38 protein-coding genes are annotated in these 47,231 nt (G+C 68.6%); 21 read left to right on the forward strand and 17 right to left on the reverse strand.

The genetic code is table 11. The annotated features are described in order from the left end of the window. The 3 genes from NTY77_19465 to NTY77_19475 all read left to right on the forward strand — a co-directional run. The coding region (locus tag NTY77_19465; GenBank protein ID MCX5797674.1) for a hypothetical protein at positions 1–1,198 on the forward strand (1,198 nt) is incomplete at its 5' end. Continuing rightward, complete coding sequence (locus NTY77_19470) at positions 1,182–1,772, forward strand: hypothetical protein (protein MCX5797675.1); 591 nt, start codon at positions 1,182–1,184, stop codon at positions 1,770–1,772. The genes NTY77_19465 and NTY77_19470, both read left to right, overlap by 17 nt. 74 nt (positions 1,773–1,846) lie before the next feature. Further along, positions 1,847–3,061: a VCBS repeat-containing protein gene (locus NTY77_19475; GenBank protein ID MCX5797676.1), complete on the forward strand. Its 1,215-nt coding sequence runs from the start codon at positions 1,847–1,849 to the stop codon at positions 3,059–3,061. A gap of 189 nt (positions 3,062–3,250) precedes the next feature. Here the strand turns inward: NTY77_19475 and NTY77_19480 are convergent, their stop codons facing one another. Beyond that, positions 3,251–4,561 carry an IS1380 family transposase gene (locus tag NTY77_19480; GenBank protein ID MCX5797677.1) on the reverse strand — a complete coding sequence of 437 codons (1,311 nt, stop codon included), beginning with the start codon at positions 4,559–4,561 and terminating at the stop codon, positions 3,251–3,253. Positions 4,562–4,753: 192 nt separating this feature from the next. Here NTY77_19480 and NTY77_19485 point away from each other — a divergent pair, with 192 nt between their 5' ends. Then, positions 4,754–5,605, forward strand: coding sequence for an N-acetylmuramoyl-L-alanine amidase (locus tag NTY77_19485; protein MCX5797678.1), 852 nt, complete (start codon positions 4,754–4,756; stop codon positions 5,603–5,605). Here NTY77_19485 and NTY77_19490 read toward each other — a convergent pair. Both NTY77_19490 and NTY77_19495 read right to left on the reverse strand, forming a co-directional pair. Next, the gene (locus tag NTY77_19490; GenBank protein MCX5797679.1) at positions 5,591–7,603 is read right to left on the reverse strand and encodes an oligopeptide transporter, OPT family; all 2,013 of its coding nucleotides are present in this window, start codon (positions 7,601–7,603) and stop codon (positions 5,591–5,593) included. The genes NTY77_19485 and NTY77_19490 overlap by 15 nt on opposite strands. A gap of 8 nt (positions 7,604–7,611) precedes the next feature. Further along, a complete protein-coding gene (locus tag NTY77_19495; GenBank protein MCX5797680.1) occupies positions 7,612–8,037 on the reverse strand; it encodes a DUF296 domain-containing protein in 426 nt (141 codons plus the stop codon). A 52-nt stretch (positions 8,038–8,089) separates the two neighbouring features. Here NTY77_19495 and NTY77_19500 point away from each other — a divergent pair, with 52 nt between their 5' ends. Then, positions 8,090–10,252, forward strand: a complete 2,163-nt coding sequence (locus NTY77_19500) for a hypothetical protein (protein ID MCX5797681.1) — start codon at positions 8,090–8,092, stop codon at positions 10,250–10,252. A gap of 9 nt (positions 10,253–10,261) precedes the next feature. Here NTY77_19500 and NTY77_19505 read toward each other — a convergent pair whose 3' ends face one another. Beyond that, positions 10,262–11,377, reverse strand: a complete 1,116-nt coding sequence (locus tag NTY77_19505; protein MCX5797682.1) for a hypothetical protein — start codon at positions 11,375–11,377, stop codon at positions 10,262–10,264. Positions 11,378–11,818: 441 nt separating this feature from the next. Here NTY77_19505 and NTY77_19510 point away from each other — a divergent pair, with 441 nt between their 5' ends. From NTY77_19510 to NTY77_19520, 3 genes are read left to right on the forward strand one after another with little or no spacing between them, the layout of a single operon-like run. Continuing rightward, positions 11,819–13,690 carry a caspase family protein gene (locus NTY77_19510; protein ID MCX5797683.1) on the forward strand — a complete coding sequence of 624 codons (1,872 nt, stop codon included), beginning with the start codon at positions 11,819–11,821 and terminating at the stop codon, positions 13,688–13,690. Between the two features lie 15 nt (positions 13,691–13,705). Next, a complete protein-coding gene (locus NTY77_19515; GenBank protein MCX5797684.1) occupies positions 13,706–15,880 on the forward strand; it encodes a serine hydrolase in 2,175 nt (724 codons plus the stop codon). Continuing rightward, positions 15,877–16,812, forward strand: a complete 936-nt coding sequence (locus NTY77_19520) for a PorV/PorQ family protein (protein ID MCX5797685.1) — start codon at positions 15,877–15,879, stop codon at positions 16,810–16,812. Before NTY77_19515 ends, NTY77_19520 begins: the two co-directional genes overlap by 4 nt. 230 nt (positions 16,813–17,042) lie before the next feature. On the opposite strand, the gene NTY77_19525 is transcribed toward NTY77_19520, so the two are convergent. Beyond that, positions 17,043–18,182 (reverse strand): HD domain-containing protein, encoded by a 1,140-nt coding sequence (locus NTY77_19525; GenBank protein MCX5797686.1) that lies wholly within the window; start codon positions 18,180–18,182, stop codon positions 17,043–17,045. Between the two features lie 85 nt (positions 18,183–18,267). Between NTY77_19525 and NTY77_19530 the strand changes: the two genes are divergently transcribed. From NTY77_19530 to NTY77_19540, 3 genes are all read left to right on the forward strand, one after another. After that, the gene (locus tag NTY77_19530) at positions 18,268–19,113 is read left to right on the forward strand and encodes a diguanylate cyclase (GenBank protein ID MCX5797687.1); all 846 of its coding nucleotides are present in this window, start codon (positions 18,268–18,270) and stop codon (positions 19,111–19,113) included. Positions 19,114–19,189: 76 nt separating this feature from the next. Continuing rightward, positions 19,190–20,047, forward strand: a complete 858-nt coding sequence (locus tag NTY77_19535; protein ID MCX5797688.1) for a hydroxyacid dehydrogenase — start codon at positions 19,190–19,192, stop codon at positions 20,045–20,047. A 39-nt stretch (positions 20,048–20,086) separates the two neighbouring features. Next, entirely contained in the window at positions 20,087–21,181 is a 1,095-nt protein-coding gene (locus tag NTY77_19540) for an STN domain-containing protein (GenBank protein MCX5797689.1), read from the forward strand. On the opposite strand, the gene NTY77_19545 is transcribed toward NTY77_19540, so the two are convergent. Beyond that, the gene (locus NTY77_19545) at positions 21,178–21,606 is read right to left on the reverse strand and encodes a CoA-binding protein (GenBank protein MCX5797690.1); all 429 of its coding nucleotides are present in this window, start codon (positions 21,604–21,606) and stop codon (positions 21,178–21,180) included. The two genes, NTY77_19540 and NTY77_19545, sit on opposite strands and share 4 nt — an antisense overlap. Before the next feature lie 96 nt (positions 21,607–21,702). On the opposite strand from NTY77_19545, the gene NTY77_19550 reads away from it, so the two are divergent. Both NTY77_19550 and NTY77_19555 read left to right on the forward strand, forming a co-directional pair. Then, the gene (locus NTY77_19550) at positions 21,703–22,245 is read left to right on the forward strand and encodes a peroxiredoxin (protein ID MCX5797691.1); all 543 of its coding nucleotides are present in this window, start codon (positions 21,703–21,705) and stop codon (positions 22,243–22,245) included. Beyond that, positions 22,245–22,643, forward strand: a complete 399-nt coding sequence (locus NTY77_19555) for a hypothetical protein (GenBank protein ID MCX5797692.1) — start codon at positions 22,245–22,247, stop codon at positions 22,641–22,643. Before NTY77_19550 ends, NTY77_19555 begins: the two co-directional genes overlap by 1 nt. Here the strand turns inward: NTY77_19555 and NTY77_19560 are convergent. The 9 genes from NTY77_19560 to NTY77_19600 are packed head-to-tail and all read right to left on the reverse strand — an operon-like array spanning position 22,640 to position 31,543. Beyond that, the gene (locus NTY77_19560; protein MCX5797693.1) at positions 22,640–23,284 is read right to left on the reverse strand and encodes a tetratricopeptide repeat protein; all 645 of its coding nucleotides are present in this window, start codon (positions 23,282–23,284) and stop codon (positions 22,640–22,642) included. The genes NTY77_19555 and NTY77_19560 overlap by 4 nt on opposite strands. Then, positions 23,281–23,721: an rRNA maturation RNase YbeY gene (gene ybeY, locus NTY77_19565; GenBank protein MCX5797694.1), complete on the reverse strand. Its 441-nt coding sequence runs from the start codon at positions 23,719–23,721 to the stop codon at positions 23,281–23,283. The genes NTY77_19560 and ybeY overlap by 4 nt, the downstream gene beginning before the upstream one ends. Beyond that, complete coding sequence (locus tag NTY77_19570) at positions 23,718–24,668, reverse strand: PhoH family protein (protein ID MCX5797695.1); 951 nt, start codon at positions 24,666–24,668, stop codon at positions 23,718–23,720. Before NTY77_19570 ends, ybeY begins: the two co-directional genes overlap by 4 nt. Then, entirely contained in the window at positions 24,665–26,944 is a 2,280-nt protein-coding gene (locus tag NTY77_19575; GenBank protein ID MCX5797696.1) for a DUF3536 domain-containing protein, read from the reverse strand. Before NTY77_19575 ends, NTY77_19570 begins: the two co-directional genes overlap by 4 nt. Then, on the reverse strand, positions 26,941–27,939 hold the full coding sequence (locus NTY77_19580; protein ID MCX5797697.1) for a hypothetical protein: 999 nt from the start codon (positions 27,937–27,939) through the stop codon (positions 26,941–26,943). The genes NTY77_19575 and NTY77_19580 overlap by 4 nt, the downstream gene beginning before the upstream one ends. Next, complete coding sequence (gene thyX / locus NTY77_19585; GenBank protein ID MCX5797698.1) at positions 27,936–28,670, reverse strand: FAD-dependent thymidylate synthase; 735 nt, start codon at positions 28,668–28,670, stop codon at positions 27,936–27,938. The genes NTY77_19580 and thyX overlap by 4 nt, the downstream gene beginning before the upstream one ends. Continuing rightward, positions 28,667–29,716: a hypothetical protein gene (locus tag NTY77_19590; GenBank protein ID MCX5797699.1), complete on the reverse strand. Its 1,050-nt coding sequence runs from the start codon at positions 29,714–29,716 to the stop codon at positions 28,667–28,669. The genes thyX and NTY77_19590 overlap by 4 nt, the downstream gene beginning before the upstream one ends. Next, a complete protein-coding gene (locus NTY77_19595; protein MCX5797700.1) occupies positions 29,713–30,108 on the reverse strand; it encodes a response regulator in 396 nt (131 codons plus the stop codon). Before NTY77_19595 ends, NTY77_19590 begins: the two co-directional genes overlap by 4 nt. A gap of 13 nt (positions 30,109–30,121) precedes the next feature. Continuing rightward, on the reverse strand, positions 30,122–31,543 hold the full coding sequence (locus NTY77_19600) for a VCBS repeat-containing protein (protein ID MCX5797701.1): 1,422 nt from the start codon (positions 31,541–31,543) through the stop codon (positions 30,122–30,124). A 109-nt stretch (positions 31,544–31,652) separates the two neighbouring features. On the opposite strand from NTY77_19600, the gene NTY77_19605 reads away from it, so the two are divergent. The 3 genes from NTY77_19605 (at position 31,653) to NTY77_19615 (ending at position 34,461) form a co-directional block, all read left to right on the forward strand. Further along, on the forward strand, positions 31,653–32,921 hold the full coding sequence (locus tag NTY77_19605; protein MCX5797702.1) for a hypothetical protein: 1,269 nt from the start codon (positions 31,653–31,655) through the stop codon (positions 32,919–32,921). Positions 32,922–32,942: 21 nt separating this feature from the next. After that, complete coding sequence (locus NTY77_19610; protein ID MCX5797703.1) at positions 32,943–33,842, forward strand: arginine deiminase-related protein; 900 nt, start codon at positions 32,943–32,945, stop codon at positions 33,840–33,842. A gap of 133 nt (positions 33,843–33,975) precedes the next feature. Beyond that, complete coding sequence (locus NTY77_19615; GenBank protein ID MCX5797704.1) at positions 33,976–34,461, forward strand: hypothetical protein; 486 nt, start codon at positions 33,976–33,978, stop codon at positions 34,459–34,461. Between the two features lie 21 nt (positions 34,462–34,482). On the opposite strand, the gene NTY77_19620 is transcribed toward NTY77_19615, so the two are convergent. Beyond that, a complete protein-coding gene (locus tag NTY77_19620) occupies positions 34,483–35,925 on the reverse strand; it encodes a peptide MFS transporter (protein MCX5797705.1) in 1,443 nt (480 codons plus the stop codon). A gap of 314 nt (positions 35,926–36,239) precedes the next feature. Between NTY77_19620 and NTY77_19625 the strand changes: the two genes are divergently transcribed. Continuing rightward, positions 36,240–38,024 carry a tetratricopeptide repeat protein gene (locus NTY77_19625; protein ID MCX5797706.1) on the forward strand — a complete coding sequence of 595 codons (1,785 nt, stop codon included), beginning with the start codon at positions 36,240–36,242 and terminating at the stop codon, positions 38,022–38,024. On the opposite strand, the gene NTY77_19630 is transcribed toward NTY77_19625, so the two are convergent. Then, complete coding sequence (locus NTY77_19630) at positions 38,008–43,968, reverse strand: MG2 domain-containing protein (GenBank protein ID MCX5797707.1); 5,961 nt, start codon at positions 43,966–43,968, stop codon at positions 38,008–38,010. The genes NTY77_19625 and NTY77_19630 overlap by 17 nt on opposite strands. A 495-nt stretch (positions 43,969–44,463) precedes the next feature. On the opposite strand from NTY77_19630, the gene glgC reads away from it, so the two are divergent. The 4 genes from glgC to NTY77_19650 form a co-directional block, all read left to right on the forward strand. Continuing rightward, entirely contained in the window at positions 44,464–45,702 is a 1,239-nt protein-coding gene (glgC, locus tag NTY77_19635) for a glucose-1-phosphate adenylyltransferase (protein MCX5797708.1), read from the forward strand. A gap of 108 nt (positions 45,703–45,810) precedes the next feature. Next, positions 45,811–46,254: an aspartyl protease family protein gene (locus tag NTY77_19640; GenBank protein MCX5797709.1), complete on the forward strand. Its 444-nt coding sequence runs from the start codon at positions 45,811–45,813 to the stop codon at positions 46,252–46,254. Positions 46,255–46,422: 168 nt separating this feature from the next. Next, a complete protein-coding gene (locus NTY77_19645) occupies positions 46,423–46,875 on the forward strand; it encodes an aspartyl protease family protein (GenBank protein MCX5797710.1) in 453 nt (150 codons plus the stop codon). Between the two features lie 105 nt (positions 46,876–46,980). Beyond that, the coding region (locus tag NTY77_19650; protein ID MCX5797711.1) for a hypothetical protein at positions 46,981–47,231 on the forward strand (251 nt) is incomplete at its 3' end.

Genomic DNA, 47,231 nt, shown 5'->3' on the forward strand with positions numbered 1-47,231 from the left:
GGCCGCTCCCCCGGTGGCGGCAGCGCCTGCGGTCGTGGCGCCTGCGGCAGTGGCCGCTCCCCCGGTGGCGGCCGCGCCTGCGGTCGTGGCGCCTGCGGCCACCTTCGTGCCTGCGCCGGGCGCGGAGCCGCCTTTGGCGGAGGTGACGGCCGCGGCATTCGAGAAGTTCCTGGCGGAGGCGCCCTACGGCCGTGAGGTCAAGGCCCTGCTGCGCCTTATCTCGGAGAACGCCTCGTTCGCGCGCAACCGCGTCCTCAACGACGTGATGACGGCCCTGCCCCAGATCGTCATCGACCCGGAGCGGGCGGGGGGCCGGACCTACAGCCGCCTCAGCACCGGGGCGGACGGGGCCTGGACCATCGCCCTCAACAACGGCGTGGTGCTGGTGGAGAAATCCAAGCTGTTCTTCGGCACGACGGCCACCGTGCTGCCCAAGTCCGCCAAGACCTACGCCGAAGCGGGCCTGCCCGCGCCCGCGCTGCAGGCCATGCAGAACGAGGCCGCTCCGCAGAAGCAGGAGAGAGGCCCCTGGGGAGACACCTCCGTCTACGCGGACGGCAGCCGGCGCGCCTCTTTCACGCCCGAAGCCCAGGCCGGAGCGCTGTTGGCCGAACTGGTGCGCCTGGACTCCCGTCTGCGCGCCTGGGACGCCTCGCCCTACGCGGCCGAGGTCGTGGCGCGCACCGCCCAATGGCTCTTCTATGACGCCCTGGTCTCGGCGCGCCGCAGCGACGCCTTCCTGGACCCCATGACGCGGATCGCCTATCGCCAGTGGCTCAAAGATCCCGCCGCCTATCACGACGCGCTGCTCCTGGGCCTGAGCGCGGGCCGCAACGGGGCCGTGGATCCGCGCAAGTTCGACCTGACCGCGGTCTCGGAATTCGACCGCCGCGCCCTGGCCGACTGCGTGCCGGCCTCGGCGGCGGAAGCGGCCTACCGCGATGCTTCGGCGCGGCAGGCTCGGACTCTGGACTTGGCCGCTTACGAGGCCTCCGGCCTCTTCGCCGCGGAAGGCCTGTCCGCCGCGCGCGCCGCGGCCGCGAAGATCCCGGCGGAGCCGGCGCCCAAGTCCCTTTGCCGGCCGGAATGGGCGGCCGAGATGGCCGCGCTGCCCAAGTCCGGGGTCATGCTGGGCGAGGCCGTGGAGGCGGAGAAGCGCCTGCGCCAGGAGAAGGAGTCCCATGTGGATAAGGAATAGCCTCTTCCTCTGGGCGGCTCTGTTGTGCGCGGCGCCCATGCGGGCGCAGGAGGCGGAGCCCGCCGAAGCCCCATCGCCCAAGGCCAAGCACATGCTCTACCTGGCGCCTTCGCACCTGTTCGCCTGCGAGATGCCCACCGGATGGCAGGCTTTCGAGACGGAGGATGCCTTGGGGCCCGTGGTGCGCCTGCTGGGGCCGGACAACCCGGCCGGGACTTATCGCACGGGGTTCTCCGTGCGCTGGATCGAGAAGGGGAACCCCGGCTACGTCGAAGCCAAGAAAGCCGTGGACGAGATGCGCCGCTCGGACCCGGACACCAAGCGCAGCTCCACGGGGGTCACGCACATGCGCGTGGGCGGGCTGTTGGCGCGCCTCTTCGAGGTGGTGGAGACCCGGGCCCTGCCTCTGGAGCGGCTGCCCGCGGCTGAAGAGCAGCTCCACCACTACGTGGCGGTCGTCCCCAGCGGCCTCAACTATTATCTGGTGAGGCTCTCATCCGCGCGGGAGGTCTACCTGGACTTCCGCGAAGACTACATGCTCTGTCTGAGGACCTTCAAGCCCCTGGGCCGCTGACCCCCTGGGGCGATGCCGGCGCCCCTTCCGTCCGAGCCTCAACTTTGTGATAATGAGTTGGGTTCGGAGGGAACATGGGATCGTGGACTCGTCTAGGGCTCGTCGTCCTGCTCCTGTCGGCCGCGTGCGGCTGCGGCGGGTTGCAGGAGACGGTTTCCGTCGCCAAGAAGGTCCCGGTCCTGCGCAGCGTGCGCTGGTCCAAGCCCGAATACGCCGCGGCCATGAAACAGCGGGGCCGGTTCGCCCCCCACGTCGAGTTCTTCCGCAGCGACGAAGGCGTCTGGGGGGCGGATAAGCGCCTGGGCGCGATGTGGGCCTACGATCCGCCGGACGGGGTGGAACTCGACGGCCTGGCGGTGGCCCCTGGGACCGGGCTGGTCGTCCTGGAGAGCCCGCAAGAGGGCGGGCAGTCCTTGGTCCTCATCGACTCCGCCGGCCGCCCGATCTCCCGCAGCCCGGTCACCGGCCCCTTCACCGCTCTGCAAGCCGGGGAGCTCGGCGGCCGGAAAGTCTTGCTGGCCTGGGGGCAAGATGGCCTGCAGGTCCTTGACCTCTCCGGCCTGCCCGTTTGGAAGGAGAGCCTTCAGGCGGAGCGCGCCGCGCTCGCGGATATCGGCGGCGACGGCGGCGGGGAACTGGTGGCGGGCACGGGCGGCCCAGGCGCGCTCGCGGCCTTCGCCGCGGACCGCCGGAAGTTGTGGTCCCGGGGAGACCTCCCGCAGGTCCTCGGCCTGGCCGCGAGCCGCGGCTTTGTGGCCGTGTTCGCAAGCTCCGCGGGCGTGTCGAGCAGCCTCATCCTGGACGGCCAGGGCCGGACCGTGGCGCGCTTCAGCGACGAGACGGCTCCGGAGCGGGGGGTCTTCCTGAGCCCGGAGGGCCCGGCCGTGTTCCTGGCCCATGTGGGCTCCAGCTTCCAGTCCGGCCGCGACCGCCTCAGGGTCTCGCGCCTCGTGGGCGGGGCCCGAACCGTGGCCGCCGAGGCGGACATCGGGCCCACGCACGTGGTCGACATGATCGCCGCGGACTTCAACGGCGACGGCCGCAAGGAGATCGCCCTGGCCACGGAGAACGGCTGGGTGTTCGTGTATGACGAGCACGCCCGTCTGCTGGGGGAGCGGCATCATTCCGGCGAGGTCCCGCATCTGGCCGCGGGCGACATCAACGGCGACGGCCGCGACGAGCTGCTCGTAGGCGCGGCCGGCGCCAACTCCCGGGTCTTCGCCTATGGAGTGATCACCAACCCCGAGGCCAAGACCCTGAGGATCCCCCAATCCTCAGGTAAGCCGTAAATAGCGCGCGCGAGCTATGCTCGCGCGCCACCGGCCGGCGCGAAGCGGCGGCCGGCAGGGCCCAAGACGGCTTGCCGCCGGCCTTCGGCCGTCGGTTGCGCCCCGACACAACGGCCGTCGGGGCGCTCGTAGGTGATGCGGGCGTACTTATCACCGCTATCAACAGGTCGGCTGGATTACTTGCGACGATTATCCACAGGCAGGCGCAATTGCGGGACTGAGCACCGCCCACCGCGCTTGCTCGAAGACCTCGAAAAAGGCGAACTCTCGCAGCTTGGTGACCATATAACCCGCGTGGCTGACGAGTTTGGCCGCGCGGCAGAGTAGCCGGAAACGTAGATTCTTGACCTCTAACTTCTCCCACCCCTTGGGCAATGCGACATTTTTGAAAGTCTGCACCAGATTGTAGGCGATCAAGCAGACCTGCAAGAACGCCGCATTGGCCATCAATTGCCCGCAGGGAAGTCGGTCAAGCCCGAAACCATCTTTGAGCTCTCCGATGGCCTTCTCCATGCGGCCACGGTCGTTGTGGTGATCAAGCACTTCCAACGTACTCATCGCTTCTGGAAGACTCGTGATGATGGCCCGATGCTTGATCGGGTTCTTGAACAACTCGAGTTGACCGCTCAGCTTTTTAGTCACGATCAGGCGAAAGGCGGGGAGGCACTCATGTTTGGACTTGTGCCCCATGACGTGAACCGTCTCCGCCAAGAGAAAGCTCTCTTCGCCCCGGATCACCAGCTGCCATTTCTCGTCGGGGATCGCCTCAATGCTCGCCATCACCGCCGCGTCCAGGTCCGCGGTGATCGAGAATTCGATGCCATGATTGTCGCAGTAACGAAGAACCTCGGCGTTATAGGCCGCGCTATCTGATCTCAGGCGCAGCTTTATGCCTTGCGGCAATAAACGCCGGCATTGCGCCACCAGGCTTCGCAGGTGCGACTGCGGCGAGCTGTTACCGGGACGGAACACACCTGAAAGAAAGACGTTCGGCTCATCCAGCCACGCCAACAGTGGATTGTAACCGTCGAACCCTTTATAGGTTTTCTGGGCTTCTTTCTTGTCCGCCTCCACCAAGCTCGAGTCGATGTCCAGCGTCACATGTCCGCGACGCTGTCTGGCCAGCAAGCGCCGGACTTGCCGCGCGTTGACGCGGCCCATTCGGCTGATCGTGCGATGCCCATGGCGCCGGAGGAAATCGCCCAGGCTGTTGGGCGCGGGAAGATTATCCCACAACCAGCCTTGCAGCCCGCCGTCTTCTCGCAGAAGGCGAGTATCTTCCAAGCTTTCGCCTCCGGCGATCAGCGTCAGCGCCAGGCTCATGACATAATCAGATGTCCGATATTTCCCTTGGCGCTCCCATATCCCGGATATGGCGTCCAGGTCGCGGATCAATTTGCTTCGGTGGGCGAGCTCCGTCAGCAACGGCAGGCCGGCAAACGATGTCATCTTCTCGGCCGATTTTTCAACTTTCCAACCATGCCCCAGTTGCGCTATCATCTTTTCACCTCGCGGGTGAAAAGTTGACGCTTTTCACCGATGTTTCCCTACCGACGGGACGCGAGGTATTCTATTTCTTATCGGATTACCTTGTCCGAGGATTGGGGGGATCCCTGGGCCTTGACAAATTTTGGCCGACCTGTTATAAAGTAGCCTTCGCGCCGAGGAACGCTCGCTTCCGGAGGACCGCCCATGGGGGCGCCCAGAGCCCGTCTCGGCGTTTTTCTTTTGCTGGCCCTCTCCCCGGCCCCGGCTTTCGGCCGGACGACCCCGCTTGCCGACAGGATCCCATCCCCCGCCGCCGGCGCCGCCCCGGCGGCAGCGGCCGCAACGCTGCGGCCGTGGGAGGCCCCGGCGCCCCGGGCTCTCCTGCCGGATGGGCGGCCCATCGTCATCGACGCCGGCCACGGCGGCCAGGATTGGGGCGCCACGGTCGCCGACCGATATGAGAAGGACATCACGCTCGCGGTCGCGCTCAAGCTGAGGGACCGCCTCCAGGCCCTGGGCTTGGGGCCGGTGCGCATGACCAGGGACTGCGACGAGTTCATCCCCCTCAACGGCCGGGTCGACGACACCTCGGCCTGGGGCGGCGGGCTCTTCATCTCGCTGCACGCCAACAAGGTGCTCCGGCGCGGCCCGCACGGCGTCGTGGTCTACGCCTTCGGCAGAGGGCGCGGGCGCAGCAGCCGGCATCACCGCCGCTACCGCAAGGTCCCGCCCTTGCCGGCGCCGCCGAGCGAGCAGGTGCGCGCCGGCGCCGCCCTCGCCGCGCAGCTGGCGCGCGGCCTGCGCCGGGACGGCCTGCGCGTCGAGGCCTTGGAGCGCGCCGAGTATTACGTGCTCAAGAATCCCCGCACGCCCAGCGTGCTCGTCGAGCTCGGCTACCTGAGCAACCCGGCCGAGGCCAAGCTCCTGGCCGACCCGGAGTACCAGGACCGGCTGGCCGCCGCTCTGGCGGACGGCCTGGCCGAGAACATGGCGCGCCGGGCTGCGCCCGCGCCCGCGGGCGCCCTGCAGGCCAAGGCCGGCTCAGGCGGCCGCTGAGCTCCGGCGCACGGACCGGAACCAGAGGTAGGCGCAGAGCCCCGCGAAGAACAGGAAGGAGACCGTCTGGGACGCGCCGTCCGAGCCGTAGAACGGCGTCTTCACCCATTCCTCGCTGAAGCCCGGGACCAGGCGCATGGCCGCGCCCAGCACTCCGCCCAGGGCTCCTCCGGCCATGAGCCCTGAGGCGATGATGACGCCGCGCTCGCGCATGGACCGGCCGGACTCGCCCTTGTGCTTGGCGGCCCGCTCGTTGATGGCGTGGTTGAGGATGCCGCCGACCAAAGCCGGCGTGTTGAGCTCGAGCGGCAGGTACATGCCCAGGGCGAAGACCAAAGCGGAGACCTGCAGCATCTCCAGGATGAGCGCGACCGCGGCGCCGGCGCCGAAGAGGAGGTAGACCACGGGCTGGCGGTTCATGAAGCCTTCCACCAGGGCCTTCATGAGGGAGGCCTGGGGCGCGGCCAAAACCGCCGACTCGGGCGCGCCCGCGGGCGCGTCGCCGAAGTAGTAGCCGGCCTTGGCCAGCATCACGATGGTCAGGCCCGAGGCCGCGGCCGCGGCCAGGATGCCCAGGAACTTGACCCGCTCCTGCACCGCCGGCGTGGAGCCCAGCCAGTAGCCGGTCTTGAGGTCCGTGATGGCCTGTCCGGAGGTGGACAGGGCGGTGCAGACCATGCCCGCGATGGCCATGACGAAGAACATGCCCGTGGTGCCGGAGAGGCCGAACTTGAGCAGGACCACGCTGGAGACGATGATGGTGAGCATGGTCATGCCCGAGACCGGATTGCGGGCCGTGGTCGCGATGGCGTTGGCCGCGACCGAGGTGAAGAAGAAGGAGAAGAGCAGGGCCAGCCCCAGGCCCGCCAGCGCGATGGACCAGGTGGTGCCCAAGGAGCCGAAGAACACGCCCGAGGCCAAGGTGCAGAGCACCACGCCCACCAGGATGGTCATGATGGAGATGTCCTGGTCGGTGCGCTCCAATCCGGCCTTCTTGTCTCCCTGCTGGAAGGCCTTGACCGCGATGGACAGGGAGCCCAGCACGATGCGCAGCGACTTGATGATGCCGATGATGCCGGCCGTGGCGATGGCGCCCACGCCGATGTAGCGCACGTAGTTGCGGAAGATCTCTCCCGCGCTCATGAGCGCGATGGATTTGGTCGCGGGGTAGATCGCGGCCTCCGGGAAATGGCGGCCCACGAACCAGATCAGGGGCACGAGCACGAAGTTGGCCAGCACCCCGCCGGCGCAGAGGATCATGGAGGAACGCAGCCCCATGACGTAGCCCAGCCCCAGGATGAAGGCGACGGCGTCGAACTTGGCCACGACCTTGGCGCGTTCGGCCAGGGCGTGCATCGGGGCGAGGAACTGGAAATCCAAAGTCTCCTTCCAGACCTTGAAGGTCGTGACGAAGAAGTCGTAGATGCCGGCTAGCGCCGTGGCCTCCAGAAGGAGGCGCGCCTGGGTGCCGCCTTTCTCGCCGGTGACCAGGACCTCGGTGATGGCCGTGGCCTCGGGGTAGGGGAACAGCCCGTGCATGTCGCGCACGAAGTAGCGCCGCAGGGGGATGAGGAAGAGCATCCCCAGGCAGCCCCCGGAGAGGCAGATGAAGATGGTCTGCAGAGGATGCGGGTTGAGGTGCAAAGAATAGAGGGCGGGCAAGGTGAAGATGGCGCCGGCCACTACCGAGCCGGAGACCCCGCCGATGCCCGTGATGATGACGTTCTCCAGGATGCTGGACGGGCGGGAGTAGAGACGGGCCATGCCGATGGCCAGGATGGAGATCGGGATGGCGGCCTCCATGACCTGGCCGACCTTGAGGCCGGAGTAGGCCGAGGCGACCGTGAAGAGCACGCAGAAGAACAGGCCCCAGCCCACGGAGCGCCAGGTGGCCTGCGGCATTTGGGCGGCCGCCGGCACCATCGGGCGGTAGGCCTCGCCGGGCTGGAGGGGTTCGTAGGCGTTCTCAGGCAGGGACTTGGTGTGCGCCGATTCCATGGGTTCTCCTATATCTGCCAGAGTCTGAGGCCCAACTCGGGGATCAGGCGCCGCTCGACGGAGCCTTTGAGCACGCGCAGGGTGATCTCGCAGGTCGGCATGACCACGGCGCGGAAGAGGTGCCCGCCGCGCATGCTCATGTCCTTGAGGCTCAAGGCCGCGTGCGCGTGGACGAGGACGGAGCCGTCCTCGATGCGCGAGACGTTGCCGCTGAGGGAGATGATCTCGATGGCCCCGGAGAAGGTCTCCTTGTGGTACTCCTTGGAGGCCGGGTCGAAGTGGCCGAGCTCGGCCTCGCTGACCGCCCCGACGCCGGTGAAGAAGCCCGCCCCGACCTTGAGCTCGGTGAGGGCGGCGGTGAGGCCCGCGATCAGCTCCTCCCCCGGCAGCCCCTTGAAGACCCAGTAGCCGTCGCCCATGCCGCGATACTTCATGGTCTCGTCCCCCTTACGACCATTATGCCAATTTGGTATGGTACAGCCAACAATGGCCAGGCGCAGAGCGCAGCTCGTCGTCGAGGCCCCGCCTCCGGCTTTCACGCCGCTGCTGCCTCGGTCCTTGACGGTTCTCCTCATCCTGGCCTGGTTGGCCGTGCTCGCCAGGGGCTATTGGCACAACCTGGTGCTCAGGCCGGCCGTGCTCGGCGGGCTCTGGGACATGCTCGGCGGGGCTCTCCCGCAGGTCGCCCCCGCCCTGGCCGCGCGCCTGCCCTGGCTGGCGGCGCTGTGGCTGTCGGCCGCGGCCTTGGGCATGTTGTGGGTCAAGGGACTGCGCCTCCAGGCCGGCCGGGGGGAGACCTGGCTCATCGCCGCGGGACTGGGCTTCGGGACCCTCTCGCTCATCCTGCTGGGCCTCGGCGCGGCCCGGCTGTACAGCCCGCCCGTCCTGAAGGCGGCCTTTTTGGCCGCGGCCTGCTGCGCGCTGGCGGGCGCGCGTCGGTGGTGGGCCTGGCTGCCGCGGCTGGAGCCGAGCCCGCGGGAGCGGCTGGGTCCGTGGGAGGGCGCGGCCCTCTGCCTGCTGGCCTTGGGCTTGGTCTTCGAGCTTTGCGGGACCATGACCCCCGAGATCTTCTACGATTCCCTCGTCTACCATCTGGCCTTGCCCAGGCTCTATCTGCTCAAGGGCCGCCTGGCGGCCGTCCCTTACAACATCTTTTCCGGCACGCCCCTGGCCGTCCAGCTGCTCTACGGCCTCTGCCTGTCCTTGGCGGACGAAAAGCTGGCCAGCCTCCTGCACCTCTCTTTCGGCGCGGCCGCGGCCGCAACGGTCTACGCCATCGGCCGCCGATGCTTCTCCCGCGCCGCCGGCCTGCTGGCCGCCTGCGCATTCTTCCTCTGCCCCGCGGTGCTCTACGCCGGCTGGGGCTGCGGGGTGGACTTGGCCGCCGCTTTCCTCTGCGCCTGCGCGCTTCTGGTCATGCTCGCAGACGGCGCACCCTCGGCCGCCGGGCTCCTGTTGGGCTTCGCCTGCGGGGTGAAGTACAACGTCCTGCCTGTGGCCGCGGTCTTGGTCGCGGTCCATGCCTGGCAGGCCCGGCGACAGGGGCGGCCCTGGCGCGGCGCCGCGGTCATGGCGGCCGCGGCGGCCGCGGCGTTCTCGCCGTGGCTGGTCAAGGACGCGGTGCTCTTCGGCAACCCGCTCTACCCTTATCTGCGCGGGCTCTTCGGCGACCCGGGGTGGATCGCGGACTGGCAGGCCTTCGTCGCCGACGTGGGAAACCGCGGCGCGGCCGAGACGCTGTTCACGGGCGCGGGGCTGCGGGGACTGCTCCTGCAGCCTTGGACGACCTCGGTGGGAGTCTGGCCGCTGGGAGACTGGCCCGGGCCGGTCTTCCTCCTGGCCGTGCCCTGGCTCCTGCTGCTGCGGCCGCGGCGTCCCGAGGCCAAGGCCGTGCTGGCCGCGGCGGCCGGCGGCTACCTGGCCTGGGCCCTGGCCACGCGCTGGGTGCGCTACATGCTGCCGGTCTTGCCCCTGCTCGCCCTGTGCGCCGCTTTGGCCGTGGAGAGCGGGGCCTGGCCGCGCTGGCTGCGCCGCCTGGGCTGGCTGCTCATCCTCTACGGCGGGCTCTTCGAGATCCAGGCCGCCTTCAGCCAGGGACAGTGGTCGGGACAGTGGGACTGCCTGACCGGGAAGGTCTCGCGCGCGGATTACCTCAAGACCCAGCGGCCGACCTATCCCCTGCCTTACTTCGCCGCGGCCGAGTTCATCAACCGGGCGCTGCCGCCGGACGCCAAAGTCTTGGTGCTGGGCGAGTCGCGGACCTATTACATCGAGCGCGACTGCATCGCGGCCACGGTGTTCGACCGCAATCCTTTCTGGGCGGCGGCCGAGCAGGCCCGCGACGGCGAGGACCTGCTGGCCAAGGTGCGGGCGCTGGGAGTGACGCACGTGTTCGTGAGCGCCGAGCAGCTCGTCCTGCGCAAGGATTCGCCGGGCATCCTGCCGCGCGAGACCGCGCGCCGGCCCGCCTTCCGGGAGTTCTGGTCGCGCCACCTCAAGCCGGTCTTCGACGACCGCGAGGGTCCGGGCTCGAACCAGCACTTCCTTCTGGTCTGCGAGGTGGTGGACCGGCTCGACCCGGCCGCGGCGCCCGCGCCGGATCCGGTCAGCGACGTCCTCGCCATGCAGGAGCCCGCGCGCCGGGACTAGGCCGCCGCCTCAATCCACGAAGTTCGATTGGGCGATGAAGTTGCCGTTGTTGGCATCGGGCAGATAAGGCATCCAATGCCGGCCGGTGTCGTCTCGGACGCGCGCATTGCCGCCCCAATAGAAGCGCAAGCCCGCCTGCAGCGAATAGGTCGACAGCACCGAGGCATTGCCGCTCTTGCCCGGCGCGATATTCGGCTTTGCGAAAGCGAGGTCGCCGAACAGAGCGAGATGATCGGTGATCGGCACTCGGGCGTCCGCCCCGAAGGTGTACTTGAAGGGGTGGCCTCCCAACTGGATGACTCCGGTCCGCCCGTTCGTGATCGTGCCGCCGATGCCCGGCCCCAGATAGGCGGATAGGCTGCCGCCTTCGGGCAGATGGTAACGATAGAAGAAGTTGAGTTGGTCCACGGACCGGTAGATGTCGACCACGGTCGCCGAGCGGGGCACGTCGGCGTCGCCTTGATGCAGCACCCCCCACATCCCGACTCCATGGGCCCGCGTGATGTCATAGGATGCCTTGAGGCGCCATTGCCGCAGCGTGAAGATGTCCGCCCGGGTGCCGGCGGAGCGGTTGGCCGAGAAATCGTGAGCCGCGCCTAGCCCCCAGCGCAGCCACCAGGAGCCGGAGGGATCCGGCCTGCGAAACAGTCCCAGGGAATAGAATTGTTGCTGCTGCACGGTGTAGTCCGGCGAGGCGGAGGCGCGGCCATTGAGATCGAATTGGCCGTAGCTCCACGCGAACTGCGCGCCGAGGCCGTACTGCTCCAGGGCGGGGATCGGCGCCGCGGCGTCCACGCCCGCCGACCAGCCGAGATTCTCCGGGTAAGAGCCGTCCGGGCTCGAGTGCCAGGATCCGGCGGCGGCCAGCACCGTGCCGCCGACGCAGCCCCAGCGCGTGCAAAGCCAGTCGTTGCCGTCGGAACCGGTCCGGCTCGGGGCCGTCGCGGCGCTGCCGGGCTGGACGCCGGAGAGTTCGGCGCGCTCGGCCGGGGACAATCTCTCGATCTCGGCGCGCGCCGCGGGAGAGAGCTTGTCGAGAGCCGACCCCGCGCGGCTCGGCCTCGCGGCCAGCGCGACCAGCAGCAGCGCGGCTGGGAGTGATAAGAGGATATGTGTTCTGGTCATCTGGCTCCTTGATCGCTTCGGATGGGCCCCTGCAATATATTAAATTAGCCCCGCTGTCGACATCATGGCCCGGCTGATCCCGCTCGTCGCCTCCGGCCGACGATGACCTGCCCGCCTAGCAGGCTGCTGATAAACCCTCCAGCGGAAAGGACTGTCCGGACACAGTCCTTTCGGTAGCGGGCAACAGTCCGTCCCCGAACTGGCGAGCCGAAGGCTCGCCAGTCGCGCCGAAGGCGCCATCCTTCGTGCAACCTGTCGGCTGGGTTCTGCCGCCCCGCTTCGCGGGTCGGTTGCGCCCGGCAGACGGCCGCCGGCTATAATACCACACACGGCGCCAGGGTTTACCCCGTCAGGCCGTGCGGGGTTATGGCTCCTACAATCCGGCTAGCTCCCTGGACGGGATACTCATGATGGGCTATACTCAGGCCCAGGAGAACCGACATGAAGACCGCCCTGGCCGCTGCCCTCTGTCTGCTGCTCAGCCCCGCCGCCGGCCGCGCCGGCGCGCTCGCCGACGCCAAAGCGGCCTACGGCGCCGGCGACTACGCCAAGGCGCTCCAACTCTACCAGCCGCTGGCCGACCAGGGCGACTCCGAGGCGCAGTTCCAGGTCGGAGTCCTGTACGAACAGGGCCTCGGCGTGGACAAGGACGCCATCGCGGCGCGCCGCTGGTACGACAAAGCCGCCGTGCAGGGCCATCCCGGGGCGATGATGTGGATCGGGCACACCTACGCCGAGGGTGACGGGGTGGGCCAGGACTACGCGGAGGCGATGGACTGGTACAGGAAGGCGGCCGAAAAGAAATACCCGCCGGCCTGGACCGCCATCGGAGGGCTTTACGTCGACGGCAAGGGCGTCAAGAAGGACCTCAAGGAATCGGTCCGATGGTACCGCAAGGCGGCCGAGGCCGGCGATGCCACGGGCATGGTCGACCTCGGCATCGCCTACCGCGAGGGAGACGGCGTGCCCAACGATTTCAGGCAGGCCGTGAAGTGGTCGCGCAAGGCGGCCGACCTGGGGTTCGTCCCCGCCATGAACAACGTCGGCTGGCACTACCTCACCGGCAACGGCGTCGAGAAGGACTACCAGCAGGCCTTCAGCTGGTACAAGAAGGCGGCCGACCTGGGCGACGCCACCGGACAAGCTTCCTTGGGGCGCATGTACTTGAACGGCCACGGCGTGCCGCTGGATTACGGCGAGGCGCTGCGCCTGTTCCACCTCGCGGCCGACCAGGGCGATACCGACGCCATGGTCAACATCGGCTGGTGCTACGACCACGCCTACGGCGTCAAGCGCGACTCCAAGCAGGCCGTCGAGTGGCTCCGGAAAGCCGCCGACGCCGGCGCCGCATCCGCCCAGCACTATCTGGGGACGCTCTACTACAACGGCGACGGCGTGCCCCAGGACACCGCCGCGGGCTGCGGCCTCTTCCGCCTGGCGGCCGCCCAGGGCTACGGCGATTCCATCGCCCTGCTGCCGCGCTGCCCGCAAGAAGGCGCCCAGGCTCCCGCGGCAGCGGCCGGCGCCTCTCCCGCCGCGCCGGCCTCCGGTCTGGACGCTCCCGCTTTCCGCCTCAAGCCGCGGCCGTCCGATCTCGCCGTCATCGTGGGCATCGAGAACTACCGCCGGGCGCCGCGGGCCGACTTCGCCGAGAACGACGCCGCCGCCGTCGAGGCGAACCTCCTGGCTCTGGGCTTTCCCCAGCGCAACATCATCCGCCTCATCGGCGACGACGCCACGCGCTCGCGGATCCAGGCGTATCTGGTCGAGTGGCTGCCCAAGAACGTCAAGCCTGATTCGACGGTCTTCTTCTATTACTCCGGCCACGGCGCGCCGGACCCGCAGAGCGGCGAGGCCTATCTCCTGCCTTCGGACGGGGACCCGTCCTTCCTGAAGACGACGGCCTATCCCTTGAAGGAGGTCTTCGCGTCGCTGGACCGCCTGCCGGCCAAACAGGTCGTCGTCGCGCTGGATTCCTGCTTCTCGGGCGCGGGCGGGCGCTCCGTCATCGCCCAGGGCGCCCGGCCGCTGGTGACCCGCATGACGGCGGCGGACACCGGGCGGCTGGTGGTCTTCGCCGCGGCCCAAGGCGAGCAGATCGCCGGCAGCAACAGCGCTGACGCTCACGGCCTGTTCACCCATCATTTCCTGCAGGGGCTGGCCGGCGGGGCCAAGGGCCGCTCCGGCCGGGTCACGGCTCGCGGCCTTTACGATTACCTCAAACCGCTGGTCGAGGACGACGCCCGGCGCGAGAACCGCGAGCAGTCTCCCACCTTGCGCGGACCGGGGGAAGCCGAGCTGGTCAAGTTCTGATCCGACCGTTTCCCTATGGCAAACCGGGGCCGTCTCTGCGCCGCGGCGGCGGCGTTTCTCGCGGCGGCGTCTTGCGCCGCGGCGGCGACCGGGATCCCTCCGGATAAGACCGCCGCCCTGCAGGCGCTCATCGACTCCAAGGTGAGCGACGCCGGCATCCCGGGCGCCCTGCTCGCGGTGGAGACTTCCGACGGCAGCTGGATCGGCGCGGCGGGGAAGGCCGACCTTTCGACCGGCGAGGCGCTCAGCGCCGGCATGCAGGTGCGCCTCGCCTCCATCACCAAGACCTTCACCGCGACGCTCATCATGCGGCTCGTCGAGCTGAGGAAGCTCTCGCTCGATGACACGGTCGAGCGCTGGCTGCCGGGAAAGGTCGTCGGCGGCGACCGGATGCCCATCCGGATGCTGCTCGACCACACGAGCGGGATCTACGACCATGAGGCGGCGCTCTCGTTCTTCATCCAGCATCTGACCGACCCGGCGCGCGAGTGGACAGCCGCCGAGCTCCTCGCGTTCTCCAACGCCCACGGCGTGGAGTTCCCGCCCGGAGCGCGGTTCAGCTACACCAACTCCGGCTACTACGTCCTGGGGATGATCGCCGAGGCGGCGACGGGAGAGCGCGTCGCGGACCTCGCCTCGCGGCTCCTCTTCGGGCCGGCGGGGATGACGCGGACCGCGCTCACCGTAGACGGGGCGCTCTCGGCGCCCTACGCCCGCGGCTACTCATGGCTGCCGACGACGGGGGCCGTCGCGGACACCACCGATTGGAATTTCTCATGGGACTGGACGGCGGGCTCCGGCGTTTCCACAGCCCGCGACATGCTGGCCTGGGTGCGGGCCCTTTTCGGGGGGACGATCGTGGGACGATCCTCTCTCGACCAGATGGAGGCCGTCACCGCGCCCTCGACGAGTTACGGCTTCGCGATGGCATGGGAGCCCCTGGCGACATACGGCGAGCGCGCGATCGGCCACGGAGGCGAGAACTCCGGGACGGAGACGCGGTGGCTCTATTTCCCGGACTCGGGGCGCGCGATCTTCTGCGCCCTCACCCGCGAGGACACCGGCGTGGGGCCGGTCGACTCCAAAGCGGCGATGACCGCGGTCCTCAGCGGCGCGTGGGCCATATTGAATCCGCTGTCCGCCGCGGACCTCTCCGGCAATGCCGTCTCCAGCGACACGATCCGCTGGTCGTGGACGGTGTCGGGAGGGCCGGCGAGCGGCTTCGACCTCTTCACCAGCAGCGGCGGCCTGGTGAAATCCCTATCCGGCTCCGCATCGTATTACCTGGAAACGGGGCTGTCCTCGGCGACCCTGCACTCCCGCTATCTCCAGGCCTCCAATTCGGCCAGCCGGGCCTTCTCGAGCACCATGACCTTGGCCACGCCTGACTCCTGTATCAGCGGGACCTCCAGCGACACGCTGGTGGGGGCCGACGGCAGGACACAGCTCACGGTCCCACAGGCCCTGCTGAGCGCGGACAGGACTTGGATCCTCTCCGAGAGCCCGCTGCAGCGCCCGCTCATGGACAACACCCTGGCCTTGATCGCGGCGGCCGGCACTCCCGCGGACCTGCGGGGCTCGACCGGTTCCTGGGCCGAATTCATCCTGGCCGTCGATGGGATCCGCTCGACGACGCTGGCCCTGCCGGTCGCGGTGGCGGTGCCTTACTCGGACTCGGTCCACCCCGGCTTCGTGGATGGGACCTCGCCGCCCGTTCCCGTGGGCACCCTGCAGCTCTACACGATCAACGAGGCGACGCGACAGTGGGAGGTCGTGCCCGGCTCCGCGGTGGACCTGGCCCATAAGCTCGTCACCGGCCGGAGCAATCATCTGTCCATCTTCGCCGCGCTGGGGATCGCGAGTTCGGCCTATGCCGACTTGAGCCAGGCGCGCGTCTATCCCGTGCCGTACCGGCCCAACGGGAGCGACCGCAACCGCGGCAGGCCCTACTCCGCCGGCGATCCGATCTCCGGGATCATCTTCGACCATCTGACGCAGACGGTGACGATCGATATCTACGCGGTCACGGGGCGGCGCGTGGCGCATCTGGAGAGCTCCGCGTCGGGCGGGCGGCTGCAATGGGACGCGAGCAATGATTCCGGGCAGGACGTGGCCTCCGGCGGCTATGTCGCGATCTTGACCAGTCCGGGCTGCGCGAGCGCGACTCGGAAACTGCTCATCGTGCGATGAAGAGACTGCTGGCGGTGTCCGTCGTCTTGTCCTGGCTGGCCCCCGCTCGGGTCCTGGCCGCCGCCGGCGCCGACACCGAAGCCTTCCTGCTCATGGACTCCAACGCGCGCGCCGCGGCCATGGGGGGAGCCTACACGGCCTTGGCCTCAGGAGCCGGGGCCCTCGATTACAACCCTGCCGGCCTCTCGAACACCGGACGCCATGAAGTCAGCTTCATGCACAACCAGCATTTTCAGGGGATCACCCAGGAATTCCTGCATTACGCCTCGCCGCGCGGCTGGGGGGCGACCCTCAACCAGTTGAGCTTCGGCGACGTGCCCGTGACGACCCTGGCCGCGCCTGACGGGGGGCTGGGGCAGACGACCTTGACGGACCTGGCCTTGGGGGCGGGCTATGGCTTCAAGGTCGGTGGGGGCCTCTCGGTCGGGGTCGGGGGCAAGTATATCCGGGAAACGCTCGATTCGACCACACGCGACGACGCGGCGTTCGACTTCGGGGCGCTCTATGCCGTCCCCCTGCTGCGCGGGCTTTCCCTGGGCGCGGCCCTGCAGAACCTGGGGCAGACGGTGAGATACGACCAGGCTAGTGAGAACCAGCCCTTGGTCTTCCGGCTGGGCGGGTCCTACGGCCGCGAGTGGCTGGGGGCGAGCCACACACTGTCGCTGGACGTGATCCGGGAGCGCAACGACACGGCGTACTTGGCGGTGGGCGTTGAGACCGTGATTTTGAAGGCCCTGGCCTTGCGGCTGGGTTATAACCAAGGCAACGACGCGGGCGTGGGGATGACCGCCGGCGTGGGTTATGAGATACAGAACTTCAGCTTCGATTATGCGATCGTCCCCTACGGCTCCTTGGGCTACTCAAACCGCGCGGCGGTGACGTTCCGCTGGGGCGGAGGGGGCAGACCCGCCGTTCGCAAGGGGCAAGGCTAACAGGCTGCCGATAAACCCTCCAGGGGAAAAGGACTGTGTCCGGACACAGTCCTTTCGGTAGCGCGCAACAGTCCGTCCCCGAACTGGCGCGCCGAAGGCTCGCCAGTCGCGCCGAAGGCGCCATCCTTCGTGCAACCTATCGGCTGGGTTCTGCCGCCCCGCTGCGCGGGTCGGTTGCGCCCGGCAGACGGCCGCCGGGCGCTCACAGAACGGACTTTATCAGCAGCCGGCTAGACCGGCCTGCCGCCGCGCGGGAAGTGCAGGGGCACGGGCAAGGAGATCTGGCGCATGCCCTCCAGAGCGAAGCTGTCGGTCATGCCCGCGATGTAGTCGGTGACGATGGTCTTGGCCGGATAGCCTTCCTTCTCGTAGACCGGGCGCAGCTGCTCGATATAGTGGCCGAAGTTGCGGTCCACCTCGAAGTCCATGGCCGCGTAGGCCTTGAAGTCCGTGCCGTTCCTGGCGTAGAGCTCCATGAAGTAGTCGAAGAGGCTGTGGATGACGGCGCGGATGTGGCGGCGGAACTTGACCAGCCGGGGGTGGTAGTAGATGCGCTCGTAGTTGAACTTGGCCTGCTCCAGGACCAGGACGTGCTTCTCCGGGGAGAAGGCCACGCTCTCGGAGCGCGCCGAGGCGGCGACCACGTCGGCGATGAGGGTGCTGATGATGTCCGTGTTGGATTCGCCCAGGGCCTTGGCCGTGCGCCGGGGCAGGTCCTTCTTGGTGATGAAGCCCGCGGTGACGGCGTCCTCCACGTCCCGGCCCAGGTAGGCGATGCGGTCGGAGAGGCGCACGATGCAGCCCTCGTAGGTGCAGGGCATGTAGGCGCGCTCGTGGATGTTCTCGAGGTCGTTGGGCGTCGGGGAGGGCTTGAGGGCGTTCTGGTCAAAGTCCTCGCCGTTGTGGCAGATGATGCCGTCCTTGACCGCGTAGGTGAGGTTGAGGCCCTGGCCGTGGTTGGCGAGGTGCTCGACGACGCGGTAGCTGTTGAGCTCGTGCATGAAGGCCTTGGGCGCCCCGAGCTTGCTGGCCAGCTCCTTCTCGCCCTCGTGGCCGAAGGGGGCGTGGCCGAGGTCGTGGCCGAGGCCGATGGCGTAGGCCAGCTCGGACTCCAGGGCCCAGTCCCCGCCGGAGAGGTTCAAGCCCCGGCAGATGGTGGCCGCGATGGTGGCCACGTGGAGGACGTGCTCCATGCGCGTGCAGATGTGGTCGTTGTCCGGGGCGTAGAAGACCTGGGCCTTGTGCTTGAGGCGCCGGAAGGGATAGGAGTGGATGATCTTGGTCTGGTCGCGGAAGTACTCGGCGCGGATGTCCGGCGCGACCGGCTTGGTGCGGCGCAGGTAGATCTCGTCCGGCAGGGGGTTGCGCATGGCCCTATTCTAGCTTTTTGCCCGCGGAGTCCCGAGGCTCCCGGGGAATGGTACAATGGTCGCGGACGCCAAGCGAGTATCCGCCATGCCGGAAGCCCTCTCCATCGAATCCTCCGTCCAGCGTCTCCAGAGCCTCGTTGAAAAGATCGCATCGGGCGACCACGACATCGCGGCGGACGAGCTTTACGGGCTGACCGTTCCGGGGCGCTGTCCCCCGGCCCTCGCGGCCCTGGCCGAGTCGATCGGGATGATGCTCGTCCAGATCGAGGCGCGGGACGATCAACTCAACAAGAAGATCGCCGACTTGGAAAAGGCCAAGCGGGAGCTGGAGAATTATTCCCGGAACCTCGAGGCGATGGTCGCCGAGAGGACGGCCAACCTGCAGGCCGCCAACGAGCGGCTGGAGTTCCTGGCCCACCATGACGTCCTGACCGGCCTCTGCAACCGGGGCGTCTTCTACGGCCGTCTCAAGGAGGAATGGGAGCGTCTCGGCCGGGAGCGCGGGCCGCTGGCGCTCATCATGGTGGACGTGGATTGCTTCAAGCTCTACAACGACACCTACGGCCACCAGGCCGGGGATGAATGCCTGCGCGCCTTGGCCCGGGTCTTCACGGCCAACGCCTCAAGGCCTGGGGATCTTTCCGCGCGCTACGGGGGAGAGGAGTTCATCCTCCTCCTCCCGGAGACCGACGGGCCCCGCGCCCTGGAGATCGCCGAGTCCATCAGGGCGCGGTTCGCGGCCCTCAAGATCGCGCACGAGAGGAACACGGCGGGCCCTTACGCCACGGCGAGCCTCGGGGTCTCCAGCGCCGTGCCGGCCGAGGGCCGGCCCATGCAGAAGCTCATCGAGGCCGCGGACCGGGCGCTTTATGTCGTCAAGGGCGAGCGCGGCAAGAACAACGTGGTCTATCTGGCGCCGGTTTTCGATTGACGCGGCTTGCCGGCGGCGTCCCGGGGCTCGCGGGGGGTTGACAACCGCTTGACCGCCGCGTGCTAAAGTCTTATGGATGAGTATCCTGGTGTGCGATCCGATCGCCGAAGAGGGGCTCAAGAAGCTCCGTGCCGCGGGGCATGAGGTCGTGGTCAAGACGGGGCTGACGCCCGAGGCTTTGGTCAAGGAGATCGCGCCCTGCCAGGCGGTGGTGGTGCGCAGCGCGACGAAGATCACCAAAGCGGTCGTCGAGGCTGGAGAGAACCTCAAGGTCGTGGTCCGCGGCGGCGCCGGCCTCGACGGCATCGACGCGGCGGCCTGCGCGGCCCGCGGCGTGGCGGTGTTGAACACCCCCGAGGCCGCGACCGTGTCGGTCGCGGAGCACGCGCTCGCGCTGATGTTCGCGGTCGCGCAGGGGCTCGGCCTCTCAGTCGCCGGCAAGACGCTCGGCCTCATCGGCGTGGGCCGCATCGGCGCCGAGGTCGCGGTCCGCGCCCGGGCCTTGGGGATGCGCGTCCTCGCCTGCCGCCGCGACATGAACAGCGCCGCGCCCGCCGGCGTCGAGCTCCGCGGGCTCGATGAGCTCCTCGCCGCCTCCGACTTCGTCTCGATCCACGTGCCCGGCGGTCCGGAAACCAAAGACCTGCTCGACGCCGCCCGGTTCGAACGCATGAAGAAGGGCGCCGTCCTCATCAACTGCGCGCGCGGCGGCATCGTCAACGAGGCCGCGCTCGTCAAGGCGTTGGAGTCCGGCCGCCTCGCCGGCGCGGCCGTCGACGTGTTCGACGAAGAGCCGCTGAGGCCGGACCATCCCCTGCTGGGATTGGGCAACGTGGTCCTCACGCCGCACCTCGGCGCCTCGACCATCGAGGGGCAGGGCCGGGTCGGGCTGGCGGTGGCGGAGAAGCTGCTGGAGCATTTTCCCGGGGACTGACAGCGCTTGCGGCGGCTCCGTGTGTTGTATCATGAAGCGATGATCGGCTTGGCCGCAGCGCTGCTCTGGTCGGCCTGCGATCCCGCTTCGGCGCAGGAGCCTCGGCCGCCGGAAGTCCCCTATTACCGCGTCTGGAGAGGCGTGTCCCGGCCGGGACTGGACGCGCCGGGTTTCTTGAGCCGCTTGGCGCCATTCGTCGTCAGGACGCGGGCCTGGCTGGGCCGGCATGGCGGCCTGGCCTACCTGCCCGCTCTGCCGCCCGCCGGCTCCGGCCCGGAGGTCCCGGCCGAGTTGGCGCTGGTCGTCTACGCTTCAGAGCGGGGCTATCGCGATGATAGCGCGACCCGGGAGGGCGAAGCCTACGGCGCCGCCCATTGGCGGCTGTTCGACAAGCCGCGCAGCCGCGGCAACGCGGCCATTCCCTATATAGGGAAGTTGCTCGCGGACACTCCCTATGATGTGGCCGGAGGGACGGCCTCCTGGGCGAGCCCGCAGGGAACGACCAGGTTCTATTTGGGCCGGCTCCGGGAAAAGACCCCGCTGGAGCAGTTGGCGTCCTGGGTCGGCCGGGTCGGGGCCGGATTCGGAACCCGGGGGATGGACGGCTACGTCGTAGCGGTCGACGGCCGCGGGGTCGTCTGCTCCTGGCAGCATTGGGCCGGCTCAGGAGAGCTTGAGGCCGCGGCCGCCTCCGAGGCCGGTCGCGAGATATTCGGGGCCCGGGACTCGCTCCTGGAGACCATCATGGATGCTCCGGCCGAGCCATTCGCGGGCCAGGTCGAGCCGGGGCGGGCCTATCAGGTGCTCTTGCCCGCCGAGGCGGCCGACCCGATGCAGGCTCGGGTGACGATACGCGTCAAGGACGCGCCTTTGACCGCCTTCCTGGACCTCGTTTCCAGCCAGGCCGGGCTCAATTTCATCCTGGCCGACGGGCTCGAAGGCGTGCGCGTGACCGCCTTCCTGACCGACGTGACCGCGCGGGATGCTCTGGAGTTGCTGCGCGTGACCAAGGGGCTGACCTACCACCGGGTCGAATCGCGGGGAGCCACGGTGATCGCCCCGGCCGCGCGGGAGTCGCCGGACTTGAGGACGAAGGTGTATCCCTTGGAGAACGTCCCGAGCGAGGGACGCTAAGACTCGTCAGCGGCATGTCGGCCGCGGTGCTGGCGCAGCATGCAGTCGTCGGAGACCACCAGCAGCCCGGCGGCGCGGGCTTTGGCCTCGCCCTCGGGATGGGTGACGCCGTCCTGGAGCCAGAGGGCCTTGGCCTTGATGCGGACGGCCTCTTCTATGACGGGCAGGACCTCTGCGGAGCGCCGGAACACGTCCACCACGTCCACGGGGAAGGGGATGGCGGCCAGGCTGGGATAGCAGGTCTGGCCCAGGATCTCCTTATGGCCGGGGTTGACCGGCGCGATGCGGTAGCCTTGCCGCTGGAGGTAGTCCGCCACGCGGTGGCTGGGGCGGTCGGGCTTGGGCGAGCAGCCGACCACCGCCACGGTCTTCAGCGCGAGTATGCGTGAGACGACGCCCTGGGCTTCTTTTTTTTCGGGGGACATGGCTCCTCCTGGGAATATAGTAACAGAAATCGCTCCCGAGGGCGGCAAGCGTTCCCGCGGGCTCCATTGTGATATCATCATCTTAGGAGGTGCCCAATGACCATCCCAACCGTTGCGAGTGCCGTCTTATTCGGGACCGCCTGCCTGCTCACCGTCCCGGCGGTCTTGCAAGCGGCTTCGGCGCCCAAAGCCGGCTCCGAGGCCCCGGATTTCTCCCTGCCGGCGCAGGACGGGGCCGTGGTCTCCCTCAAGGCGCTGCGCGGCAAGTGGGTGGTCCTGTACTTCTACCCGAAGGATTTCACCTCGGGCTGCACGCGAGAGGCTCACGGCTTCCAGCGCGACGAGAAGCTCTATTCGGCCAAGAACGCCGTCGTGCTGGGGATCAGCCTGGACAGCGTGGAATCGCACAAGAAGTTCTGCGCCCAGGAGGGCCTGCGGTTCAAGGTCCTTTCCGACGCGGACCATAAGGTCGCCCGCCGCTACGGGTCGCTGACCGATATCGCGGTGGTCAAGTTCGCCAAGAGGAACACCTTCATCATCGATCCCAAGGGCGTGATCGCGCGGGTGTTCATGGGCGTCAGTCCCGACCAGCACAGCGAGGAAGTCCTCGCCGCCTTGGACGGACTGCGGGCGCGCTGATGGCGGCCTCCGGCAAGGACCGGGGCTTCTACGTCGGCGGGCGCCTGGGTCCCTGGCTTGGACTGCTTCTGTCCTTGTGGGTGACGGCCCATGCCTTCCTGCGCTCGGGCGCGGACCAGGGCCGGACGGGCCGCCATTGGCTGGCCCTGGGCATCGCCGGCCCGATCCTCGCCGCCGGAGGCTGGGTCATCGGGAAGTTCGCGGGCGCGTATGTCGGCGAGCTCTGCTACAGCGGCCGCCGGGAGCAGCTCGGCTTCCTCGCGGGCGGCCTGCTCGGGCTTCTCGTCGCGGGACTCCTGGCCCGGGCCACCGAGTCTTCGGCGGGACCGGCCCTCGGGCTGCTGGGCCTCGGCATCGGCGCCGGCATCGGCCGGGGCCTGGCCCAGCCGCGGCCCTAGGGATTCTCGCCGAGGAGCTGCCGGACCCGCTCGAGCCCGGCCTTGGCGTCGAGATTGTCCGGGTCGAGGGCCAGGGCCGACTCCCACTCCGTCTTGGCCCGCGCGTAGTCGCCTTTGCTGTAGTAGACCATGCCCGCGAGGTAGTACTGACGCGACTGGGCCTGCTTCTCAGCCATGACATCGAGGGGCCTTGTCGGCAAGGCGACCTCCTTGAAGAGGGGGTTGCCCTGGCTGTCCGTGCGCGGGGGCGTCAGGATCCGGTCGCGCGAATCTTCGGCCTGCGGTATGGCGCGGTAGAGCGAGAGGTTGGCGTCGCTGGCCCTGACCCGGCGGGCCTCGGAGACGTGGACCAGCCTGAAGAGCATATAGCCCGCCACGGCCAGCACCGAGGCGACCATGACGGCCTGCGTCAGGCTCATCCGGTCGGGGGCGGGGGGCGGAGAATCATCGAACGGGTCCGGCGCCGGGGCGGCTTCGGCGGGGCTCGACGGCAAGACGGGCGCGGCCGGGCTCGGCGGCAGGTCCACTTTCGGCGGCGCCGGTTCCTGGGCCGCTGTAGCCGCGGGCAGATGGGAAAGGCAGAACCGGCATATGATCGCCGCGTCCTGGATCTCCTCGGCGCAGTAGGGGCATCTCTTCATGGCAGGCCCTGCAGGGCGCGCTCCTGCTTGCTGAACATGGCGGCGCGCCGACGGGAGGTGGAATCATCGTAGCCCAGGAGGTGCAAGGTCCCGTGGGCGGTCAGGAAGAGCACCTCGGTCAGCACCGGATGGCCCTGCTGGGAAGCCTGCTTGCGCGCTTGGAAGGCTGAGACGAAGATGTCTCCGAAGGGCTTTTCGCCCTTGAACGGTCCCGGGTCCTCGGCGTAAGAGAAGGCGATCACGTCCGTGTCCCGGTCATGGCCCAGGAAGCGCTGGTTCAGGACGCGCATCCGGCGCCGGTCCAGGAGCACCACGTTGAGCTCCCCGTCGGGGCTTGCCTTCTCGTTCTTGAGCACCCGGCGGCAGACCTGGATGATGACGCGCGGCTTGCGGGCCGAGGCCGGCAGCAGCGAGGTCCCGAAGACCCGTATGGTCATGCGCCCTGTTCCCACCGGGCGAAGGCCTTGATGACCTTGCGCACCAAGGGGTGCCGGATCACGTCCGCCTCGGTCAGGTGGTGGAAGGCCACGCCTTCGACGCCCTTGAGGATGTCCATGACCCGCACCAGGCCCGAGGCCGTGCCCTCGGCCAGGTCCGTCTGCGTGATGTCGCCGGTGACCACCATGCGCGAGCCCTCTCCCAGGCGCGTCAGGGCCATCTTGATCTGGCCCAAGGTCGTGTTCTGCGCCTCGTCGAGCACGATGAAGGCGTCGTTGAAGGTGCGGCCGCGCATGTAGGCCAGGGGCACGATCTCGATGACGTCCGCGTCGCGCCAGGCGTGGAAGCGCTCCGGCCCGATCATGCTGTGGAAAGCGTCGTAGAGCGGCCGCAGGTAGGGGTTCACCTTCTCCAGGAAGTCGCCGGGCAGGAACCCCAGACGCTCTCCGGCCTCGACCACCGGGCGGCTCAGGATGACGCGCTGGACCTGGCGCGCCTCCAGGGCGCGCAGGGCGCAGGCCACGGCCAGGAAGGTCTTGCCCGTGCCGGCCGGGCCGATGCCGAAGGCCAGCTCGTGGCCTTGGATGGCTTCGACGTACTGCTTCTGGTTCGGGGTGCGCGGCGTGATGACATGGCCGCCGTGCGCGCGCAGGACCGCGTCGTGCGGCAGCGGCTCCGGGGCGTGCGCGAGGCGGCGCGCCCGGCCGGGATGCTCGCGGCCGGTCGTGCGCGCCGACTCGATGCGGGCGCGGATGTGGCGCACGGCCTTCTGCACGCGGCCCGAGGGGCCCCGCACCAGAAGGCTCAGGGCTTCGGAGTCCGGTTCCTGGCTCAGGATCAGCTCGACCGCGTAGTCCGCCTCCATCTGCCGCAGGTGCGAGTCCTGGTCGCCCAGGATCGCCAGGGCCTCCTCGGCGTCGCGCAGGCGGATCGTCCTCGTGGTCATGTCGGGCAGGCCTCCGTGGAAGTGAACAAAGACGGCGCCAGGCCCAGCTTTTCGGCCAGAGCCCGGGTCAGGTCGCGCACGACGGGATCGGCATCAGGGACCGACCGGCCCAGCCAGACCAGCAGCCGGCTGCGCAGCGCGAAGAGGTCCAGATGCAGGCCTACGCGCTCCGCGGCGGAGAGCCAGCGCAGAGCCTGGTCCAGGTCGGGCCGCGCGCCCGAGGCGAGGAAATCCTCCAAGGCGGCCTGGGCCGCGCCGCGCGCCAGAGCGGCCCAGGGCAGCTGGTCAGGCAGCACCCCCGCCTCGCGGCAGCGCGGCAGCAGCTCCAGCAGGCCGTCCCCGGAGTCCTCGCCGCGCCGCAAGCGGCCGATGGCCGCGGCCCAATCGCGCAGGAACGCCTGCCGGGGGCGGCTGCCCGAAGGGTCCGGCATCAGCCAGCGCAGCACCTGCAGGCGCTCCTTGCCGATGAGCGCGTCGAGCGTGAAGAAGGCCTGTCCGAAGCGGCGGCAGAGCTCGGCGCGGAACTCCTCGGCCGGCGCGGCCGCGAATGCCGCGGCCAACTCGGGCGGCTCCTCCTGGGCCGGCAGGACCCAGGCCGCCAGGTCCAGGCGTTCGAGCCGGTGCACGCAGACCGCCGCCTGGCTCGTCTGCAGACTCTCGGCGTCGCGCACGGCCAAGGAATGCCAAGACCATGCCGGGTCCCGGCCGGCGGGCAGAGGGATCGTCTGGCGACGCACGGCGTTGCGCAGCAAAGAAAAGCGCTCTCCCGGCCGGGGCGTCGGCCGGGGAGCTTCGCCCACGCCCAGATGCTCCAGGATCGCGAAATGGGCCGCGGCGCGGGCGCAGTCCACGGCCGCCGGCGCCACTTCCCGGGACCAGACTTGCGCGGAATCAGGAGGCGTGCCGGAGACGGTCTTGACTTCCGCGAGCCGCTCGCGCAGGCCCAGCGCCAAGTCTCGGCCCAGTCCGGCCGCGAGTTCCAAGGCGCGGCAAGCGTTCTTGAGCGCCTGCAAGGGCTCGGCGTCCGTGATGTCGCGGCTGTCATGGTCGGCTTCGGCCAGCATCAGGAGCCGGCGCCTCTGGAGCTCGAGGAGCCTCAGCGCCGCCCGGGCCTCGGCGGGCTTCAAGTGGCGGCGGCTGCGCCGGGAGAGGAACTCATCGGCCCTGCGCGCGGAGGAGTCGCAGAGCAGCTCGCCGTAAGCGTCCCGGGCCTCCCAGGGGTCGCTGAGCCAGGCGCCCAGCCGCTCGGCGAAGAAGGCGTCGAAATCTTCGGCGAGGCGCTGGAGGGCCTGGCGCAGGCCGCTGCGCCAGGCCGGCTCCTGGGGAGGGGCCGCGGGCGCCAGTCCGAACTCCTGGGGCGGAGGGAAGTGGTCGAGGAAAGCCCCGTAGTTGGTGGCGGGCAGACCGTCGGCCTCCAGATTGCGCAGGGCCTGGCCGAGGACCGCGGCAGCGCCCTTGAGCTCGAGGCCGTAGAGCTCGCCGGCCTGGGCGGCGTGCACGAGCTGGGTCGAGTCGTCGGGCAAGAAGCGCGCCTTGACCCCGCGCCACAGAGTCTCGCCGTCGCGCAGGGCCTCCCCCGAGGCCAAAGCGGCGCCGAGGCGCTCGTGGGGGAAGAACACGGCCAGCTCCGAGCTTGGGGCCTGGCGCGAGAGCCAGCGGTAGGGCCGGGTGGGGTTGAAGAGCTCGGGCCGCACCTCCTTCCAGTCCGACTCGGAGCCGCCCGCGACCCGCACGCGGCCCGCGAGCCGGGCCGGCAGCACCGTGAAGCGGAAGCCCTCGGAGATGACGGCCTCCAAAGTCTCCTCGTCGGCGGCCATGCCGGGCAGCCACAGCCCTTCGGGCGCCCGGCCGAAGCGTTGCCGGAAATCCGACCGGCCCCAGCGCAGCGCGGTCCGTTTGTCGCGCAGGGAGAGGCCCGGCAAGGGCGCGTCGCCATAGGGCTGGGCCAGGGCGTTGCCGTGTCCCAGGCGGCCGGCCGAGCCGCGGTCCGCCTCGAGTATGCGGCGGTAGGTCTCGGGATGCGCGCGCTCCAGCCAGGCCAGCAGGAGGGGGGAGAAGCTGAAGCTCAGCGAGGCGTAGAGGTCGGCGCTGCCCTGCACGCGGCCGTCCCGGTCCAGGACCGGGTCGAATGCGAAGGGGCCGTAGCACTCGGCGTGGGCGCGGCTGGCCTGATCGCCGTAGGGGTAGGCGGAGTCCTCAGGGTCGAGGCCGCCGGTCCAAGGGTTCTCGCGGGGGCTGCGCAGGAAAGCCGCGTGGAGGCAGACGGATTTCGTCATTCGGAATAGGGATCTTCGCCCAGGTTGGAGTCCGGTTCGCGAACCTCGCCGCCCTTCTCGCCGCGCCGGGACTTGCGGGGTTCCTCGGCGGAGGGCGCCTCCGCTTCCCCGGCCTGGGGAGCCTGGGGGGGCAAAGAGAGGTCGACCTCCATCTTGTGCCGCTGCGCCTCGCGCAGCTGCGCGTCCGAGAGGTCGAGGAAGGCCCTCTTCTCTTCCGCCCCGGCGCTCAGCTCCGTCCAGTCCGGGGTGGTGGTGCCGGTGGAAACCTTGACCGGCAGGTAGACGTCGTCGCCGAAGCGGATGAGCGCGTGGGTGGGCACGATCAGCACGTTCGGCTTCTTGGCCGGGACCACGACGCCCGCCCACTGCGTCCCGGGCGGGAAGAAATGTTCGGGCCCCATGACCGTGTCCAGCGTGAAGTTCCCGCCCGGTTGGACCTTCAGCCCTTGGACATCGCGCACGTAATGGGAGATCTTCGTGCTGAAGCGCTTCTTGGGGTCCTTGACGGCCCAGTACTGCAGAGTCATCCCGTCGCGCACCAGGTGGGCGTCCTCGGGCCGGACCCACCCGGTCATGCGCAGGTGGGAGGCAGCCTCGAAGAGCAAGGTCCGGGGCTTGACCCAGGCGTTGGAGCGCGCGAAGGCCTTGAGGATATAGCAGGTGTTCGGGCAGCGCAGACGGGAGGGCTGGTACACCGTCTGCCAACGGTCCTCCAGGATGCTCTGGTCCGTGCTGGTGCGCGCGTCGCTGAGCGCGGCGAACTCCTTGTTGATGAGGATGCCCAGGCTCTGGTCCGAGTCCACCCAGACGCCGGTGCTGGTCCAGACCCGCGCGGCGCGCCCCTCGATGGTGGACTTGAGCCGGAAGACCTCGATGGGCAGGACGGTGCCCACGACGTTGACCACCTGGTCGATGGTCCCCCGGCGCACGACGCCGGCCTCCTGTCCGGAGGCGGGGGCGGCGCAGAGCGCGGCGGATAGGAGAGCGCGGATCACGGCCGGCCTCCCGCCGGCCGCGAGACCGGCTCGCCGAAGGCCGGGCTGCGGCCCTTCCAGGCGTGGGCCAGGAACGCCTCCCATGTCCAGGGCATGCGCAGGCGGAAGAACCCGGCCAGGGCCAAAGCGTACTGCTGCATCTCCCACTGGGCGTGCTCGTCGGCGCGCAGGGAGATGAAGTTCATGAGGCTGCGGCAGTTGACCGTCCAATAGAACTGGGTGTAGAGGTTCAGGGGCAGGACCAGGCGCGCCAGCTCGCGGGCCACGCCGGCCGCGAGCATCTTCCGATACGCGGCCACGGACGAGCGGACTTGGGCGGCCAGCGCCGCGGAGAGCCCTTCGTGGTCGAGCCCGGCCGCCGCGGCCGAGCCTTGCTTGTTGACCGCGTCCTGGGAGCGCCAGGCCGCGGGGATGTAGAACTCGTCCTTGACCTCGGTGTAGCGGCCCGAGACCTCGTTGTAGGAGGCCATGCGGTGCCGGAACCATTGGCGGGCCACGAAGATCGGCGCGGAGACGTGGAATTTGAAGACCGCGTGCTCGAAGGGGGTCAGGTGCGCGTGCTTCATCAGATAGACGATCAGGCGCCGGTCCTGGGTCTCGCCCTTGGAGCGGCTGTCGTAGCACACCCGCGCGGCGTCGAGCACCGCCGCGTCGCCGCCCATCACGTCGACCAGGCGCACGAAGCCTTTGTCGAGCACGTCGCGGCGGTCCGAGGCGTGTTTGTTCTTCATGGCTGGCTCCCCGAAAGCTTGAGGCTCATGGGCTTGACCGTCCCGGGCAGGGGCCGGCCCGCGTCCTTGTAGACTCGCATGTCCGGCAGGGCCGCCCCGCGCCGGACCGCGTCGGCGACCCAGCGCACCATGCGCTCGTCCGGCAGGAGCCCCTGGTCGTTGAAGCGCATGAACGTCCCTTGCAGCGCGCGCGTGATGATGGGCGCGGCTTCCCCTCCGGTCACCGCATAAGGGACGACGAGCACGCGCGCGCCGCGGCTGAGCCCCCGGACCAGGTTGCGCAGCGCCGCATCGTGCTGCTCCCGGTCGGACTGGTGCTGGGCGTTGGGCTGCAGGACCGCGGCCTGGGCCGACTTGAAGGCGCCCCGGGCGCGCACCCGCTCGGCCAAGGAGGAGAGCAATTGGCGGTATTCGTCCTCGCTGGAAAGCGGCTTGGGGCGCGAGGCCTGGCCCAGGACCGTCTCGTCGAGAGGCCCCGCGGCCGGGGCCAAGCCCACCAGGACCAAGGCTTCGTCGGCGGGATGCTTGCTCAGCTTGAGGGCCCGGGAGGTCAGGACGTCGACGACCAGAGGGTCGTCGTCCGGGGCCGTGGTCAGGACCACGGGCAGCTTGCCGCGCAACTGCACGCGGCGCACCATCGCGTAGCCCGAGGGGCGGTGCGCGGCCGCGAAGAACTCGGCGGCGGGGTCCTTGCTGACGCCGAAGAGATAGCGCGTCTGCTCCATGAGCGGGGAGCGCGAAGCGGCGTAGAGGGGGACTACGACCAGCTTCTTGACGTGCTCGGCCTCAAGCCGGTCCACCGCCGCCTGGATGGTCTTGACGTCGGCCGAGTCCCCGGCGAAGGCGAGCGGGAACTGGGCGGCGAAGGCCTTGGTCATGGCCGCCAGGGCGTCCTGCCAGTCCCGCCCCCCGCCGACTCCGAGCAGCAGGACCCCGAAGGACTTGTCCTGCAGGGTCAGCGCGGACGGCATCGCCGGGGCGGGCGCCGCTTGAACGCCGCCCGCCAGGAGCAGGAAGGCGAGGCCAAGAACGCCGCTCAGCGTCATGGGGCCGGCTTGTGCTTGGCGTGGGCCAAGGCGGCTTCCACGCGCTCGCGCAGCTCCTGCAGGCTGATGGGTTTGGTGATGAAATCGTCGCCGCCGCTCAAGGCCGAGCTGATCTGGTCGTGCCGGGTGTCGCGCGCGGTCAAGAACAGGATGGGCACCCGGGTCCCCTTCTTCTCCAGGGCGCGGATCTGCTGGCAGGCGGCCAGCCCGTCGAGGACCGGCATCATCATGTCCATGAGCACCAGATCGGGCTTCTCCGACTTGAAGAGCTCCACCGCCTCCTTGCCGTCCGCGGCCGCCGCGGTCTGGAAGCTCAGGCGGGAGAGCTGCGTCGAGAGGATCTCCCGGATGGAGGCGTCGTCGTCGACGATGAGGATCTTCTTCCGGTTCATGGCGCCGCGCGGCTCAGGGCTCGTAAGCCCAGATGGAGGACCGTCCGGCCGTGCCCACCACCATGACGGCCAGCTCCTGGGAGCCGCCGGCGGACGGGACCAAGGCCAGGCCCGTGGAGTAGCCGCCCAGCTCCGCCACCCAGGTGGGCGCCATGCTCAGGCCGCTCCAATCCAGCCGGTGCAGCTCGGCGCGGGCGAAGATCCCGAAGGGGGAGGCCAAGGTGCCCAAAGCGCCGATGTTCTTGATGGCGTAGAGACCGGCGAAGCCCTTGTCGTCGTAGCGCACCGCCATGGCCGGCCGGAAATGGAGCATGCGATCGCCGGTCCAGCGCACCCGGTTGGGGGTCTGGCAGTAGGATTCCGAGGTCTTCCAGGAGCCTTTCGGGAAGCGGACGCGGAGGAGCTCGGTGTTGGTCACGTCGACCGTGGCCGGCTTGTTGTCCAGGGTCACGAAGTCGAAGTCGTAGAGCCAGTCCACCCTGCGCTTGGAGAAATCCAGGGCGGGCTTGCCCGGGCCGTATTTGCCGTCATGATAGGCCAGGGGATAGATGGCGCCGAAGGGGAAGGACGCGTCCTCGGTTATCTGTTGGGTCGCCAGATGGCGCGCGCCCTTGTAGTCCTGGTAGCCCCGGACCAAGTAGGGAAGCTCGGCGACCTGGACGAACTCCCCCTTCTGGTCCAACTCCAGGATCTTGGTCTCGAAGCGGTTGAATGCGTCGTTGAAGTAGGAGACGAAGACCTCGGCGCGGCCGTTGCCGTTGAGGTCCGCGGCCTCCAGCGAGTAGATCCTCGGAGCGGTGCCCGGCGCCGAGAACACGGCCAGGGGTTTGGCGTCTGCGGGCGGGTAGGCATAGAGGTAGACCTTGCGGCCGTCTGAGACCGCGGCCTCCAGCTTGCCGTCGCCCCGGCAGTCGCCGATGGCCAGCGCCGTGGCCTGGTAGTCGAAAGCGGGGCCGCGCCAGCGCGGCTCGCGTTTGGCGGTCATGCCCAGGGCTTCGGCCACCTTGGAGATCTGGATGATGGGCTGCACGACCGCCGCGGGCTGGGGCGGCGTGGCGGCCAGGGGCTCCAGGCGCGTGCGCATCCCCGGGGTGACGGGCTGGGAAGGATCGCTGATGGAGATGGTCCCTGCGGGGGCGTTGAGGATGGAGAAGGTCCCGACGGAATACATCGGGAGGATCTCTTTGAGGGTGCCTTCCGCGACCTTGACCTCCATGCGTCCCATGCTGGCGTGGGTGACGGGGTGCTTCAGCTCGTCGCCTTCCTTGAACACGATGAAGTTCTGCCCCACGGCGGCCCCGGATTTGTCGTTGTAGTCGAGGATTATCGAGCTGGAATCCACCCTGACCACATAACCGAGCTTGGCATCCGCCGCCCCGACGGCGCGGGAGACGCTGGACAAGAACAGGAGAATCGTGGCTATGAAGATGCGCATATGAGGAGAGATTATCATTTTATGTTAGAATCCGCCAACTGCCGTCTGTTAGGACTACTCCCGAATGTATACGTATCCTGTCCGCCCGACTGGAACCGCCCAGGACCTCATGAGCATCGTGGCTCAGGCCGGCGAGCGGGCCTTGGCGCGGGCAGGGACGGTCCTGCCGCGCAAGACCCCGCTGGCGCGTTCGCTGCTTGAGCCCCCGTGCAACTTGGCCGGGAGCCTGTTGCGGACGCTCTTCGACCTGCTGCCCGCGGACCTCGTCCTATCCATCCACGACGCGATCCACCGCCGGCTGGCCGGAGGCCGGTGCTACCCGTTCGACGCGGACGCCCCGGCCCTGGCCCGAGCCGCGGCCGAGGCGAGGACGCTGGAGGCCGAGACCGGCAAGGCGCCGGCTCTGTTGGCTTTCATCTCCCATCCTCCGGTCCTCGGTGACCTGGGGCACCTCAACTTCGAACTGATGCGCCACGCGTTCCTGGCCTTGCGCGCGGTGCGCCGACGGCCCTGCCGGCCCCGGCTGGTGGTGGCCGTGGACCCTTTCGCCTTGGATACGGCCGGCCTGGCCGCCGAGGGCTTTTATGCCGGCGTCATGGGTCTCTATCACTTGGGATTGGACCGCCTGGCCTTCACGCGCGGGCGCTTGAGCTCGCTCATCTTGGGCGAGGCCGCTTGGCCGCGGCTGGCCTGGCGGCTCGACCGGCGCCTGCGCGAGGGAGGGGAAGTGGTGATGTCCTTGTCCGGAGGAGCTCCAGCGACCGCGCGCATGCTCTACACGGCGCGGGAGTGGATCGCGGCCCAGCGTCGGGCCAGCCCTCTGCGCGGCCGGCCGGCCGAGGTCCTGCGCCGGCTCCGGACGGACCAGGGCTTCCGGCGCTTCGAGGCCGAGGGGCCGCTGGGGCCGGGCTTGCGGCGTAGCGCCTGGCGCATGCTGGAGGGCTGGATCGTGTCCGCCGCGGCCGGGCATCCCTGGGCCGGCTCCGCCCTGAGCCAGTCTTCAGCGGAGACCGGGCGCCTGGAGCCGGAGGCGCGGGAGGCGTTGGCGGCGGGCTTGTCGGCCCTGGGGTCGACGCAAGAGCAGCAGACCGCGGCGTGGGCGGCCCTGGAAGAGGAGTGGCCCCGCGAGACTCCCTGGCGGCGGCGGCTTTTCCGGCACCTGGCCGGCCGGGTCCTGGCGCGCGGGCGGCCGTTGCTCTTCCTCCCGGTGGCGCACCGATGGGGGCCGCGGCCGGGCATCGTCGTCGGAGAAGCTTGGTCATGGCAAGCCGGCGCAGCCGGCCGCATCAGCGGGCGCGTCTTGGGAGCCGCGCCGCGGCAGTGGCAGGGCACCGCCGACGAGTTCGCCCTGGAGTTCGGGAAGGCGAACTATGCCTGAAAATATCCTAACATCTTCTCAATGAGCGACACGGTCTACAAGGCGGTCGCGCAGCTCAAGGGCTTCTCGGTCAAGAACTGCGTCGCCGTGCCCGAGCCGTCCAAGGTCCTCATGTGTCCGCCGGACCACTACGAGGCCCGCGACGAGCGCAACCCGTTCTCCCCCGGGCATTCGGGCCGCATCAACCCGCATCTGGCGCGCAAGCAGTGGGTCGAGCTCCACGACGCTTTCATCGCGGCGGGCCTGGAGGTCGCCTTGGTCCAGGCCACGGCGGGCCTGGCCGACATGGTCTTCTGCGCCAACCAGACCTTCGCGGGGCTCACCGGGAAGATGGAACGGCTCTGCGTGCTGGGTTCCATGCGCTACCCATCCCGCCGCCGCGAGGTCGCGGCTTTCGAGGGCTGGTTCCGGGAGGCCGGCTACCGGGTGGCCGCGCTCAAGGACCAGGGCCTGACCTTCGAGGGCGCCGGAGACGCCCTTTGGCATCCGGGCCGGCGCCTGATCTGGGGGGGGTGCGGCTTCCGCTCCGACGCCGGGGCCTATGACGAGGTGGCGCGCCTGTTCGCGACGCCCGTGATCCTGCTCAAGCTCGTCAACGAGAGGTTCCCCCACCTCGATACCTGCTTCTGCCCCCTGACCCAGGAGGCCGTACTGATCTACCCCTCGGCCTTCGACGCGGCGAGCCTCGAGCTGATCTTCCGGCTTTTCCCGGTCATCGTCACGGCCTCGGAGCCGGAGGCCCTGCGGCAGCTGGCCTGCAACGCGGCCGTCATCGGAGGCAAGACCGCGCTCATGCAGAGGGGCGCGTCCAACGCGGCGCGCCACGTGGCGGCCATGGGCCTGGAGGTCGTGCCGGTGGACGTCTCCGAGTTCATCAAGGGCGGCGGCGGCGTGCACGCCCTCAAGATGTTCGTCTATTAGGGGGTCAGGTCTTGACATTTGACACTTCGGGTTCCGCCCCCTGGGAATCATGAGCTTCTTGACCTCCAATGTCCAATGTCAAGACCTGACCCCATCCTTGAATCCGGGCCGGGCGGGTTTCTATACTAAACGCATGAAACTCTTGAGGATTTTGTCGGGGCTGTTGATCCTGGCCTTGGCCGCCGCGGTCGCGACGCCGCTCGTGGGCGCGCAGGCGGAGGGCTCCTCGGAGTCCGCGGAGGCGGATCAGCCCAAGCCCAAGAAGAAGAAAGCCAAGCGCAAGAAGAAGGGCTACGATTACAGCAAGTCCAAGTACAAGGCCTATAAGGCGCTCACGGCCGAGGAGCACCACGCCTACAAGTTCGACGAGCACGGCAACCCCATCGTTCCGGGACAGAAAAAGAAGAAGCCCGCCAAGAAGAAGGCGAAGGCCGCGCCTCCCGATGGAGAAGACGGCGAGCCCGCCGAGTCCGCCGAGCCGGAGGAGCAGCCCGCGGAGGAGAAGCCCGCGGAGGAAGAGGAGCCGGCCTCTTCAGAAGAGGAGCACGCTGCGGCCAAGCCCATGAAGAAGCCGGAGCTCCACAAGGACCAGGCGCCCCAAGCGGGGAGCGTCCACTAACACCGTCTTCAGGCGGCTGCCTCAGACGTCGACGGCCTCTTCGTGCCCGTGGCCGATGGCCTTCTTCAAGGGCTTGAGCAGGGCGAACATGCACAGCCCGGCCCCGCAGGCCAAGGACATCAGCATCAGGAAGAAGCTCTCGTGGGACATCTTCAGCCAGTAGGTCCCGATGTAGCCGCAGAGGTAGTTGCCGAAGAAGCTGGACATGAACCACATGCCCATCAGCATGGAGACCATGCGCGGCGGCGCCAGCTTGGTCACCAAGGAGAGCCCTACCGGCGAGAGGTAGAGTTCGCCCAGCGTGAAGATGGCGGTGCAGATCGTGATGGGCAAGAGGGACGCCTGGCCTCCCGCATCGACCACGCGCGTCGCCGGCAAGAGCACCACGAACGAGACCCCCAGCAGGATGCAGCCGATGGCCATCTTGGCCAGGCTGGAGGGCTCGGTCTTGCGCTTTTCCTGCCAGCGCCAGAACGCCAGGACGACGGGGGTGAACACCACGATCATGATCGCGTTGAAGGACTGGTACCAGGTGGCCGGCATCTCCCAATTGACCATGGCCAAGGGCAGCCAGCGGCAGCCCTCCAGCCAGGCGAAGATGTGCCTGTTGCAGTTGGCGTCCACCCAGAGGGCGATGGTGTTGCCCTGCTGCTCGTAGACGCTCCAGAACGGGATGTTGAGCAGGCACAGGACGATGAGAGCGTAGATCTTCTTCATGTCCTCCGGGGTCAGCGGCGTGACCGCCTTGGGCGTGGCCGAGGCCGCCTGCTTCATGACGTTGTCCGGCGCCAGGTGCCGCTGGCCCCACAGGTAGACGATCAGCCCGAGGATCATCCCCACGCCGGCCGAGCAGAAGCCCCACCTGCCGTAAGGCGCGTAGTTCTCGCCCAGGGTCCCGGCGATGAGCGGGGAGAGGGTCGCTCCCACGTTGATGCCCACGTAGAAGATGCTGAAGGCCCGGTCGCGGCGGTGGTCCCCGGCCGGGTAGAGGTTGCCCACCTGCGTGGAGATGTTGGGCTTGAAGAAGCCGTTGCCCACGATCATCAGCAGCAGCGCCGGAAAGAAGAGGCTCTGCTTCATGAGCATGAACTCGGCGATGGCCATGAGCACGCCGCCCACGACCACGGCCCGGCGCTGGCCCAGCCAGCGGTCCGAGATGGTGCCTCCGATGATGGGGGCCAGGTACACGAAGCCGGTGTAGAAGCCGTAGATCTGGGAGGAGAGGGCCTGGGTGGTCAGCGGGCCGAAGATCGACTCCAGGGTCCGCTTGACGAACTCGTAGCCGAACACGTGCCCCGAGTTCTCGGGCAGGAAGAGGGACTTGGTCATGTAGTAGACCAGGAGCGCGCGCATCCCGTAGTAGGAGAAGCGCTCCCACATCTCGGTGGTGAAAAGGATGTAGAGCCCGGTGGGGTGCTTGTCCGGCGCCACGAGCTCGGCGGGGGTCTTCGCGGTCTGGTCCATGGGGAGTTTTTCCTTTGAGCGAGGTTGTGGCGTATCGTAACACAGCTATACGGTTCAAAGCAAGGAATAATCTGTCCGCCCTGGCCGACTTTTGGCGCTGCCTTGAGCGAGGTTCCGGCGCGCAGCGCCGGAACCCGCCCCGACACGAATGTGTCGGGGCCATACTGTGTCCGGACATAGTTCCCAGGAAGGATTTGTTCCGCGCTTCGTGCGCGGGATTCCGACGGGCTGCGCCCGTCGGAATGGCAGGACGGCATATTTCCGTTTCATTGTAGTATGATAACCCCCGCTTGCGTCAGGGTGGATTCTCGCTCATGTCATGGAAAGCGCCGGGCCCTGCCGTCGTCGGGTTCAGCGCCCTGTTGCTCGGCTTCCTGACCTTGGCCGCGTACGTCCCGGCGCTGCGCGGCGGGTTCGTCTGGGACGACGATCTCTACGCCGGCAACCCCCTTCTGACGCGCTCCGGCGCGTTGTCCAAGATCTGGACCCTTCAGCCCGCGCCCGAGTTGTATTACCGGGAATATCCCATGGTCTACACCAGTTTCTGGCTGGAGCGGCGGCTTTGGGATCCGCGGCCGCTGGGCTACCACGTAGACAACGTCATCCTCCACATCATCAACGCGCTCTTGGTCTGGCTGCTGCTCAGGCGCTTGGGGCTGCGCTGGGCCTGGCTGGCGGGGGCCGTGTTCGCATTGCACCCCGTCCAAGTCGAGTCGGTGGCCTGGATCGCGGAACGCAAGAACGTGCTCTCGGGGCTCTTCTTCTTGTCGGCCTTCGGCGCCTACCTCCGCTATGAGGACGGCGAAGGCCGGCGGTGGTACTGGGGCGCTCTGGGCCTGTTCGCCCTGGCGCTGCTCAGCAAGACGGTCGTGGCCACGCTGCCGGTCGCCCTATTGCTGGTGCGCTGGCAGCGCGGGCTGAAGACCGGCTGGCCGCAGGTGCGCGGCCTGCTCCCCTTCTTCGCGCTCGCTCTGGGGTGGGGTCTTTTCACGGTCTGGGTGGAGGCGCATAACCTCGGCCCGGACGCTCTTCGGGCCAGGCTCTGCGTCTCCTTCGCGCAGCGTCTTTTGATGGCGGGGCACGCCTTCTGGTTCTATCCCATGAAGCTCGCCTGGCCTGCCCAGCTCTCCTTCAGCTACCAGCGCTGGCCGCTGGACGTCCATGATCGGGTCCAATGGCTTTGGCCCGCAACGGCTCTGGCCGGTTGCGCGGGGCTAGCTCTGGCCCGGGAGCGTCTGGGACGCGGCTTCGCCGCGGCGCTGGGGTTCTACGCCGTGACCATCGCGCCCATGCTGGGCTTCATCAGCCTCTACACCTTCCGCTTCGCTCCGGCCGCCGACCATTACCAGTACCTGGCCTGCATCGGCCTGATCGCGGCGGCGGTGGGCGCGGCGGCGAGATTCTTCTCGCGCCGCTGGCTGGCGGCGGCCTTGTCCGCGGCCGTGCTCTGCGGGCTGGGCGCCGCGACCTGGCGGCAGGGGCGGCTCTACCGGGACTCCGGCACGCTCTGGCGGGACGTCCTGGCGAAGAATCCCGCCTCCTTCCTCGCGCACAACAACCTCGGGTTCTGCCTGGCCGGGCAGGGCCGGCTGGACGAGGCGATACGGCACTACGAGCTGGCGCTGAAGTCGGAGCCGGACTTCGCTCCGGCCCATGACAACCTGGGGGTCGCCTTGGCCGGGAAAGGCAGGCTGGAGGAAGCCATGCGGCACTACGAGCTGGCGCTCCAGGCTCAGCCGGGCTTCGCTTCGGCCCACAGCAATCTGGGCGCCGCTTTGGCCGGGCTAGGCCGGACCGGCGAGGCGATTGCGCACTACGAGCTGGCGCTCCAGGCGCGGCCGGACAACGCCGGCGCGCACAACAACCTGGGGCTGGCCTTGGCCAAGCAGGGAAGGATCGGCGAGGCGATGCGGCATTACGAGCTGGCCCTCCAGGCCCAGCCCGACATGGCCGAGGCCCACAGCAACCTCGCCGGGGCTTTGGCCGCGCAAGGCCGGCGGGAGGAAGCGGCCGGGCACTACGAGGCGGCGCTGCGGGCGCGGCCGGACTTCGCCGAGGCCCGCCGCAACCTCGCGGCCCTCCTCAAGGCCGCACCTTGATCGCGAAGCTGTCGGAGTGCGCGGACATCTCGGGCGCGTACATGGACTGCAGCACCGCAGCGCCCAGCCGGTAGGAGCCGGGGGTGGTGGGACGCAGACGGTAGCGCAGGACGTACTCGCCGTGCGGGACCCAGTCCATGAAGAAGTTGGTCAGCGAGTCCCGCGGTTCCTCGTAGCGCGAGAGCTGGTCCCACTTCCAGCCGCTGCGCAGCTCCTCGGCCTCGAAGCCCGCGGGCTTGGGGTCCTGGAGGTGCACGTACTCGAACTGGCTGCGGGTGTTCACCTTGAGCTGGACCTCGACTTGGTCCCCCACCGCGACCGTGTCTCCGGCGGCGAGCGGCTTGAGCTGGTAGGTCTCGCCCTCCTTGTAGCGCAGGAAGAAGCGCCGGGTCAACTCCAGCATGCCGGAGCCGGAGGCCGCGGCGGGCCGGTCCGTGGTGTAGATCCAGGTCAAGGACGCGAAGGCCAGGCCCGGCCCCTCCTTCTCGATGCGGACCGTGCCGTGCCGGGACGTGATGTCCGAGCCCAGACGCAGCCAGCGCAATGGCTTGGCCAGCCAGTCGAAAGGCTCCACCTGGGCGGTCTCCACATCAGGACCCCACTTCACGACGAAGCTGTCGCCCCGGTCCAGCGAGCCGCGGGACTTCATGACGTCGAGCAGTGAGTAGATGGCGGCGGCCGAGGCCTTGGTGGACTTCCACTCGTTGCCTTTGCGGTTGAAGAGCAGCCACTGCACCAGGCCGGGGATGCGCGGGTCCTTGGGCTTGAGGGCCAGGAGGGTGCGCAGGATGAAGGCGTGGGTCTCCACCGTGTCGTTGTACCAGAGCCAGGAGAGCTTCTCCGGGGTCCAGTAAACGCCCGCGATGGGGTCTTCGCGCGCCCCGTCCATGGCCCGGGCCAGGTACAGGTCGCCTTTGGCCTTGTCGCCCAAGCGCCAGTAGACGTAGGCGGACAGGGCCTTGCCCATGTGGGTCATGGCGTCGACGTGCTTGTCCGCGTAGTCGGCCCAGACCTTGGCGAACTTGTAGCCCAGGGCCGCCTGGGGCAAGGACCTCGGATAAGAGGTCACCACGTAGGCGGCGTAGAGTATGAGGGAGACCTCTCCCGGCTCGGGCTTGAGGTGCTTGGGCACCTCGTTGTTGACGAAGCCCAAGGCCCGGGCCGCCGCGTCCATGGGGACCTCGACGCCGTAGCGCTGCGCCTCGGCGAAGCCCGAGAGCACGAAGAGCGTGATGTAGGGGTCGGAGCGTCCGCCCGGGAACCACGGGTAGCCGCCGTCGGAGTTCTGGTAGCTCCTGAGCTTGGAGCTCGCGTCGCCCAGCTCCGCGGCCACCAGCGCGGGGTCGAACATGTCGATCAACGGCCAGTAGCTCTTGACGCCCTGGGAGAGCTCTTCCCACGGCGTCTCCATCAAGGTCATCAGGCGCCGGGGGTCGCTGCGGTCCCAGGCCGGGGTGAGCGTGCCGCGCTTGGGTATCTTCTTGACCGCCGCGGCCAGCTTGGGGTTCTTCTTGTAGAAGGCGTTGGTGATGGCCAAGGGAGTGTAGCGGTCGATGAGCTGCTCGCTGCACTCGTATGGGTAGTGCACCAGGAAGGGCAGGCTGTTGAGGATGGAGAGGGCGAGCTGGGGGTCGATCTGCACGGTCATGGATTCGTTGACCCGCGTGTCGTCCTGGTCCTCGAAATGCGGGGCTTTGAGGGCTTTCTTGATCGTGCCGTCGAGGCTGACCAGCGCGGTCTCGATGAGGCGCTGCCGCGAAGGCAATATGGGCAGGTCGCGTTCCTCGGCGTCAGCCTTGTCGCCCGAGCGCGCCACGGCCCGGATCTTGAAAGAGGTCTGCCCGCGCGGAGCCTTGACGGTCCAGGTCAAGGGCGTCAGGCCGTGGGGCTTGACCGTGAAGGGCTTGACCAAGTCCGCCAGGCCCAGCTTCTCGGCCGAGGGATCGCCCTCTTCCGTCACGGAGAGCGTGACCTCTCCGGCGAGCTCGGCTTCGGTCTCGTTGTGCACCACGGCCTTGATCTCGCCCTGGTCGCCCTCGCGGTAGAAGCGCGGCATGTCCACGCGCACCATCAGGTCCTTGCGCGTCACCGCCTCGGCGCCGAACGCGCCGCGCTTGACGTCCTTGGTGATGGCCGAGGCCTGGATCTTCCAGCTGGTGAGCTGCTCCGGGGCCTTGAATGAGAACTTGCCCCGGCCGGCCGTGATCTTGAGCTGCGGCTCGAAAAAGGCGGTCTCGGAGAAGTCCGAGCGCACCGCCACGGGCGCAGGCGCGGGCTGCGCGGCGTCCTTCTTGCCGGCCACCTCGTTGCGGGCCAGGCTCTTGGCTTCCTGGGCCATGGGCGCGGCCGCGGCCGCGGGCGCGGGCATGGCCCTGTCCATGGCGGCTCCGGCGGCTCCTGCCGCCATGCCCTCATCCTCGCTGAGCATCATCCCCTTGCTCTGGGCTCTGAAGCGATGGCCGTAGACCCGGGTGCGGTTGAGGCGCAGTTCGGGCGGCTCCGGCTCGTTGATCGCCGAGTAGTAGAGGTTGAGCATCTTCTTGATCCAGCCCTCCTCGACGGGGATCTGGTTGACGCTGGGCGCGAAGAGCGAGCCCTGGCCGGCCTGCGGGCCGCCGCGCGCGCCGTAGAGAGAGGATAGCCAGGGGCTGGCGGCCGCGGCGTAGTATTCGAGCGAGCGGTCGAACACCCGCACCACGGCCTCGCCGCTCACCGGCTTATGGTCGCGGTCGGTCACGGAGAGGGCCCAGCGCGCCTTCTGGCCGGGCTTGAGCACCTTGTCGTAGTCGAGCTTGAGCGAGAGCTCGCGGTCCTTCCAGGGCACGGCCGCGGCCGCCCCGCCCGAGCGGATCCTGAAGTCGCGCGCGCCGAACCAGCGCACGGAGAACCCGCCCTTGTGGTCCCCGGTCAGCGGTATGCTCACCAGCCGCACCCCGCCTTGCAGGGCCCGGCGCTCCAGGAGGTGCTGCCCGCCCCAGATTTCGACGAACACGGTGCCCGCGAGATAGTCGGAGCCCAGCAGGATGCGCGCGGTCTCGCCCGGCAGGTAGGAGGAGTGCTCGAAGAGCGCCACGGCCGGCAGCTGCAAGGGCAGGCGGCCCTTGGTGTCGGCGCAGAGCAGCACGATGGACTGCTCGTTGGCGCCGCCCCAGGGGTCCTGGCTGCGCACGGTCAGACGGTAGGCGCCGGTCTCCAGGCTCCCCAGAGCCGCGGACGCGGGTTTCTCGGCCAGGAACTTGAGGCTGCCGCCCGCCACCTTGGCGCCGTTGGGGACGTCCTTATAGATCGTCTCCAAAGACGGCGTCTCCGGGAAGTAGCCGGCCCAGTAAGGTTCGGTCTCCACGTCCTTGGGCCGGCCCGCGAGCCGGAAGAGCTCGAAAGCGCCGCTGCCCGCTACCGCGTTCTCGTTGAGGTTCATGAGCCGCACCGGCACCGCGGCCGGCTTGCCGGCCGTGAGGAACCCGGAGTCCGGCGAGATGTCGAAGAGGAAGGCCTTGGCCCCGGCCTTGAACGAGCGCTCGGCCGTGATGGTGCGCCCCCCCGCGTCCCGGGACTCCACCTCCACCCGGAAGTCCGAGGGCCAAGGGTCCTTCATGGCCTGGTCCTGGGGCTGGGGGGTGAAGGAGAACGAGAAGGCTCCGTCCGCGCCGGTCTTGACCTGGCCCGAGGCGACCTCGGTGCGGCCGCCGCCGATGTTGCCGCGCCACCACCAGCAGAACCACGGGATGTAGGCGTCCCGGTAGACTCTGTAGGTGACGGGGGCGTCCGGCACCGGGCCTCCGAAATAGTACTTGGCCTGGCCCGCGACCATGGCGAGCCGGCCGTAGCGCCAGGCTCCCGTGGACTCCTTCACCGTCACCTCGAACTCGGGCCGCTTGTACTCCTCGACCGCGAAGCCCTCCGAGCCGGAGAAGCCGTGGCCGAAGTCGGTGATGGAGGCGTTGATGTTGTAGCTGCCCAGGAGCCGTCCCGTGGGGATGGTGAATCTGGCCGAGGCGCTGCCCAGGGCGCTCAGCTTGAGGTCCTTCTTGTAGAGCTCCTGGTAGTTGGCGTCGCGGGCGCTGAAAGACACCACGGAGGCCCCGTCGTAGACCTTGTAGCCGCGCGGGATGCGGCGCAGCACCGTGACCTTGGCGCGCACCTCCTGGCCCGGCCGGTAGATGGGCCGGTCCGTCTCCAGGCGGACCTCGATGGGCGCCGGGACCGAGTGGCTGAAATAGACCGGATTGGCGCCGTAGGCATACGAGGCTCCGGCCTGGGCCAAAGCGTCGAAGGAAAGGTTGTAGCCGGTCGCGTAGGTCAGGGGCACGGTCGCCGAGGCCTGGGCCATGCCGGAGTCGTCGGCGGCCAAGGACAGCCGCTGCGCGGCGCCCCAGTCCTCGCGGCGAAACGCCTCGAGGGAGGCGGCCGCGGGCCGGCCGTCTAGGGCGTTGACCGTGTAGAAATGCAGGGCCGGGGCCTCGCGCCGGGCCGGGCCGGCCGGGTCGAAGATGAAGTCCCGCTCCGGGCCCTGGGCGCCGACACTGGTGATGAGGAAGAGCTCGGTCACATTGACGATGGCCGCGGACATCAGCGAGCTCTTGGGCGCGAAGCGCTCGTCGCCGCTGGCCAAAGCCAGGTAGACGCCGGGTCCCAGCGCGGGCGGGGAGACCGCGGTATCGGAGTAGGCGTAGGCCGCGTGCGTGCTCACCGCCGTTTCCCAGGCGAAGTCCGGGGCACGGACCGCGTAGGATGCCGCGAGCTCGCGTTCGGGCTGGCGCAGGGCGCTCCAGTCCTGTTGTTCCCGGCGCGGGCGCAGCGACTGCAACTCCCGGGGGTCGAGCCGGTAGAGCCGGAAGAAGACGGCTCCGAGGTTGCGCGTGTTCAAGGAGAAGGCGTTCTTGCCCGGCGGGGGGGTGAAGCGCGCGGTGAGGTTGAGGACGGGCAGCTCGATCTCGGCGCGCAGCTTGGCGCAATGGCGGCCGGCGCGCGAGAGCGGCCAGGTCTTCTCGATGCGGCGGCAGAGCTGCACCGTGTCCGCGTAGCGGGAGCGGCCGTCGAGCAAGGAAGCGGCTTCCCAGCCGGCTTGGGCCTTGGCCGGCGGCGCGGAGAAGGACTCCAGCCAGCCTTTGAGGATGGCCACGGCCGAATCGACCGCGGCGGCGTAGTCCGCAGCCGGAGCCACGGCGTCGGAGTGCCGCAACGGGATGAGCAGGCGCCAGATCCGCCACTGCTCGCCCGCCGCGGCGCGGCCCGCGGCCGGCATGCGCGCCGATTCTTCCATGATCGCCGCGGCCTGGGCTGCCGGAGGAGCGTCGGCTGAGAAGGCGACGGCATAGTCCTGCTGGAGGAACGAGAGCGCGGGCGGATTGCGCTCCGGCTTGTGGGCCGCTTCGTCCAGGAGATAGACGGTCCAGCGCAGGGCCGCGAAATCCCACAGCGTGGGCGCCATGTCGGTCTCCGCGCCCTTGAGGTCCACGAAGTAGCCCTCGCCGGAGATGGGCGCCTGGAGCAGCTCACGGCGCAGAGCCCAGAGCTGGAGGAACGCGGCCTGGGCTTCCTTGTGCCACTCCTCGGGAGTGCGGCGGGCGAGGTCCTTGGTCCCGGCTTCCACGTCCGCGGGGGCGGAGTAGCCGTACTGCTTGATGAACTCGCGCGCCAGCTCCGCGCGCTGGATGAGGAAGCGCCCGCGCCAGACCGGGTCTTCGGGCAGCTTGGCGGCCAGCGAGCGCGCCGCGGCCTCGGCGTAGCGGAACAGGAGAGCCTCGCTCTCGACGGCGCGGTAGAGGGCCCTGAGGCGGGTCTCCTCATCGGGGGATTTCAGCAGGGACTCGTAGCCTTTGAGCGCTTCCTGATAGAGGCCTTGGTCGAAGCGCGCGTCGTAGTCCTTGAGGGTCTTGGGGGCTTGGGCCGACGCGGGGCGGAGCAGGCAAGCCAGCAGGGCGAAGACGAGGGATCGTCTCATAAGGCCTCCGAGGGTTTCGGGGACACCATACTAAATTTGACCGGCGCGGGGCTGGCCTTTTGACACCTTCCGGCCTGAAAAGTTCCCGAAGCGCGGGTGCGGAGAAGATCTGTAGGAAATCGGCCTGTGCTGGCGAGCTGTCAAACGAGCGCCCGGCGGCCCTTTGCCGGGCGCAACCGCCCAGACAGGCTCTGCCTGTCTGGGCGGCGCCGTGCTGCGTATGCCGGCGACACCGCAGTTATCCACGGACTTGCCCCGGGGCAAGTCCGTGGAGGAATCTTTGGGCTCGCGACTCTTCGCGCGAAGAGTTTGTGGATAACTTGCGGCGTCGGCCGCTCTGTGGTTCTGGGCGCGCCTTCGGCGCGCGACTCCGCACCGACAGGGATAGCCTGTCGGTGCGGAGTTCCAGGGACGGATCAACGGCTTTTCGCGCGCCTGGAGATCTCCCCCGCACCCAAAGTGCCCGCCTGACCTCATTTTGCTAACATATCCGGGATGATCGGCAGCTACAACCGCTGGACCTTGGTGGTCCTGCTCGCCGGAGGCAAGGGCGAGCGCCTGGGGCCGCTGACCACGGTGCGCTGCAAGCCGGCCGTGCCTTTCGGCGGGATCTACCGCATCATCGACCTCACCCTCTCCAACTGCATCAACTCCGGCCTGCGCCGCATCTTCGTGCTCACCCAGTACGTGCCCGCCTCCCTCAACCGCCATCTGCGCGAAGGCTGGCGCTTCATCAGCCGGCCCACCCTGGGCGAGTACGTGGAGTCCTTGGCCCCGCAGTTCCGCGTGGGCGAGGAGTCCTTCCGGGGCTCGGCCGACGCCCTCTACCAGAACCTGACCACGCTCGAGCAGGAGGACGCCGAGGTGGCCCTGGTGCTCTCGGGCGACCACATCTACAAGATGGACTACCGGCCCATGCTGGACTTCCACGTGCAGACCGGCGCGGACATGACCATCGGCGCGGTCGAGGTCCCCAAGTCCCAGTCCAAGTCCTTCGGCATCTTCGAGGTGGACACCACCTCCAAGGTCATCGGCTTCCAGGAGAAGCCGGAGGAGCCCAAGACTTTGCCCGGACACCCGGAGCTGTGCCTGGCCTCCATGGGCATCTACGCTTTCCGCATCTCGGCTCTGCGCAAGGCCCTGGAGGCCAGCAACGCGGACCCGGAGAGCACGTACGACATCGGCAAGGACATCGTCTGGCGCATGATGCGCGGCGGGCCGGTCATGGCCTACCAGTTCGTGGACATGAACAAGAAGTCCTCCAAGTACTGGCGCGACGTGGGCACCGTCGACGCCTACTGGTCGGCCAACATGGACTTGGTCAACGTGGACCCGGACTTCAACCTCTACGACCGCAACTGGCCCATCTTCACCACTCAAGTCGTGGCCCCGCCGGCCAAGTTCGTCTTCTCCGAGGGCGGCGACGGCCGCGTGGGCACGGCCACGGATTCGGTGATCTCGCCCGGCACCATCCTCAGCGGCGGCCGGGTGCACCGCTCCGTGGTCGGCCCTTTCTGCCGCATCAACTCCTTCGCCCGCGTCGAGGAGTCCATCCTCTTCGACAACGTGGACGTGGGCCGGCGCGCGGTCATCCGGCGCGCCATCATCGACAAGGACGTGCGCATCCCCGAGGGCGTGCAGATCGGGGTCAAGCCCGAGGAAGACCGCAAGCGCTTCTACGTCAGCCCCGGCGGCATCGTGGTCATCGCCAAGGGCGACGTGATCCAGGCCTGAGCCGCCGTCGGGAGGAACGATATGATGGAACAAAAGCCGGGGTCTCCTCGTATATATAGCAGGGGCGAGATCGAGCGCCTCCTGAAATCTCATATGAGGAGGGCTGCGATGGGGGAGATCAGAGTAAAAGTCCGGTTCGAGAATCAGCTCGATCGCGGACTTTTTGAAACGGGGCATATCGCAGAGGCGGAAATCCGGGTGCGGGAACTGGATGCCGTCGTCGACACCGGCGCGGTCCTGTCCCTCTTGCCTCAGGACTTGGTCGAGGCTCTGGGCCTTAAGATTTTCAGCAAGGCCGTGGTCGCGCTGGCGGATGAGACAAGGATCGAGTTGCCGCGGGCCGGCAACTTGACCGTGACCGTCGCCGGCCGTACCATGAACACGGACTGCCTCGTAGGTCCGCCCGGCTGCGAGCCTCTGTTGGGGCAGCTCGTGATGGAAGAGCTGGACCTGATTGCCGATCCGGCCAAGCGGACTTTGACCGTGAGGCCGGAGTCCCCGTATCTGCCCACCCTAAAACTGAAGTCGCAGCGCGTCGCATTGAGAGGTTGAGAAAGTTAAGAAAGTTAACACCTGTCACCAGGCGCTAAGGGCGACGTGATCCAGGCCTGAGCCGCCGTCGGGAGGAACGATATGATGGAACAAAAGCCGGGGTCTCCTCGTATATATAGCAGGGGGGAGATCGAGCGCCTCCTGAAGTCCCACGTGAGGAGGGCTGCGATGGGAGAGATCCGGGCGAGGGTGCGGCTGGAGAATCTGGGCGACCGCGGGGCTTTCGAGGCGGGACGATTGGCCGAGGATGACATCCGGGTGCAGGATTTGGAGGCTATCGTGGATACGGGCGCGATGATGACGCTCTTGCCCCAGGACTTGGTGGAAGCGCTCGGCCTCAAGATATTCGGCAAGGCGGTCGTGTCGTTGGCCGATGAGACGCGCATCGAACTGCCCACGGCCGGGACTTTGACCCTGACCGTGGCTGGGCGCACCATGCATATGGACTGCCTGGTCGGGCCGCCCGGCTGCGAGCCGCTGATCGGCCAACTCGTGATGGAGCAGCTGGACCTCATCGCGGACCCCGGGCGGCGGACCTTGACCGTGAGGCCGGAGTCCCCGTACCTGCCCACCCTCAAGCTGAAGTCGCAGCGGGTCGCACTGAAAAGTCAAGAAAGTTAACAAACACCCGTCACCATCTAAAAGTCAAAAAAGTCAAAGCCTGTCACCAACTGCGGTTCGTCCTTGCAGTCCATTCTCGCGTAATATAGAATTACTGCACCTTCTATGCGGCTTGCGCTTGCGTTCGCCTGTTTGGCCGGTCTCTGGCCTTGCGCTGCCGCACAGACCCACGCCGTCCCCAAGAAGCAGAGCCATGCCGCGGTGGCCCGGGCCGCGGCCGGCAAGGCCGGCGCGCCCACGGACCTGGTCCTCATCTTCGACACCAGCGGCAGCATGAACGAGAGCGTGCCCGGCGGCCGCAAGGTCGACGTGGGCAAGGCCGCCATGTGGAAGTTCGTGGAGCTCCTGCCCAAGAA

The sequence above is a fragment of the Elusimicrobiota bacterium genome (assembly GCA_026388095.1).
Classification (GTDB): Bacteria; Elusimicrobiota; Elusimicrobia; order UBA1565; family UBA9628; genus UBA9628.

Excerpts from the sequence above, each read along its gene's own strand:
- NTY77_19470 (MCX5797675.1), top strand. The coding sequence starts at position 1,182 with ATGTGGATAAGGAATAGCCTCTTCCTCTGGGCGGCTCTGTTGTGCGCG.
- NTY77_19475 (MCX5797676.1), top strand. The coding sequence starts at position 1,847 with ATGGGATCGTGGACTCGTCTAGGGCTCGTCGTCCTGCTCCTGTCGGCC.
- NTY77_19480 (MCX5797677.1), bottom strand. The coding sequence starts at position 4,561 with ATGATAGCGCAACTGGGGCATGGTTGGAAAGTTGAAAAATCGGCCGAG.
- NTY77_19485 (MCX5797678.1), top strand. The coding sequence starts at position 4,754 with ATGGGGGCGCCCAGAGCCCGTCTCGGCGTTTTTCTTTTGCTGGCCCTC.
- NTY77_19490 (MCX5797679.1), bottom strand. The coding sequence starts at position 7,603 with ATGGAATCGGCGCACACCAAGTCCCTGCCTGAGAACGCCTACGAACCC.
- NTY77_19495 (MCX5797680.1), bottom strand. The coding sequence starts at position 8,037 with ATGAAGTATCGCGGCATGGGCGACGGCTACTGGGTCTTCAAGGGGCTG.
- NTY77_19500 (MCX5797681.1), top strand. The coding sequence starts at position 8,090 with ATGGCCAGGCGCAGAGCGCAGCTCGTCGTCGAGGCCCCGCCTCCGGCT.
- NTY77_19505 (MCX5797682.1), bottom strand. The coding sequence starts at position 11,377 with ATGACCAGAACACATATCCTCTTATCACTCCCAGCCGCGCTGCTGCTG.
- NTY77_19510 (MCX5797683.1), top strand. The coding sequence starts at position 11,819 with ATGAAGACCGCCCTGGCCGCTGCCCTCTGTCTGCTGCTCAGCCCCGCC.
- NTY77_19515 (MCX5797684.1), top strand. The coding sequence starts at position 13,706 with ATGGCAAACCGGGGCCGTCTCTGCGCCGCGGCGGCGGCGTTTCTCGCG.
- NTY77_19520 (MCX5797685.1), top strand. The coding sequence starts at position 15,877 with ATGAAGAGACTGCTGGCGGTGTCCGTCGTCTTGTCCTGGCTGGCCCCC.
- NTY77_19525 (MCX5797686.1), bottom strand. The coding sequence starts at position 18,182 with ATGCGCAACCCCCTGCCGGACGAGATCTACCTGCGCCGCACCAAGCCG.
- NTY77_19530 (MCX5797687.1), top strand. The coding sequence starts at position 18,268 with ATGCCGGAAGCCCTCTCCATCGAATCCTCCGTCCAGCGTCTCCAGAGC.
- NTY77_19535 (MCX5797688.1), top strand. The coding sequence starts at position 19,190 with ATGAGTATCCTGGTGTGCGATCCGATCGCCGAAGAGGGGCTCAAGAAG.
- NTY77_19540 (MCX5797689.1), top strand. The coding sequence starts at position 20,087 with ATGATCGGCTTGGCCGCAGCGCTGCTCTGGTCGGCCTGCGATCCCGCT.
- NTY77_19545 (MCX5797690.1), bottom strand. The coding sequence starts at position 21,606 with ATGTCCCCCGAAAAAAAAGAAGCCCAGGGCGTCGTCTCACGCATACTC.
- NTY77_19550 (MCX5797691.1), top strand. The coding sequence starts at position 21,703 with ATGACCATCCCAACCGTTGCGAGTGCCGTCTTATTCGGGACCGCCTGC.
- NTY77_19555 (MCX5797692.1), top strand. The coding sequence starts at position 22,245 with ATGGCGGCCTCCGGCAAGGACCGGGGCTTCTACGTCGGCGGGCGCCTG.
- NTY77_19560 (MCX5797693.1), bottom strand. The coding sequence starts at position 23,284 with ATGAAGAGATGCCCCTACTGCGCCGAGGAGATCCAGGACGCGGCGATC.
- ybeY (MCX5797694.1), bottom strand. The coding sequence starts at position 23,721 with ATGACCATACGGGTCTTCGGGACCTCGCTGCTGCCGGCCTCGGCCCGC.
- NTY77_19570 (MCX5797695.1), bottom strand. The coding sequence starts at position 24,668 with ATGACCACGAGGACGATCCGCCTGCGCGACGCCGAGGAGGCCCTGGCG.
- NTY77_19575 (MCX5797696.1), bottom strand. The coding sequence starts at position 26,944 with ATGACGAAATCCGTCTGCCTCCACGCGGCTTTCCTGCGCAGCCCCCGC.
- thyX (MCX5797698.1), bottom strand. The coding sequence starts at position 28,670 with ATGAAGAACAAACACGCCTCGGACCGCCGCGACGTGCTCGACAAAGGC.
- NTY77_19590 (MCX5797699.1), bottom strand. The coding sequence starts at position 29,716 with ATGACGCTGAGCGGCGTTCTTGGCCTCGCCTTCCTGCTCCTGGCGGGC.
- NTY77_19595 (MCX5797700.1), bottom strand. The coding sequence starts at position 30,108 with ATGAACCGGAAGAAGATCCTCATCGTCGACGACGACGCCTCCATCCGG.
- NTY77_19600 (MCX5797701.1), bottom strand. The coding sequence starts at position 31,543 with ATGCGCATCTTCATAGCCACGATTCTCCTGTTCTTGTCCAGCGTCTCC.
- NTY77_19605 (MCX5797702.1), top strand. The coding sequence starts at position 31,653 with ATGAGCATCGTGGCTCAGGCCGGCGAGCGGGCCTTGGCGCGGGCAGGG.
- NTY77_19610 (MCX5797703.1), top strand. The coding sequence starts at position 32,943 with ATGAGCGACACGGTCTACAAGGCGGTCGCGCAGCTCAAGGGCTTCTCG.
- NTY77_19615 (MCX5797704.1), top strand. The coding sequence starts at position 33,976 with ATGAAACTCTTGAGGATTTTGTCGGGGCTGTTGATCCTGGCCTTGGCC.
- NTY77_19620 (MCX5797705.1), bottom strand. The coding sequence starts at position 35,925 with ATGGACCAGACCGCGAAGACCCCCGCCGAGCTCGTGGCGCCGGACAAG.
- NTY77_19625 (MCX5797706.1), top strand. The coding sequence starts at position 36,240 with ATGTCATGGAAAGCGCCGGGCCCTGCCGTCGTCGGGTTCAGCGCCCTG.
- NTY77_19630 (MCX5797707.1), bottom strand. The coding sequence starts at position 43,968 with ATGAGACGATCCCTCGTCTTCGCCCTGCTGGCTTGCCTGCTCCGCCCC.
- glgC (MCX5797708.1), top strand. The coding sequence starts at position 44,464 with ATGATCGGCAGCTACAACCGCTGGACCTTGGTGGTCCTGCTCGCCGGA.
- NTY77_19640 (MCX5797709.1), top strand. The coding sequence starts at position 45,811 with ATGGGGGAGATCAGAGTAAAAGTCCGGTTCGAGAATCAGCTCGATCGC.
- NTY77_19645 (MCX5797710.1), top strand. The coding sequence starts at position 46,423 with ATGGGAGAGATCCGGGCGAGGGTGCGGCTGGAGAATCTGGGCGACCGC.